Below are 57,671 nucleotides of genomic sequence, written 5' to 3' on the forward strand. Positions count from 1 at the left end.
AAAAAAAAGTCTTTCCAAAAAATGAAAAGACTTTTGTCGGGGTGGCAGGATTCGAACCTGCGGCCTCCTGCTCCCAAAGCAGGCGCGATAACCGGGCTACGCTACACCCCGTAGCATTTGCTTATTGATCGTTACTGTGGTCTTCCCGCCTAGAGCGGGACACGATAACCGGGCTACGCTACACCCCGATGATGTATTTTGTTGTAGTGCCCGAAAGCGGATGCAAAGATATAAATAAATTTCGTTTACAAAAGGAAAAAATGAAAATAAATAAAACTTATTTGAACATAGTTATTTCGGATTTATTTTAGCCTGTATTTTTTATAATAAAGTTTACATTTGCATCACAAAAAAACGATACACATTATGTCAGATACAATCGAAAAAATTAAATGCCTTATTATAGGTTCTGGCCCTGCAGGTTATACTGCAGCTATTTACGCAGCCAGAGCAAACATGAATCCGGTTTTATATCAAGGAATGCAACCTGGCGGTCAATTGACTACAACTAACGAAGTAGAAAATTTTCCAGGTTATGTTGACGGTGTTACAGGGCCAGAAATGATGATTCAGTTGCAAGAACAAGCAAAACGCTTTGGTGCTGATATTCGTGATGGCTGGGCTACAAAAGTTGATTTTTCAGGAGATATTCATAAAGTTTGGATTAACGATACAATCGAATTACACTGTGAAACTGTTATTATTTCAACAGGTGCTTCGGCTAAATATTTAGGATTGCCTTCAGAACAGCATTATTTAAATATGGGTGGAGGAGTTTCTGCTTGTGCTGTTTGTGACGGATTTTTCTATAGAAATCAAGAAGTTGTAATTGTTGGAGCAGGAGATTCTGCTTGTGAAGAAGCGCATTACTTGTCTAAACTTTGTAAAAAAGTAACGATGTTGGTAAGAAGCGAAAAATTCAGAGCTTCAAAAATCATGGAAGAACGCGTTCGTAAAACTGAAAATATCGAGATCTTAATGAATCACGATACAGTTGAAGTAGTGGGAGACAATCAAGTAGTTCATGCCATTAAAGCATTAAACAAAACTACGGGAGAGGTTATCGAGATTCCAGCAACTGGATTCTTCGTAGCAATTGGTCATAAGCCAAACACAGACATCTTCAAAGATTATATCACTCTTGATGAAACAGGTTATATCGTAAATACTCCTGGAACATCAAATACAAATGTTGCTGGTGTATTCGTAGCAGGAGATGCTGCAGATCACGTTTATCGTCAGGCAATTACTGCTGCAGGTACAGGATGTATGGCTGCGCTTGATGCTGAAAGATATTTGGCTTCAAAAGAATAAGTTTTCTTTGTTTCAAGTTTCAGGTTTCAAGTTGTTGGAATCTTTAAAACTAAACCATAAAAAAATCCCCGTCTAAATTCTAGACGGGGATTTTCTTTTTTATAATTGGCGTTCATATTTTCAACCTGAAACTTGAAACAAAGAAAACCTGAAACAAAATTATTTCATTTTCTTAAACAATTTAGCTTCTTCAGAAAAACGTGTCAATTGGATTGTTGGGCTTCCAAATAATGAAAGTTCTGCTTTATCTCCAACAGCGATTGAAATAGCGGTTTCTGCCAGGATGGTTCCGGTAGAATAGCTTTCTGCAATAACACTAGCATCTTTCAGAGTGAATTTTGTTCCAGTGAAAACGGAATTGTTATCCAAGCGAATAGTTGCTTTTTCAGCAATTCCTTCAATAGTCGCAGTTCCTTTTTGGTATAAATCACATTTAAATTTAATTGCAGAAACCAATGATTTTAATGCTGAATTTTTACTTAACTGAATATTTGCCTCGTCTGCTTTCAGGTTTATTTCAGATTTTGATTTGTCATCTGAAATTAAACTGAATTTTTTTGCATTTACATTTAAATATAGTTTTGAGTAATCAACACTATTAAAAGTAATGTCGTCTAGTTTAAGTTCTTGAATAGCATAAATAACGGCTTCATTTTTTGCAATTACTTTATTTAGTGTTCCAGTGTAAGTAACACGCACCGCAAGTTTTTTAAAAATAGTGCTTTCTTTTGAAGTATATAAGCGAAGGGTTCTTTCTCTTAAATCCATCGCAACAATTTCATGTAGATTGTCGTCGGCTTCAATCTTGATTTCGTTTTTTTCTCCTCTTTCTAGGTAAACTTCTAAATTGTCGTCTACTTCAAGTCCGTCAAAACTTCCAACTTCTTTTACAGATGTCGTAACTATTTTAGTTCCTTTAATTTTTTCTCTTCGTTGTGCAAAAGTTAATGTTGTAACTAATAGGAACAAAATCAGGGCAATATTTTTTTTCATTATTCTAGATTTGATTTTGACAAATATAAAAAAATCATCCACTTTTGATGAATGATTTCTTTTATATTTAACAGATAAATTCGTTTATCCTTGGCTGATGCTTCCTCCAGAATTTGAAGATTTTTCAACCGTTTTCGGATTTGAATCGTAGTTGATGGTTCCACCGCTTGATGCTTCTGCTTTTAAGCTTACAATTGGGTGTACATTTACGCTACCTCCACTTGATGCTTCTGCGTGAACTTCATTTGCTAATAATTTTTCAGCATTGATATTAGATCCGCTTGATGCCGAAGTTTTGATTTTCAATGCTTTTCCTTCAAGAGAAATTGTGCTTCCGCTTCCAGAATCAGCAGAAATATTATCAGATTCTACATTGACATTCATTGAAGCGGCACTTGAAGCTTCCAGATCAATACTTTCTGCTTGAATTATATTTTTGCTTTGAATAGATGATGCACTAGAAGCTTCTAGTTTGTCAATAACAGGCATTTTTACTGTTACTTTTTTAGCAGTTACATTTCTGAATGAGCTGAATTTGCATTTGATTATCAATGTTCCATTTTCAACCTTTGTAATAATGTCTTTCTGGATATTATCATCAGCTTCCACTACAATTTCAGTTGAATCAGATTGTACGATTACTAAATCGATCGCATTGCTTACAGATACATTTTTGAAATCTCCCTGAACAATTCTTTTCTCAGTTGTTACATTTCCGCTTCCTTCAACTGAATTCAAATTAAAGTTGCAAGAAGCAAACAATAATGCGGTAACAGCTGCAATAATAAATTTTGTAATATGAATGATTATTTTGATCATGGCTTGTGGTATTACTAGTTGATTTTAATTATAACTCCGTTTTTATCTTTAACTAACTTTCCTGTGGTTTTTTTTCCGTTTAAGATTTCCTTTCCGTTAACTTTAATCGAAACTTCCTTTACAGTGTCATTTTCAGTAGTGTTTTCGTCACTATCATAATCTCCATCATTATATTCGTTCTCTTCTGCAGGGCAGTTTAAACATTTTATTTTTGAACCTTCAACTTTGTAGTTGTAATCGCCGCTAAAGTGCAAGTTGAAAAAATCATTTTCAGAACGATCGTAATCTTGTACTGAAGCGTCTGGCTTAAACAATTGCCCTTCCGGCAAGTACAAATATACATCAACTTCTTGTCCTCTGAATTTATTTTTTGCATCTGTCAGAAAATAATTATCCAAAATTAAATGATTTCCTTTGATTTCTAAATTGTAAGTAATCTTTTCTGCTCTTTGTTTTGCACTTGAAAATGAATTTCCTCTTGCACTTTTCTCGATTTGCAGATATGCAGTTGCGTTGTCAGTGTGAAGAACGTGCAAACGAACATCATTTGAATAAATCAAGTTATTGTTTGCAGAATCTTGCACAAAAGTGAATTCATGATGATGACCTAAATCTTTTGCGTAATAATCGTTGTACCTGAATTTTACATAAAGCGTATCTTTTGGCAAGATGTTAAGTGTTTTTTTCTCAACCGATTTATTGTCATAAGATATTTCAGTCGCTTGTTTGATTCCGATACTGATGGCAATCGCAATCGCAATAATCCAAATGGCAAGCAAAGTGTATTTTGTAATGTTTCCGATTGATTTAAGGTTTGGAGACAACAATTTAAATCCTAATAAAGTAAGGAAGAAAAACGGAATCCCAACTGCAAAAAGCATCAATAAACCGAAAGACCAAATAGGATATTCTGTAAAGTTTCCTGCTTCAATAAAATTCTGCCAAGGGAAATCAATAAAAACATTTGTTCCTAAAGTGAATACACCAATTAACAATAATATCAAAGTGGTGATTCCTGCCATTATCAAGATTACGCCCAAAAACTTAGCGAAGATTTTAAAAACCGTCATGATAAAGTCTCCAAATGAACTACTTATTCTCTCAGCTTCCGACTTTACCTGGTTTCCCATTTTGTCATAATCTGCATTTTTGAATTTTTCAGATAATGAGTCAATTTCTTCACGAACTTTTTTTTCGATGTTCGAAATCGTCACCGGCTCTCCAGTCATTTCAAGTTTTTCTGAAGTTGTTACCGCCTCAGGAGTAACAATCCAAAGTACAAAGTAAGCTAAGATTCCAGTTCCAAAACCTGCGAAAACAAAGATTAAGAAAAGGATTTTGATCCAAACTGCATCAACTCCAAAATAGTGTCCTAAACCTGTTGCAACTCCACCAATCATACCTTTTTCTTTATCACGGTATAATTTTTTGTGTTGTCTTGCGCCATAATTATTGAAAGATTGATTTTGACTTTCTTCATCTTCAATTCGGTAATCTTCAGGTTGGCCCATCACCGCAATCACTTCGTCAACGTCTTTTAAACCAACAACATGTTTTTCGCTTTTTTGTTTTTCTGTTAATAATTCAGAAACGCGCATTTCGATATCTTTAATGATTTCATCTTGTCCAGACGAATTGTTAAGTGATCGTTTTATAGCGTCAAAATAGCGTGTCAATTTTAAATATGCATCTTCATCGATGTGAAAAAACATACCGCCTAAGTTAATATTTACTGTTTTGTTCATGACTTATTGATTTTGATTGGTGATTAGTTTTACGGCGTCAGATAATTCTGTCCAAGTGCCGCTAAGTTCGTTTAAAAAAGTTTGTCCTATCTCGGTTAATCCATAATATTTTCGTGGCGGCCCTGAGGTCGATTCTTCCCAGCGATAATTTAGTAAACCGTCATTTTTCAATCTAGTTAACAACGGGTAAACGGTTCCTTCTACAACTAGTAATTTTGCGTTTTTTAAAGTGTCTAGTATTTCAGATGTATATGCGTCTTTTTCTTTTAGTACTGATAAGATGCAAAACTCAAGAACACCTTTGCGCATCTGTGCTTTTGTGTTTTCAATGTTCATAATTTCATTTTGTTTTTTTTTGATTGAACAATTCGTTTTTTGATTGATGATGATGATTGATGATTGATTGTGTCTATAACCTTTAACCGATTTTAGATTACTTTAAAAAAGGAATCGTGAGCGGATATTTGTATAATTCTCCGTTTGAAGCTTTTATTGAAGCATAAATCACTAAAAAGAATTCAACAAATTTTAAAACTCCAAAAAGTAAAACCGCAGTTGCTCCAATACTTAATAAGGCAATATTTCCTTGAAAGTTGAAATTTCTGATTACGAAATCTTCGTCATTAAAAACAGCTTCCATAGGAATGTTTTGCAAAACTACTGATACGAAAATCGGAATTGCGATTAAAGCTAAAATCAAAGTGTAAAGCAATAAACTCAATTGAAAATTCAAAGTCTGTTTTCCATGGTGATTTACAAATTCTGATTTGTCTTTGTAGCTCGACCAAAAAATGATTGGGAAAATATAGTTCCCAAATGGAATAATGTACTGACTTAATGTACTTAAATGCGTAAATGCCGCAGTGTTTCTTTCTGATGTTGTTTCCATGATGAGTGGTGTTGTTGTTTCCATGATTAAAAGTATATAGTAATTTCTTATGCAAATATATGGCTAAAAAACAGTATCTTGTTTTGCATAGTACCAAATATTAACAAAATTTTAACAAGTTTAAAATTTGTAGGAGAGTGGTAATTTGTTGAAAATCATTCGGAATGCTTGATTTTATTGGCGTTTATCGAAAGCACATCAAATTTATTGTGCGCGCATAGTTTTTTTGTATTTTTACATAAAAAAATAAATCTATGGCAGTTTCAGTTTCCAAACTCAACAAATTTGTATTATTCAAATTACCATCAGCATACTTTTGCGGGGTGCGTGTAAAAGCTATCGACAAAGACAGCTGTATTGTTTCTGTTAAGCATCGATGGATTAATCAGAATCCGTTTAACTCTATGTATTTTGCTGTTCAAGCGATGGCGGCAGAGTTGACAACAGGAGCTTTGGTTATTTCTCAAATTCAGGAGAGTGGCCGAAAAATTTCAATGTTAGTAGCCAACAACAAAGGAAACTTCACTAAAAAAGCAACGGGAAGAATCACATTTGTTTGTAACGACGGGCATTTGATTGCTGAAGCGATTCAAAGAACCATTGAAACTGGAGAAGGACAAACTTTCTGGATGAAATCTATTGGAACAAATGAAGAAGGTGTTCAGGTTTCAGAAATGGATTTTGAATGGAGTGTTCGTTTAAAATAATTTTTTAGGTTGCCACGAATTTCACGAATTTACGCGAATTCATTTTTACTAATAAAAAAATTAGTGCCAATTTGTGAAATTAGTGGCAAAAACAAACCATAAAAAAAAGGCCTTAAATATTTTTTGAGGCCTTTTTCTTGAAATATAATTTCAGCTTATTTTTTAACGCAACAAGATTTTTTGTCTTTTTTATCTGTTGATGTTTTTTTGCAGCAAGATTCTTTTTTTGCTTTATCTTTTGTGGTTGGTTTTGTTTCTTGAGCATTTACGCCAATTGCAAACAAAGCAACGGTAACGATTGTAATAACTTTTGTCATTTTAATTTAATTTATTTTTGTTAGAGAATTGTAATTGGTAATCAAATATAGCGACATTTCTTAAGGTTGATTCTTACAATTTTGTTAATGTTTTGTCAATAATGATTTAACAAAAAACAACATTATTTAAAAACCATAAACAATTTTTCGCTCTTTGTACTTCCCTTTTTCTATAACCCAGGCAATTTCATATCCGCCAGCTCCATCGCTATTGCTGGATGTGATATATAAGATGTCGTTCTTTTTGTCGTAATTAATTTTAGTGCTATAAAGACTAGGCTCGAACAAATCATCAAAAGAATTTTTAGGAAGTTCAATAGCCTTATTTTCAATCACTACAGTTATGCTTTTATAAGTCTTTTTTGGAATTCCTCCATCAGTTCCCCAAAAATCTTTTCCGTTAATCTTTTTAAGTATAGATTTGTCCTTCTCAAGAAAGGTTAATTTTGCTGAATTTGATTCAAAATTTTTGCTTTCAATAGTAATATCGAGACCATCTTTCTTAAAAACAACTTGAGATTGAGTTTCTTTAACTAATGGAATAGTTATAAATTCAGATAAATATTGAACACGATCTTTATATAAATAGCCATTTCTGTTTTTATTGTTTTTGGAATAATCAATATTGATCCAATTATTTTTGGGTTCGAAACAATACACAAGAAAGCCGTTGTTCAATTTGTCTGAAATATTATTTCCTTTTGAAGCTTCAGTTCTAATATTTACAGATCCATCCTTATCTTTTATAACTGCAAATTGAGCAAAGGCATTATTAAAATAGAAAACTAGTAGAATAGAAATTACTTTCATTTTTTATTCATTACTGCGATTATACGATCTCTTAATTAAATATTGAACAAGAATAATAACCACTATAATTATGGCGATCAAGATTTCTAAACCTATTAATCCAACAAAGGGCATTCCGCAGTGGATTTGTCCGTTTGATTCTGCTCGCAGTTTGTTTGAAAGCAATTTAAATGCAATGATGAAGGATATAAATTGAGAAAGAAAGGTAATTAAACAGACTTTAAAAAAAGTTAGTTTTATGCTTTCGGCGATCGCTTTTCTTCCAAATATAATTTGAAAAATCATTGGCAAAGCCAGTAATAAAAGGAAAAGAGTTTGGTTCATAAAGGTTAATTCAATTGGTTTTTTTGATGTTTTTTGTCATTCCAAAGCTGATGCCATTATGCAATCCACCCGTCTTCTATTTTATCAATAACCCATTTATTGTTTACTTTTTTAATATAAATGCGATAACCATAGCTGCACATGTCTCCACATTCAATTCCTGCTGTGAGAATGCCATATTTTTTTTCATTATCAAATTGAATTCTGCTCAGGACGAGAACTCCACGTATAGAATAACAGCAGTTATTGTAAATTTTAACTTCGTTTCTACGATATATTTTAGAAACATAATGAAGCTTAAAAGCTTGATATGAATCTAATCGTTTTCTGTCAAACTTATAATCAAGTGTGTCTAAAATATTGTTTTCTGATAGTACAGCATCTTTAAAGTGCTCTTGAAGTTCTTTGGAATTATCTCTTACAACCGTTTTATCCAAAAAAACAAGATCAACTGGAAATTTCTTTTTTTTAAATTCTGCCAATTCTTTATTGAATCGCTTGTTTGATTCATTACGGCGATTCAATTTATATTCTGACGGATCTATTCCTGGCGGTGCAGGCGGGACATAAGTTAGCTCAGCATTCACCCACACAGAATCTATTAAAGCGGGATAAATTTCATACATTACATTTTTTTCAAATTGTAAATCAGCTTCTCTATTATTACAGCTTGTTAAGATTATTCCAGAAACAAAAAGTAGGACAAAATAGATTTTTCTCATATTTTATTGGAAAAAATTTTCATCAATTTTGATATTTAGGGATTTCATAATTATGCCTTTGTAGTTGTCTTTCAATAAACTATTTATCGCTTCTTGGGATTTATAAACAATCTTATAATTATCGTTTTCAATTTCGATGCTTTTGATTGATTTTGTAATTTCTGCTATATTTTCATCGTTCCATCTTCCTCTTCCAAAATAAATATGTCCTTGTTTTTCTTCTGGGTTATGAGGAATTAATTTAAAAACAATTGAATCTCCTTTTTTCATCTCATCCAATTGATCGTTTTTCACTTGCGGATTTATTATCAATTTTACTTTGACATTACTTTCTCCTTTATTAGTAAACAAAATACCCTGTGATGGATCACAGCTTGTTAAAGTTATTCCAAGGATTAGGAGAAGCAAAAAAGATGTTTTCCTCATGATTATTGATTTTAAGAAAACTAAGATAAAATTTATTTCATTACTTAGAATTCTTTTCAATGAACTTAAATCACTTATATGGTGAAAAATTAAATTAATAATTCAAATTAACCCCAAAACCAATTCCCATATCGCTATCATAATGCGTTGTGATTCCGAAGTTTCTGGCAACAATGTATTTCAATCCGGCCATGTATTCTTTATCAGTATTCCACATTAAATTCATTCGGAGTCTTTGAGATAACGGAATATCTTTTCGTTCAAATTGTACTCTTATATTTCCGTCTGTGTAAACCTCAACTTGTGCTTTTATGAGCATTGGCAATGTATACTCAGCTCCTAAACTGAAAACAGAACGATTGTCTTTGGTGTTCTTCTGTCCGAAAAGATTTTGTTCCTGTTCGTCCATTCCCATTTTTCGGTAGCGCCAGTCAAAACCGATAAAAGGCATTAACCACTGATTTTTTCCGATATATCTACCAATATGAGTTTCCGTTTCATAACCGTGTTTGTCATTATAACCCAATCTCCATTCAGTTCCAATGCTCCAACGTGTGTTGCTGAACATTGCTTCACCATCATTTCCGTTGGTTGCAAAATCATTTTCAGCCATAAAATGAAACATACGATCGTCCATTTTCAGCATTTTAAAAGCCATTTCAGGATGATGTATCAACGGATTTGGTGCCGAATTTTCGTAAGTAAAAATTCTTCCCATTCCAGCCATCATGTGGTATAAAATATGACAATGAAAAAACCAGTCACCATCCGCATTTGCTTGAAACTCGATTGTATCGGTTTCCATTGGCATAATATCAATGACATTTTTCAATGGAGAATAATCGCCATGTTCGTTCAGAATTCTAAAATCATGTCCGTGTAAATGCATCGGATGGCGCATCATCGAACCGTTGTATAAAACAATACGAACGTTTTCTCCTTTTTTAATTAAGATTTTATCAGTTTCAGAAACCACTTTATTATCCAAACTCCAAACATAACGATTCATATTTCCAGAAAGTGTGAAACGCAATTCCTTAACAGGCGCATCTTTTGGAAGATTAGTTTTAAAAGGAGATTTCAGCATTCCGTAATTCAAAGTCACAATTTCTGAAGTTTCAGTGCTGTCACTTTCCATTTTCATGCCTTCCATATTATGATTTGAATGATCCATTTTTGGTTTTGAATTTTCATCTTCACCCGAAATTTCAGGATACATTACAGCATTCATGTCCATTTTGTTCAAAGACATATTCATGCCCATATCGTTCATGTCGCCGTTCATTTTCATCATGTCGTTCATCATTTTCATCCCTTCAAAATATTTTAATTTTGAAAGATGATGAACAGGCTGTTTCTCTCCACTTCCTAAAAATAAAGACGCAGATCCCGTTCTGTCTTCGGCTGTAGCCAAAAAGGCAAAAGATTTAGGATCTTCGGGAATCGTAACTACAACGTCGTAAGTTTCAGAAACTGCGATAATCAAACGATCCACTTCTACAGGATCAACATCATTTCCGTCGCTAGCCACCACCGTGATTTTTCCTCCGCCATAAGTCAGCCAGAAATAACTCGAAGCGCCTCCATTGGCAATTCGTAAGCGGACTTTTGAACCAGGTTTAAGGTCTGAAAACTGCTGTTCGTTTTTTCCATTGATGAGAAATTTTTCATAATAAACATCGCTGACATCCATTGCGTTCATTCGTTTCCATTCGTTGGTCACTTTGGTCGAAAAATGTCCTTGTTTTACAGCTTCGGCATAACTTTGAGTCGTTCCTTTTTTTATTGCAAACCAATCGTTGGCATTGTGCAACATTCGCTGAATATTCTCGGGTTTTAAGTCTGACCATTCACTTAAAATAACTGGAATTGTTGGCAAATCGTCGATTCCCTTTCTAATAGTCGGATCGTCTTTTTTCTTATTGATGATGAAAAGTCCGTACAAACCAATTTGTTCTTGAAGTCCCGAATGACTATGATACCAATACGTTCCATTCTGAATGATTGGAAATGTATATTTGTGAGTTGTTCCAGGCTCAATTGGCATTTGCGTTAAATAGGGAACTCCGTCTTCTTTATTAGGAAGAAATAATCCATGCCAGTGCATTGAAGTACTTTCCTTTTTTAATTCGTTATGCACATAAATTTCTGCAATATCGCCTTCGGTAAAAGTCAGCGTAGGCATTGGAATTTGTCCATTAACTGAAATTGCACGTTTTTCTTTACCCGAAAAATTGACAATCGTATCACGAACATGCAAATCGTAACGCACTACTTTTTGAGCCTTTAGTTGAAAAGCAATTAAAAAAAGGATAAGGATATATTTGATCTTAATCATAAATTATAATTTTAAATCGTTGGTCTACATTGAACACAATTTATTTTTAACACATAGAGACATAGATTTTTTTGTCTAAAAAAAAAGAGAATAAAAGAAACTAGTTTCCACACATAGCTATGTGTATTGATGTAAGTGAAACGCCTTTACGCGCAATGCAAAACTATGTTTCTATGTGTTTAAAATAATTTCATTCCAACTTATAGTTTTAAATTTCTCAATCGCAAAGCGTTTACGATTACGGATACAGAACTTAAACTCATTGCCACCGCAGCCAACATTGGTGAAAGCAAAATTCCTAAAAACGGATATAAAATTCCAGCTGCAATTGGAACACCTAAAGTATTGTATATAAAAGCAAAAAATAAATTCTGTTTGATATTTGACATCACAGCATGGCTGAGGTTTTTGGCTTTTACGATTCCATTTAAATCGCCTTTTACCAAAGTGATTTTAGCACTTTCAATCGCGACGTCAGTTCCTGTTCCCATTGCAATTCCAATGTTGGATTGAGCCAAAGCAGGCGCATCATTGATTCCGTCTCCAGCCATTGCAATGATTTTTCCTTGTGCTTGAAGACGTTGAATTTCTTTTAATTTATCTTCTGGAAGACAATCTGCTTTGAAAGAGCTTAAATGCAAATGTTCTGCAACGGCTTTTGCAGTATTATGGTTGTCTCCTGTCATCATGATAACCTCAACCCCTTGAGCGATTAATTCTTTAATGGCTTTCGCGCTGTTTTCTTTGATGGCATCGGTAATGGCTACGAAACCTAAAACGCTTTTTTCAATGGCGATGTACGAAATAGTTTTTCCTAAATTCTGTTCAGAAATTACTTTTTGTTCTAAATCATTAGAAACAGAAGCACCAATTTCATCCATTAATTTTTTATTTCCTAAAGCAACACGTATGTTTTCTATAGTTCCTAAAACTCCTTTTCCTGCAATAGTTTCAAAACCTTGAACTTCTTTTAATGAACTATTTTTTGCTTTCGCGAAATTGACCACGGCTTGCGCCAAAGGATGTTCACTATGCTGATTTAGAGAAGCAATGTTTTGAAGCAGAAAATCTTCGTCATTATTTATGGCATAGATTTTTTCTACGGATGGTTTTCCTTCAGTTATCGTTCCTGTTTTGTCTGTAATTAAAACATCAATTTTATTCATGTTTTCCAACGCTTCGGCATTTTTAATCAGGATTCCGTTTTGAGCACCTTTTCCAACACCAACCATAACCGACATCGGAGTTGCGAGCCCAAGTGCACAAGGGCAGGCAATAATTAAAACAGCAATCGCATTAATTAATCCGTAAACGTAAGCGGGTTCTGGACCAAATTTTGCCCAGACAAAAAAGGTTACAATCGAAATGATAACTACAGTCGGTACAAAATACTTAGAAACGCGATCGGCTAATTTCTGAATTGGAGCACGAGATCTGCTCGCATCATTTACCATTTGGATAATCTGCGAAAGCATCGTTTCTGAACCCACTTTTTCGGCAATCATCACAAATGATTTTGTTCCGTTTATAGTTCCAGAAATTACGGCATCGCCTCTTTTTTTGTCTACCGGAATTGGTTCTCCCGTTATCATCGATTCATCGATACTGCTTTCACCAGAAGTTATTTTTCCGTCAACTGGAATTTTTTCTCCTGGTTTTACACGAAGTAAATCACCTTTTTTGATATTGTGAATAGAGATTACTTTGTCTACTCCGTTCTCAACCAAAGTCGCTTCTGTTGGTGCTAATTTTAATAATTCTTTTATTGCTCCGTTGGTTTGCCCGTGTGCTTTAGCTTCTAATAGTTGTCCCAATAAAACTAAAGTGATAATTACCGTTGCAGCTTCAAAATACAAATGAATCGTTCCGTGATGCGATTTGAATTCGGATGGAAAAATATCAGGAAAAAACATTCCGACAATACTAAATAGGAAAGCGACACTTGTCCCGATTCCGATTAAAGTAAACATGTTTAAATTCCAAGTCACGATTGATTTGTAAGCGCGAACGAAAAACATCCATCCCGAATAAAACATAACCGGAATCGAAAATAAAAGCTGAACCCAATTCCATTTTTCAATAGACATTATATTATAAAGCGGATTATTCGGAATCATTTCTGACATGGAAATAATGAAAATAGGAAGCGTAAATAAAATCGCAATTTTCATTTTCTTCAGTAAATCAGTATAGGTTTTGTTTTCTTCGCTTTCGGAGGCTTGCATAGGAACTAAATCCATTCCGCAGATCGGACAATCGCCTGGTTCGTTTGAAACGATTTCAGGATGCATCGGGCAAGTAAATTGTGTTGCTGTGATGGCAACTTGCGGAACTAAATCCATTCCGCAAACTGGGCAATCTCCAGGTTTGTTGTAGGTTTTGTTGCCTTCGCAATGCATTGGACAATAATAAACGCCATTTGCACTGTGTTGATGTACTTTTTTAGTTTCTGTTTTATGATGATCGTGATGTTCTTTTTTATGGCCAGAACAGCAAGATTTAGTTTCTCCATGATTTTTAGGAGAATCCATTTCAATAGTATAATTTCCGACAGCAGATAAAACTTCTTGAAATTTTTCTGTCGGCACATGCTTCTCCATTGTTATGGTAGCTGTTGGAGGATTTAAAGTTACTTCTGCCTGAACGCCTTCAACTTCATTTAAAGTTTTCTCAACTTTGGTTCGACATCCGTTGCAAGACATTCCTGAAATTATATATTGATGAGTCATTGTATTGGTTTTTAAGTATTACAATGCAAATTTCCGAAGTACAATTTACAACGATTTGTATAATTTTGAGAATGATTTGCAAGATTTACTAAATACTTTTTTTTTAACGCAAAGAGCGCAAGGATTTTTTGATATGCTGGGTTTTATAAAAAACGCAAAGTTCGCAAAGCTTTGTCTTAAAACATCTTTGCGAACCTTGCGTAAACCTTTGCGCTCTTTGCGGTTAAGCTATAACTACAAATTCTCGATCTGAATACGTTTATTATCTTTCAATTGTTTGAAATAAGTAGGAGTGTAGCCCGTAATTTTCTTGAATTGATTGCTTAAATGGGCTACGTTGCTGTAGTTGAGAATATCGGCAATTTCGCTTAACGAAAGTTCATTATAAATTAGCAATTCCTTTACTTTTTCAATTTTCTGACTGATGAAATACTTTTCGATTGTGGTGTTTTCAATTTCAGAAAACAAGTTGCTCAACGAATTATAATCCTGATTAAGGTTTTCTGCTAGATATTCCGATAAATTGATTTTTAGATCATTGTTCTTGTGATGAACCAAATCGACAATCAGGTTTTTTATTTTCTCAACGGTTTTTGTTTTTTTATCATCGAGAAGATCAAAACCTAAAGATTGCAGGTTTTTCAGCAAAACTTCTTTTTTGTCTTCACTGATTTCTTCTTTCAATTCGACTTCACCAAGTTCGACAGAAATAGTTTGAAGTCCGAGTTTTTCAAACTCAGACTTCACAACCATTTTGCATCTCGCACACACCATGTTTTTGATGTAGAGCTTCATATTTATTTGATCGTTTCTACCACGTTACCGCACGTTAGCATTGATGAACCGTAATAAGGGTTTTTAACTGCTTTTTCTTTGCTTAACCAATCAGCATCAGCCATTGGGCAATATTGTTTGTAGATTGGTTCTGTCGGACTAGAGACTTTTATCAAATCGTAAGTGCTTTTAGACAACGTTTTGAAAGTTTCTCTTTGTTTTTTAAGATCGGTTGTAGCTGAAATGCTTTTCGCATCGGCAGTTAGTTTTTTTACTACTTTCATCCAAACCGTATGTTCGTTGCTTTTTAGTTTGTCCATTTTTACCGCTGTAATGGCAGTCAGTAAATCTTTGGCTTTCGCCGAAGTCAATTTGCTGTCACTTTTGATAAGCGCATCTTTAACTGTAAAATAAGCATCGTAAACTGATTGTAATTGAGAATCGGCAATTTCAATCGCTGTTAATTCAGGATTATTGGTTTTTGCATGAATTGTATTTGTGCTAAATAATACTGTAAATGCCGTTGCTAAAGCTATGATTGATTTTTTCATTGTATATAATATTTGGTAAAGGAATTTATTTCCTTTAAAATTAATTAAAAAAGTTGATTTCAAAAAGACCCAATATGGGCTGTCATAAATGCAATAATTATATTTTCGGCTTCAGCCAAATGGAAGTAAATCCAGAAGAAATAGTAGCATTACTGTAAGATGAAATTCTGTTTTTTAAAGAAAAATTGAAAACATCTTTTTGCAAATCAAAATTATTCGAAGTTAAAAGAATATTTAATGTTGAGGTATTACAGCCCGAATGACTGCATTTTCCATCACAATTATGTTTTTCTTCTTTTGAGTTCTTCTTTTCACAGCATTTTTTTGAACAGCTGTTTTCTTCTTTAGGAGCAATTTCTTTAGAGTTTCCAGTATGGCATGCATAAGTATAACCTGGATTCAAAAAGAAACTCAGCGTTAAAAAAAACATTATTATGTGGATTTTCTTTTTCAAAGAAATTGTTTTTAGTAGCACAAATTTAGCTAAAAATGTTCGAGGAAATTACTTTTTAAGATTTCCCTAACTACAGTTTTTTAAAATCGGTTGGTTTCATGTTTTTTCTTTTTTTGAAATAATTGGTCAAATGGCTTTCATCTGTAAAACCAAATTCGTACGCAATTTGCTTAATTGGTAATTGATTATTGTGAAACCTTTTTTCAATTAAAGTGGTTCTCAAATTATGAATATATTCTCTATAACTAACTCCGAATGTCCTTTTAAAATAAGCACTAAAATACGTTTGAGCAATATTAAAATGATCCGCAATAACTTTTACTTGAACCAATTTCGGCTGATAAATATTCTGATGAATGTAATTGGCGATTTGTTCATTGTCGAGATGAGTCGATTTCATCTGCAAATTCATTCCTCGTATAGTTTCTTTTATTAAACCAAAAATGGAAAGAATTTGGTAAAAAACAATTGGAGAAGAAGTCACATCTATATATTGATCATATTTTAAGATGTTTTCAACAGTGTTTTTTAAGATTGTCTTGCATGGTTCATCGAATTTCAGAACAGTTTCTTTCAAAATTTTATCTCTCATGAAACTTTCCGGAGTATTCACAAGGAATTCATCACAAGTCAGATTCTGCTTGGAATTAAAATAGTTATCAGTGAATTTAATGTAAACAAAGCGCGTTTTTTTCTTGATATCGAAATAATGCTCATCTTCAGGAGAAATCACAAACAGGTCGCCCGCTTTATAAGAAAGCAGATTATTGTTGAGGTGATGAACGCCGTTTCCTTTTTTGATATAGATAATTTCATAGTACGTGTGCGTGTGCGGTGGCAAATGAAATTTCTCGTCTTCAAATTCGTGAATCACTAAAGTTTCAAACTGATTTAATTTAGGCATAACTTATATTTACAAGTTTATGTTGTAAATATACAATTTTTTTGAAGGTTAACGGTGTTAAATTTGCATCGTAGAAAACACATATTCCTTTCTGCTAAAATCAAAATGAAAAAAAGTCTTATTGCCTTGTCTTTAGGAGGCTTAACCATAGGAATAACCGAATTTGTAATGATGGGGTTGCTTCCTGATATTGCTTCAGATATGAAAGTTTCCATTCCGGTTGCGGGATATTTAATTTCATCATATGCGCTAGGCGTTGTTATTGGTGCACCTTTATTAGTAATTGCGGGAAGAAATTATCCGCCTAAAAAAATGCTTTTGATATTAGCATTCATGCTTACCGTTTTTAACGCACTTTCAATTGTTGCACCTAATTATAATTTCTTGTTTGCTTCAAGATTTCTTTCTGGATTACCTCATGGTGCATTCTTTGGAGTAGGAGCGGTAGTGGCAAGCCGTTTGGCAGATAAAGGAAAAGAAGCGCAGGCAATTTCTATAATGTTTGCTGGTTTGACAATTGCCAATTTAATAGGTGTGCCAATTGGTACCTATATAGGACACCATTTTATTTGGCGTTATACCTTTATATTAATTGCTTTTGTTGGTTTGCTGACTTTCTTGTTTATTTCGTTGTGGATGCCGAAATTGGAGAAAACCGGTGATGTAAATATGAAAACGCAATTGCAGTTTTTCAAAAAGACAGAAGCTTGGCTAATCATTGGAATCACTGCAATTGGTTTTGGAGGATTGTTTGCATGGATCAGTTACATTGCTCCTTTATTAATTAATATTTCTAAATTTTCGCCAGAAGATGTGTCTTCGATCTTAATCTTAGCGGGATTAGGAATGGTTGTCGGGAATTTTCTGGGAGGGAAATTAGCTGATAAATATTCACCAGCTCCAACCGTACTTGCATTATTGTTCGTAATGGTTCTTGATTTGTTGATGGTTTATTTTTTCTCTTTCAATCAATACATTTCGTTATTTCTAACATTTTTGACAGGAGCAATTTCTTTCTCCGTTATTGCGCCAATCCAAATGCTAATGATAAAAACAGCTAAAGATGCTGAAATGATTGCATCGGCTGCGCTTCAAGGAAGTTTTAATATTGGAAATGCTTTGGGAGCTTTTCTTGGCGGACTTCCTTTGGCAGCAGGTTATGACTTTGCTTCTCCAAATCTTATTGGTATTGCGATGGCCATGACGGGAATGATAATTACATTTACTTTAATGCAAAAACACAAAGCAAATTTGCAATTGCAGCGCGCTTAAAAAGCAGATACATTTTTTGAATGCCCTTAAACTTAATTGTTTAAGGGCATTTTTTTTGGATTTATTTTTAAAGTCAGGAAATAGCTTTAAAGGGTATTGTAGGAATTACTTGGGTTTTTTAATTGCCGCGAGGTCTTTTGTTTTTAATCTTCTTCAAAAATTGATTGAATAATTTTTTTTCATGTAATCGATTGTTTTTTTGATAAAAACGAAAGAAATTAATATTTGGCAATAATATAATTGGCATTTATTCATAATATAAATTGCATATGTGGTATAAAAAAGTGCTTTTATTTTTGATATGTAATTTTTTTTAGCAAATTTTTATGAAAATTAATTTTTTATATAAAAAAAATATCTATGTTTGTGTAATCGATTACATGATTTGATTTTTGTTGATTGCAACTTATTTTTAAAAAGCGAAATCGATTGAAAAACCTTGCCGTTATTGAGTTTATTTAAAATTTAGAACGGCAAAAACATCAAAAATTAGAATTTCAAAACCACATAAATTACCATTAACCAATTAATAACTTAAACAATAAACCATGAACTTTAGAGAATTATTAAACAAAGGAGCAAACTATTGCTCTGTACTTGTTTTCTTATTGTGCTTGCTTATGAGTAGTCAGGTAAATGCACAGACTACAACTATAGAAGGAACAGTTAAGGACGCTGCCGGACTTACTTTGCCGGGAGTAAATGTGCTTGAAAAAGGAACGAAAAACGGGGTTTCTACTGATTTTGACGGACGTTATAAGATCAAATTGACTAATCCTAAAGCTGTTTTGACTTTTTCTTTTATCGGATTTGGAACTAAAGAAGTTGCTGTTGCAGGAAAAACCAAAGCCGATGTAGTTCTAACAGAAGATTCTAATAACTTGAATGAGGTTGTTGTAATTGGATATGGAACTTCAAAGAAATCTGATTTGACTGGTGCAGTTGCGACATTTTCTGGAAACGAGGTACGCAAAATTCCGGTTCCTAACGTTGCAGAAGCTTTAACCGGACGTATTGCCGGAGTATCGGTAACTTCTTCTGAAGGTTCGCCAGATTCGAATATTCAAGTTAGAATTCGTGGAAACGGGTCTTTAAGCCAAGATGCATCTCCATTATATATTGTTGATGGATTTCCGGTAAACAGCCTTAATGATATTTCTGCTTCTGATATTGAAACTATGACCGTTCTGAAAGATGCGTCATCTACAGCAATCTACGGTTCTAGAGGAGCTTATGGAGTTATTATTGTTACTACGAAAAAAGGTAAAGATGGTAAAATTGCAGTAAACTTTAATATGTTCTACGGAATGAAACAGATGACAAATACGATTCCTGTTACATCTCCTGAAGATTATGTGAAATGGCAATACGAGTATGCATTACTTGATCAAACAGATAAAACTATTTTGAGTAATCCAAGTTCTTACACAAAGTATTTTGGAAACTGGCAAGATTATGACCAATACAAAGGAATGAAAGGAAACGATTGGCAAAAACAAGTATTTGGACGTACAGGCGAAGTTCAAAGCCGTGACTTGTCTATTCGTGGTGGATCTGATAAAATCAACTATAATTTCAACTATGCGCATTACGATGAAAAAGCAATTATGTTGGGGTCAGATTTCAACAGAAACAACTTATCTCTTGCCTTAAACAGTAAAGCTTCTGATAAAGTTGATTTAAGTTTTACAGTTCGTTATTCGGATACAGAAATTAATGGTGCTGGTATGAACGAGCAAAATGAGGTTTCGTCTGCCGATTCTCGTTTAAAAAATATTGTTGGATATGCTCCAATTCCGGTTCCAGGTTTGACTACTGATGATACAGATGAAGCTGTTGCAGCAAATTTAACACACCCTTTTGTGGCTATTACAGATAATAACCGTCAACAGTTCAGAAAAAACTTCAATACATTAGGAAGTTTTTCTTGGAAATTGACTCAAGATTTGGTTTTTAAATCTGAGTTAGGTTTAGACAACTATAATTATCAAGATTACCGTTTCTACGGACGTACAACTTATTATGTAAAAAATAATCCAGCAGCAGAAAGACAAAATATGCCTGCGATGATTATGATGGACAGAAAAGATACTCGTTTTAGAAATGCGAATACTTTAAATTATGATTTGAAAAAATTAGTTGGTGAAAATCATAATTTGAAATTCCTTTTAGGAGAAGAAAGTATCAATTATCAAAGAAATGATCTTACAAGTACAATTCAAGGTTATCCATTATCTTTTGAATTAGATGAAGCGAAAAAATTAACTTCTCAAGGTACACCGATTTCAGTTGATAATTTTTATTATCCAGATGACAAACTGCTTTCTTTCTTTGGACGTGCAAATTATGACTATAAAGACAAATATCTTCTTACAGCGACTTACCGTGCCGATGGATCTAGCAAATTCTTAGGCAGCAATAAATGGGGATTCTTCCCAGCAGCAGCAGCAGCTTGGAAAATTTCTGGAGAAGAATTTATGAAAGATGCTTCATGGATCAATTTGCTTAAATTAAGAGTGAGTTATGGAGAAGCTGGAAACAATAATATTCCGACAGGACAAATGGTTCAAAGCTTCATTTCTTCTACATCTACTTGGATTAATGGTGTTGATAATTTCTGGGCAGCTTCTAAAACAATGGCTAACCCAGATTTAAAATGGGAAACTACAGTTACACAAAATATCGGTTTAGATTTTGACTTGTTCAAAAATAAAGTAACAGGATCTGTAGAGGTTTATAAAAATAAAACAAAAGATTTATTAATGCTTTTCCCGATCTCTGGAGGTTATGATAATCAATACAGAAATATGGGTGAAATTCAAAACAGTGGAGTTGAGGCAACTTTGAATCTTAATCTTATTGAAAGAGAAAAGTATGGTGTAAGTGTATCTTTCAATGCCGCATTTAATACTAATAAAATCAACTCACTTGGAGTAATGAACAACTTTACTGCATCATCTGGGTGGGCATCTTCATCAATTACAGGGGATTATTTAGTTAACGTTGGACAGCCATTAGGTATCATGTATGGATATAAAAGCGATGGACGTTATGAAGTAAGCGACTTTGATTACGCTGCGGGAGCTTATACTTTAAAAAGCGGCGTGCCAGACGGTTCAACAGTAGTTGGTAAAATGCAACCAGGTGCTATGAAATTAAAAGATATTGATGGTGACGGAAAAGTAAATGCAAATGATTTGACTGTTATTGGAAATGCAAATCCAAAAAGCACAGGTGGTATGGTGTTGAATGCAAATGCTTACGGATTCGATCTTTCGGCTGCTTTCAACTGGAGTATTGGAAATGATGTTTACAACGCAAATAAAATTGAATTCGCTTCTTCAATTCCGAATGGGCAATATAGAAATTTAAGCACTGAAATGGCTGACGGAAAAAGATGGACAAATCTTGATCCAAACACAGGACAATTAGTGACAGATCCTACAGCATTGGCAGCTTTAAATGCAAATACTACAATGTGGTCTCCTTACATGCCTCGTTATGTATTTAGTGATTGGGCAGTTGAAGACGGTTCTTTCTTAAGACTTAATACTTTGAGTTTGGGTTATACAACTCCAAATGCTTTGACTTCTGCTTTAGGAGTTTCTAAGTTGAGATTTTATTTTACAGCAAGTAATGTTTTTGTTTGGACTAACTATTCAGGTCCAGATCCAGAATCTTCAACTAGAAGAAGCACGCCTTATACACCGGGAGTTGATTATTCAGCTTACCCGAGAAGCAGACAGTTGATCTTTGGTCTAAACCTTAATTTTTAATTCAGTAAAACTTTCACAAGATGAAACATAAAATATTAATAGCAGGAATATTTGTTGCAAGCCTTTTTGCTTCTTGCTCAGACGATTATTTAGATGCTCCGGCAAAATCAACCTTAGACGAATCGGTTATTTTTTCTAGCCCAGATTTGGCATCAGCAGCAATTGACGGAATCAAAATTCCATTTGCTGAAACCAACTCTTACAGAGGACGTTTTCTTCCTTTTTATGGATTGAACACAGATACAGAATGGTACAACTCTTCACAAACTGTAAGTGATGCTTCTGATTTGTGTACTTATGATGCAAAACCGAATAACTCACAAATGAATACGGCGAATAACTCTTGGGCAATGAGCTATTCAGGTATTGAGCGCGCTAACATTTGTATTCGTGGTTTACGTACTTATGGAAATCCTACTCCGGGATCTCAATTAGGATATTTATTAGGAGAAGCTTTGACTTTGAGAGCAATTTATTATGCTGATTTGGTAAAAGCTTGGGGAGATGTTCCAGGAAGATTTGAGCCATTAAATAATGCAACTATTTATGTTGGAAAAACAAGCAGAGATGAAATTTATAAACAGCTTATTGCTGATCTAGGTGAGGCAGCAACATTAGTTCCTTGGCCAGGTGAAACTAAAGAGACAACTAGTGTGGAAAGAATTAATAAAGCTTTCGTAAAGGCTTTCCGCGCTCGTTTAGCTATGGCAGCAAGCGGTTATCAGCAATATCCTGACGGAATCAGAAGAAGTACAGATCCTGAATTATCAGTTGCAAACATGTATGCATTGGCATTGGCTGAATCGCGTTCGGTTATTGCAAGTGGATCAGCACATTTGGAATCTTCATTTGAAACATTTTGGAAAAAATACAATCAAGAATACTTAGTTGCAGGAGGAGAGTCACTATGGGAGCTTCCTTTCTCAGATGGTAGAGGGCGTATGTTATTTACTTTTGCAGTTCGTCATACAACAAACGACCAGTTCCATGCAAATGGAGCAAACCGCGGAGGAACAGCAGGACCGCTTCCAACTGTTTTTTATGACTATGATCAAAAAGATACAAGAAGAGATGTTACTTGTGTTCCTTATAAATACGGAACTGCTGTAAATAATATTGCGAAACAAGAATTAGGAGCATTAAATACTTGGTATTTCGGGAAATACCGTTATGAGTGGATGACGCGATTTGTTACTTCAACAAATGATGATGGTGTGAATAAAATCTACATGCGTTATGCTGAAGTTTTATTAATTGCTGCAGAAGCTGCAAATGAAATAGAAGGTCCAGCAGCAGCAGCACCATATTTGAAAGCAGTAAGAGCAAGAGCATTTGCCGCAGCTGATCAAGCTGTTAAAGTTGATGGTTATGTGAATGGGTTGACAACAAAAGACGCCATGTTTAAAGCTCTTGTTGATGAAAACAAATATGAGTTTACAGGAGAAATGGAGCGCAAGCAAAATCTTATTCGTTGGAATTTGCTTAAAGCAAAAATGGATGAAGCTAAAGCGAACATGAAAGATTTGTCGACTCGTTCAGGAAAGTATGCTGATGTTCCATCTACTTTATATTATAAATTTAAAGCAGATAACGTAAGCCTTGATATTTATGGTTTAAATCGTGGAGAAACTACAAATCCAGGAACAGGCTATAGCAGTTTTGTTTGGACATGGACTGGCGCAGCTGCAGATACTAAAATCAATACTTTGTATAAACCAGGAGTTAATCCTGATAATAGACAATTCTGGCCAATATGGCAAGTATTCCTAGATGGAAGCAACGGAAAATTGACTAATGATTATGGGTATTAACCTTTGGTAAATTAATAAAGTAAGCGTATGAAAACAAAATATATTATAAAAGGAGCAATTGCGGTATTAGTTCTCGCATTGACTTTTTCTTCTTGTGAAACTTTTCACGATGAAGTAATTGACACGTTGGATGTAAACAGAGCGTTTTCTCCAATAGATCTGAAAGCAACGGTTAGAAATGAGACTTCAGTAGAGTTAAACTGGACCGTAAAACCAGATGCAGATCATTATGTAGTACAATTCAGTGCCGATGATCCTGAGTTTAAAACTATTTATAAAACAATAAATGTTGCACCATCTGAATTGCCAGTAAAGGTGCAGCTTGAAGGAGAAACAGTTTATTCTATTAGAGTAAAAGCAGTAAGTTCAACTGGTTTAGAAGATTCTAAATGGTCGGTTACTACTGCAACAACATTGTCTGAGCAACTTTTTGTTTCCCCAGTACCAGCAACAGATATTGAAGCGACGCAAGTTACTTTAAGATGGCCTGCAAATACAAATGCAACAAGTATTACAGTTGAACCAGGCACTATTACACATACACTTACGGCAGCTGAAAAAGCGGCAGGAGTTGCTGTTGTAACAGGACTTAAAGGAGAGACTGCTTATAATGCTTATTTATGGAATGGAACAAAGAAAAGAGGTGCGGTAACATTTACAACTGGAATTGATATTGGAACCGGTATTTTAGTTAAAGCTGAAGATAATAATTTGATTCAAAAAATTACTGATTCTCCAACTGGTTCTGTTCTTGTGTTAATGCCGGGAGATTATACAGCTCAAACGGGATTAGTAGCTATTAATAAAACAATAACAATTAGAGGTCTTAGAACAGAAAATAAACCAAAGCTAAAACTTAATTTCACTTTAGCTAATAATCCTGCAAACGCAAGTGAAATAGTGAATTTCTCTTTGATTGATGTGGATATGAGCGGAAGTGGTTTGACGGGTGCTGCAATAGCAATAAGCGCCACTGCTCCAACACAATTAGGAGATGTTTTAATAAGTAACTCTTATGTTCATGATTTTCCTTCTCAGTTGATGTATGGAAATGCTACAGCTAAATTAAAATCATTTACTGTTGATGGTAGTACTGTTAAAAATGTAAATACTGCTGGTTCGGCTGATTTTGTTGACTTTAGATCTACTTTTGTTGCAAATGTTTCTTTAACAAAAAGCACATTCGATACTTGTTCATCACGTGATTTCGTTAGGTTAGATGCTGTTCTTCCTGCTAATGGAGGTTTTTCAGGAACAGGTTTAACAAGTAATGTGTTAATTGATCAATGTACAATTTACACTCCTACATTGCCGGCTGCAAGTAGAATTTTGTATCTGCGTTTTGTTTCAAATTTATCAACGGTACGTAACACATTGTTTGCGGTTGGATCTGCAGTTTATACAAACTCAACTGCAACTGCTGCACCTACATTTTTGAATAATAACAATTTCAATTCGCCTAATTTGGCACTAGTAGGAAGTAATAATAGACCAGATGCTTCTGCAACTACTTTAGATCCTCAATTTACAAATGCTGCAGGAGGAGATTTTACAATTGGAAATCAATCAATAAAAGACAAAAAAATTGGAGATCCAAAATGGATTAAATAAATATTTTTATAGTTAGTTTGAAAAGGGATGCAGTAATTAAACTGCATCCCTTTTTTATTTTTGAAGAAGAATTATTCTAATTCGACACAGTCAAAAAGGCCATTGTTTAGAACTAAATTAGTTATTTCGTATTCGCTGTCAATTCGGAGAATATTATCACAATCTTCGAGGTCAAAATTCCATGAAGTTTTAGGCAGCAATTCGTCAAGAAGGGCAGAAGCTTGCTCTAATTTTGTTTGGCTATCAACAGTAGTTTTGAAAACATAAATCATAATTTGCAGTTTTTAATGAGGCAAATTTCTGAAAATGTATTTCGATGAAGTAGGATTCTATAATCTAAAATTAGGACTTATCAATCATTTTTCGATAACGAGTAGGAGAAATCCCTTCTTGTTTTTTAAAAAATCGGCTGAAATAAGATTGATCTTCGTGACCAACTTGTGCAGCAATTTCGCTTATTGAAAGCGTAGTTTGAAAGAGTAAATATTTAGCTTCCAATAAAATGTTCTCATCAATCCATTTTACTGCAGATTTTCCAGTTGTTGTCTTCACACACTTATTTAAATGATTGGGAGAAACATTAAGGAGTGAAGCATAGTAATTGACTTGATGATGTGTTTTGATATGAAGGTGAATCAGCTCTTTGAACTTGTTGGTAATGATTTCTGCCGCCGAAATTCCTTTTGAAGCTGTAACCGAATTTTTATTCATTTCGTAGAATAAAGCAATCAAATAGGTTTGTACGATATTAAGGTTTGCAACACGGGTGTCAGTATATTCTTTTTGCAGACGTTTTAAAATTGTAGCAATGAAAGGCACATCTTCATCGGATAAATGTACTTTTGGATTTCCAGAAATTTTCAAGAAATCAAAATCATTTAAAAGTTCACGGCTTCCGTATTTTCCAATTAAAATATCTGGATGAAACTGACATATATAGCCGTCGTAAGTATTGTAAATGTTTTCAATCGAAAAAACCTGTCCCGCCGGAACGACAATAATTTCGTTTGGAACGGTTGTGTATTCTTCAAATCCCAGATTCATTTTGTGAGAGCCGGATTCGACAAAAATCAAAGTATGACAGCTGTGTTTGGAAGGAGGAACTGGATATTGCAAATGCATTAGTTCTTCTGTTTTTAAACAAAAAAAATGATCCGAATTGGATTTGAACAGCAAATGCATTGGATTGTCTTCTCCAAGAAATTTCTCCCTAAATCCTTTTGCTCCGTAGGTTTCTATTTTTTCGGCTGGCTTTGATTTCATATCTAATAATATAATCTGAAATCAAGCAATTTGCAGAGTGCATAATGTTTTTGGTACAACTCTTCAACTACTTCGGTAAGGTCATCATTTTCTTGGTATAAGCTAAAAAATGCTTTGTCAATTGTACTGCAACTTGCTATTTTGTTATAAGTAGATCCGTAACCAGAAATGGCGCGCGCACCAGTTATGTCTAGAAAATATTGGGCTTCTTCGTCATTTAGATCAAGTCTTTTTTTATTGGCAAAATGAATAATTTTTCCTTTCATTTTTCCTTCAAAAAGCTCTGCTATTTCTTCAATGCTATAGTAATAATCATGAAGGCAAATGTTGTTTTCCTGTCCGGGCATAACCAAATAAATGATCTCATAATCTTTAAAATTATGATCATCATACAATAAGGTATTTAAACTTTCCTCAAGACCTTCAATAGTGTCGCAGGTTTTATGAATGCTGGAAATGCCTTGATCAATTGCGATTTCTTCAAGATTTTTGACCACATCAGTTGCAGTAACATCATCTACATCAGGAACGCCTTCAAGGCAGAAAATAAATTTTTCACTATCCATACAAATGTCTTTTGGATTTCGCTTTCAAAGCAGAAATGTGGTTTTAGACAAAAGTATTTTTTTATGCGGAAAAACAGCTATTTAACACTGATTTTAACGTGGATTTTTGATTTGATTAAAGTTTAGAAATGAAGCTTGGTGGATTGTTTGATGTAATTCATTACAAAAGAACTTTGAACTTTGCTGATATTTGGAATGTCTGAAAGCTTCCTTATAAAATCATTAAAAGCTTCTGGATCTTTAACAACGACTTTTAAGACATAATCAAAAATACCACCTGTAACGTATCCTTCAACTACTTCATCAAGCGCTGCAACTTGCCTGGAGAATTCTTCGACAATATCTAGTTGTTGACTGTTTAAAGAAAGATTAATGATTACTGTAAAGTTTAATCCGACTTTTTTTTGATCAATAATGGCGACATAATCTTTTATGTATCCTTCATTTTCTAGTTTTTTTATTCGGTCATAAACAGATGTTCTTGACATATTTAATTTTTCAGTTAGGTCTGTGATATCGAATCTTGCGTTTTTCTGAAGTATTCGAAGTAATTCGATTTCTTGTTTGCTTAAATCTTGCATCGGATTTTTTCCGGTTAAAGTATAAAAAAAATATCTATTTTGTACAAAACCCTATTTTTTTTATTTTGTTAAGGAATAAATACATATTTATTTTGCAAATAATGATTTTTGTTCTTGGTTTGGTACATTTGAATGTATAAAACATATTTTTATTTAAAAAATGAACAAATATATTATTATCGTTGCGCTTGGTGCATTAAGTTTTGGAATGCTGTCTTCATTTGCAAAAATTGCATATGAACAAGGTTATACTCCGGCTGAAATTACATTAACTCAAGCATTTGTTGGGACTGTAATTTTATGGTCCATTGCAATTTTTAAAACATTGAAAAAAGGACAAAAACTTACCCTGAACTTGCAATTGTTATTAGCAGGAACTTCAATGGGAGCTTCGGCTTATACTTATTATCTTTCAGTTGCGTACATTCCAGCTTCTTTGGCAATTGTTTTGCTTATGCAGATAACTTGGCTTAGTATCGTAATAGAATGGATATTCTTTAAAAGACGACCTAGCAATATTGAAATTGGCTCAGCATTTTTTATCATTTTTGGAACTGTTTTGGCAGGGAATCTTTCTGATCTGAATACTACTAATATTTCAACAAAAGGAGTTTTATTGAGCTTGTTATCAGCATTGCTTTATACACTTTATATTGTTTTTACTAGCAAGGTGGGAAAGAAGACCCCAATGTTTGAAAAGAGTGCACTAATGACTACAGGTTCAGCAATGATTATCTTTTTAATTAATTGTGAAGCAATCACAACAAGTAACCATCTTGATTTTGGATTGCTACAGTGGGGAACTTTTTTGGCGATTTTTGGAACTGTAATTCCACCAATTTGTTTTACCGTTGGAATGCCAAGAATAGGCGCAGGGTTAAGCTCTGTTTTGCTGACTTTGGAGTTGCCTGCGGCGGTTTTTTGTGCGCATATTATTTTGGGAGAAAAAGTTACATTTTTGCAGATAACAGGAATTGCAATAATGCTTGGAGCAATTATATATCTTAATGTTGCCAAAATTAAAAAGGAGAAAAAAATTAAGGAAGTGATATGTTAATTAATATAAACGAGAATAACCTTTACGTAGAATATCAAAAGAATTTTGAAAATAGACCAACAATTGTTTTTTTGCATGATTCTTTAGGATGCGTAGAATTGTGGAGAGATTTTCCTCAGAGAATTTCAGAAGCTTGCCAATGTAATTTGCTGCTTTATGATCGATTAGGATATGGAAAGTCAGATCCTATGCAACGTTTTTTTCGAGAACCGAATTATTTAGAATTAGAAGCTGAAATTTTGAATAAATTGCTAATAGTTTTAAATGTTGAAAATGCTGTTTTATTTGGGCACAGCGACGGAGGTTCAATTGCTTTGATTGCTGCAAGTAAATTCCCAAAAAGGGTTAAAATGGTTATTTGTGAAGCGGCGCATATTTTTGTTGAAAAAATTACGCTTGACGGAATCACTGCTGCAATCAAAGCGTATAACACAACTAATCTTCCTGTGAAACTTCAAAAATACCATGGCAATAAAACTGAAACCATTTTTAAGGCATGGACCGAAATCTGGCTTCGTGATGATTTCAGAAGTTGGAATATTGAATGCCTTCTCCCTAAAATAAATTCACCGTTGTTATTTATTCAAGGAGAAAATGACGAATATGGTACTTTGGCTCAAGTCGAGAAAACAGTAGATTTAGTAAGTGGGAAAGCTGAAAAATATATTTTGCCAAATACAGGTCATACGCCTCATAAAGAAGTTTCAGATTTGGTGATTTCTAAAACAACCGAATTTATAAATAATCATTTATCAGCTATTTTTTAAAGCAATTAGCAATTCGCTTAGATTGACAGTTGCGTAAGTTGAAGAATAATCAGAAACGGCATAAGGCAAAATCAGGCTGTTGTTGTGAATAATCGCGCCACAAGAATAAACCACATTTGGCACATAACCTTCACGTTCATCTTCCAGTGGAGCAAGCAACGGTTCTTGAAGTCTTCCAATTTCTTTTGAGGGATTATCCAAATCAAAAAGTGATGCTCCTATGCAATAGCGTCGCATTGTTCCTACACCATGGGTGATAACAAGCCAGCCTTCTTCTGTCCATAAAGGCGAACCGCAGTTTCCTATTTGTGTTAATTCCCAAGTATAGCGTGGTTTCTGCAAAAGAATAGGATTATTCCATTGTGTGGCTCGCTCAGAATACATAATGTAATTGTTGACGCCATCAATTCGGGCAAGCATGGCATATTTTCCATTGATTTTTTTTGGAAACAATGCCAGATTTTTATTCTGTGCGCCGTCGCCATGCAAAGGCAATACTCTAAAACTATAAAAGTCTTCGGTTATAATCAGTTTTGGCAATATCGCATGTCCATTGTATGCAGTATATGTTGCCATAACGCGCGAGGAACCGTCATCATCAGTAAAACGGACAAAACGAGCATCTTCAATACCGCGACTTTCTGAATCGGAAATCGGAAAAATAACACGTTCTGTAATATCAGAATCATGGCTGAACTGTACATCATAAAATGAATTCGCGAGCCATATTATTTCTTCAAGTGCAGTCCTTCTTTCTTGGCGAATTGAAGGATCACTCAAAGCGGTATTGACCATGTTTTTTAATACCACAAATTCAAAAGCATCGGGCAAATCTTGCATGATTTGATCAATATACTTGTTTGTGGTGTGCATTTCAGACAACTTCGTTAGAAATCGCTCTTTATTTAATAACGTTTTATGCTCTATTTCGGCTTTGTCAATTTGATTTCCAATTTTCATGATTTGTAAATTATTGTCTTTATCGAGAATTCCTCGTCTAAAAACAATAGAAGAAATATGCCCTTCGCCCGTTGCTCGGAACGAAATAATAACTCGTTTTTCACCAATTTCAAGTCCAGATTGATCAAAATCTTCTATAATGGAAGGATTGAAAATTGCCGCCGATTCGATTGCATATTCCATTGTACAGTATGAACCGATGAGCATTTTTCGATTAAGCGAAAGTGCTTCATAGTCAATCTGCATAGCTTCAATAAGCGGTCTTATTTTCTCGCAGTGTTTAAAAAATATGGCCGAAATATTTCGGTGCCTTCTCGCAAATTCACGAAGTGTTTGTTCTAAAGTTTCATAAACCTGTTTTTCGTCAAGCATCATTATCCGTATCACCATTTGCTGGGTTCGTTCGTCGCCATTCATAAAATATCGGGCAACAACTCTTCTGGAATCTGGGGTGAATTTTATGTTTTTTCGGATAACTGATACTCGCATAGTTTTATTTTTTTTAATTGTAATAAAATAAGTGCCTTTAGTAAAATTTATTTCGGGGAATTTAAATTTGCTTCAGAAAATATAGAATTAAAGCGTTTAAATTAGAGAATTATTGTGCCATATTCTTAAGCATAAACAAGTTAGTGATTTTGTTAGCGAAAAAAAACTTTATTATTAAAAATTTTGCATTTGCCTTTAAAGACTAAGAGCAAGTACAGACAAAAAATCAAGTTTAAAAATCAGGAAAAAGTAAAATTTCTTTTTTATTGGAAAAAGCAAATTTCTAGAATCATCAGTTTTTTTATAGAAATTAACAATTTATAGCTCAAAACATATTAAAACACGGTTTTTAGCGTGTAATTGATAAGTATTTGATGGGGTGTTTTGAGGGAAATCTGAACTTTTGTGACCCTGATTCTTGCAATAAAAATTTAACTTTAGCGGTTAAGAATTTCGAAAAAAGAAAAAAAATAAATGTTTTTAGTTATGAAAAAAATTATAATGCTGTGCTTTGCTTTTTTGTTTGTTGGAAAAACAATAGCGCAGGAAGTACCACTGGTGTCAAATATTTCGGCACGAAACAATATTAACTTAAATGGACAGTGGCGCTACATTGTCGATCCGCTAGAAAACGGATATTATGATTATCGTTTGATGCCACTAAAAAACAATGGATTTTTCGAAAACAAAAAATTCAATACGACAGAACTTTCAGAATATAATTTTGCAACCTCAGCCGTGATGCAGATTCCGTCTGATTGGAATTCAAAAGATGAAAGACTGTTTTTTTATGAAGGAACAGTTTGGTTCGAAAAGGACTTTAATTATAAAAAAGATGCCAAAACCAAAGGCATTCTTCATTTTGGAGCTGTAAATTATGATGCAAAAGTATATGTAAACGGAAAATTAGCCGGAACTCACATTGGCGGTTATACGCCTTTTAATTTTGATGTAACCAATTTGCTTGTTGACGGAAATAATTTTGTAGTAGTAAAAGCAGATAACAAACGCCACAAAGACAACGTTCCAACCGTAAACATGGATTGGTGGAATTACGGTGGAATAACCAGAGACGTAAATTTGGCTCAAGTTCCGAATACTTATATCGAAGATTATTTGGTTCAATTGAATAAAAACGAAAAAGGAAAAATTTCGGGTTGGATAAAATTAAATAGCGAAACAGCAAATGAATCAGTTTCGGTTTCAATTCCAGAATTAAAAATCAAAAAAGAGATAAAGACCGATGCAAAAGGAATGGCCTATTTTGAAATCAAAGCCAATCCAGTTTTGTGGACACCAGAAAAGCCAAAATTATATGAAGTAAAAGTAAGCAAAGCCGATGAAAATTTAGTCGACCAAATTGGCTTCAGAACTATTGAAACAAAAGGAAAAGAAATTCTGTTAAACGGGAAAAAAGTCTTTTTGCGAGGTATCAGTATTCACGAAGAAGCGCCTTTTAGATCTGGAAGAGCTTGGTCAACAGAAGATGCGCATACTTTGCTGACTTGGGCAAAAGAATTAGGATGTAATTATGTTCGCCTAGCGCATTATCCGCACAATGAAAATATGGTAAAAGAGGCCGAAAAAATGGGATTGATGATTTGGTCAGAAGTTCCAGTGTATTGGACGATTTCATGGACAAATCCAGATACCTATGCCAATGCAGAGCATCAATTGCACGACATGATTTATCGAGATAAAAATCGTTGTGGTATCGTAATTTGGTCGATTGCAAATGAAACGCCACATGGTGATGACCGAGATGCTTTTTTAAGCAAATTGGCAAAATATGCTCGTACGCAAGACAATTCTCGTTTAATAAGCATGGCGATGGAGGTGACAAAAAGCCCAAACAACATCAATACATTGCAAGACAATATGAACGAATATGTTGATATAGTGAGTTTCAATCAATATTTAGGTTGGTATAGAGGAACAAACGAATCTTGCAAGGATATGCAATGGGTAATTCCATACAACAAACCCGTTATTGTCAGCGAATTTGGAGGCGAAGCTTTACAAGGTTTGCACGGCGACAAGAAAGAACGTTGGAACGAGGAATATCAAGAAGAATTGTATATCCAAAATACACAGATGTTCAATCGAATTGAAGGTTTGGCTGGAGTTTCTCCTTGGATTTTAGTCGATTTTAGATCACCAAGAAGACAATTGCCAGATATTCAGGATTTCTTTAATCGAAAAGGTTTGATTTCAAGTAGCGGAATAAAAAAGAAAGCTTTTTATGTTATGAAAGATTGGTATGCGCAGAAAGAGAAAGAATATAAGGATAATTAAAGATAGCTATTTATCTTAACACATAGAAACATAGATTTAAGGTGTGTAAAAAAGGCGTTTCACTTGTTTAAAATAAACATAGTGGGCTATGTTTTAGAAACTAGTTTCTTTCCTCTTCCTAGTTATTTATTAAATAAAATCTATGTTTCTATGTGTTGAAAAAAAACATGGATTGCAATTAAAAAGCCCTAAAATTAATTTTTGATAAAGTACAAAACCTTCAGTATCATTTTCGATTTTGAAGGTTTTGTGTTTTTTGCGTAATTTTAACTGAAAAATACAATTTCAATGGAAGTAGAAATCGTTATTAGATTGCTTTTAGCGGCATTTTGGGGAGCGTTAATTGGTGCTGAAAGAGAATATAGAGGAAAAGCAGCAGGTCTTCGAACCACAATAATGATTTCTGTGGGCGCTTGTTTTTTTACATTCATGTCGATTTGGATTGGAGGCTCTGGAAATCCGGACCGAATTGCTTCAAACATTGTAACGGGTTTAGGTTTTCTTTGTGCGGGAGTAATTTTTAGATCAGACAGTCATGTCAGCGGTATTACAACTGCGGCGACAATTTGGTCAGTTGCGGCGGTGAGTATGGGAGTAGGAGCGGGTTATTATTTTGCTTCGGCTTGTGCCGCATTAATGATTCTTCTGATTTTGACAATGCTTACCGTTCTTCAAGATAAAATTGACATCAGCAATGAACATAAAATACTTCGTATTACATTTAAGTGTGGCGAAGACGGCCATAAAATATGCAAAGAACTTTTCTCGGAATATGATATAAAATCAAAATTAATTGTTCAGCGTCGCAATCAAGATCATATTACTTTAGAATGGCAGGTACATGCCTCCAAAAAATCAATGGAATCGTTATCTCAGGCGCTTTTGCAAGATCCAATTTTTGAAGAATTGATTCTGTGATTTTTGATTGATTCTTGAATTTAAACGTATTTTTGTCAACTGAAAATTAAAATCAATCATGATAAAAATTAATCAAACGGAATCTTTTGCCGTTGAAGATATATTATTCTGCTTTGCCCTTGAATCTGAAGCAGCAGAAGTTTTTAAAGAAAATAATACTTTATTTACAGGAATTGGAAAAGTAAATGCAGCTTATGAATTGTCGAAAGCAATTCAAAACAAAAAACCTTCTATAATCATAAATCTTGGATCTGCAGGAAGCAGCAGTTTTCAAAAAGGCGAAGTAATTTGCTGTACCAAATTTGTGCAACGAGACATGGATGTTCGCGGTTTGGGTTTTGCATTATATGAAACGCCATTATCAGGTTTGCCGCCAGTTTTGGAATATGGTTTGAAAATGGATAATATGAAAGAAGGAATCTGTGGAACAGGAGATAATTTCGAAATGGAGCATTCTTCGGATGTCTATAATGTCGTAGATATGGAAGCTTATGCTTTAGCAATGATTGCAATGAAAGAAAAAATTCCGTTTTTATGCCTGAAATACATTTCTGATGGAGCTGATGATAATGCAGCCGAAGATTGGACTGTGCAAGTACATAAAGCAGCGATTGCTTATGGCAAAATTTTAGGATTGATTTAAATATAAAGTGCGGTCTCAAAAGGGCAATTCTTTTGGTTTGAAAGAATATTTATAAAAATATTTTGAAGATAAAAACCCCAGCGGGGTAAAATATTTATAGCATTTTAATAAGATAGATAAAAAAGCTCCCTCGGAGCGACATACTTTTAGATTATGAAAAAAGATGTCGCTCCGAGGGAGCTTTATATTGTAAACGTATATTCTTTACTATAGATATTTAGCTTCTCTGAAGCTTGTAAAAAAGGAGCTATTCTTTTGAAACAGCCTTTTGTGTTTTTAGGAAAAATCTATTTTACTAAATAAGAAACCTGATCAGCTTCGCATAGCCTAAAATAGCCTAATGCATAATTATTGACATCGTTGGTATTTACAATATTTCCTCTGATATTTCCAGGAGGAACTTGAAAAGGATTTGAGTTTGAAGCTTCCAAAATCAATTTCATATAATTGAAAAAGTTTTTAGAAATGCCGCGATGCAAAATTTTTAAAGTATTTCCTGGCTTCATATCTTCATTGGAATATCTCGTGCTAATTTCGTTTCCATTATAAAAATCATCGTTTGTGATTTCATATTCGGGAAAAATTAAAAATTCGCTTTGATAATCGGTTAAATAAAAATTGACTTGATCTGCTGGATCTTTGTAATAAAAAGTGACTTCAATTGCATCTTTTCCGCCAAAATCAGGAACAATTTTCTGTTCTACTTTATCAATTGGAGTTGTCGAAGTCAGTTTTTCGACAGCTGTAAAACTTTGTCCTTCAGCTTGAACAAACAATTTATAATCCATGTTGATTACAGGCACAAAATTGGTGCATTTGTAAATTCCTGCCTCAGCTTCGGTGAAAGTAAAGACATCGCCATTGCTGTTTTCAACTCTTACCTGCGCACCAGAAACTTTTGGCGTTGAGCCATTGTAATAAGGTGCTGTTTTGCTGATTTTAATGGTTTGTTCATTTCCTGAAGTTCCTTTTTTCCAGACTATTTCGGCGTCAATTACAAGTTTAGTTTCGCCAGTTTCCAAATCAAGATCTACGACTTCTTCGCACGAACTGAAAAACAAAAAACAAAATAGACTCAATAATGCCAATGCTTTGTTCATGATGCTGTATTTTTTTAATTTTTTCATAGCATTAAAATTTAAAATTATAAGAAACCCCAGGTACAATTCCGAAGATTGAAAGTCTTCTAGTTTCATTCAGTCCCGTATCTTCATTGGTTGTAAAATTCATCGACGCGGCATTTTTTCGATTATAAATATTGTAGATGCTGAATACCCAATAGCTTTGCCATCCTTTCTTTTTCTCTGGTCTTGGCGTATAAGTTGCGGCAACATCTAAATGATGAAAAAGTGGCAACCTATTTTCGTTTCTTAAAGAATAATTCGGAACGTGAATACCGCCAAATTCATAATAACCATTTGCATATGTCACTGGCTGACCTGACTGCAAAGTGAAATTGCTATTAAAAGACCATTTTGGGTTTAATTCATAACTTCCAACAACACTTAAATTGTGAAGCTTGTCATAACCTGATAAATACCAATCGCCATTTGCAATTCCTGGCTCGTCTGGAGTTCTTCCTGGTGTTTTTTGTTGCGCACGAGATAGCGTATAAGAAATCCATCCAGTGAAATTGCCAGTATTTTTTCTCAGCAATAACTCCATTCCGTAAGATCTAGCTTTTCCGTTTAGGATAACTTGTTCAATATTATTGTTGGCCAAAACATCAGCTCCGTCAATGTAATCAATTCGGTTTTGAACATTTTTATAAAATAATTCTCCTTCAAATGAATAATCTCCGTCTTTGAAATTTTTGAAATAGCCCATTGCATATTGATCCAGCATTTGCGGTTTGGTAAATGGCCCGCTTGGCGTCCAGATACTCATTGGAAGAGGCGACTGCGTATTCGATAAAATATGAATGTATTGCGCCATTCGGTTATAACTTGCTTTTACAGAAGTATTTTCGTTGAAAGCATAAGACAAAGCTGCTCTCGGCTCAAAATTGTTAAAACTGCTTATTTTTTTTCCTTTTCCATAATATATAGAACCGGTAGGAGTTCCTTCCTGATATATATTATAAAGCGGATTAAAAACAACAGCTTGATCATTTTCATAAGTACTGATTTCTTCTGAACCTAAACGATAAAACATACTGTAACGAAGCCCATAACGGAAATTCAGTTTCTCTGTAATCTGATTTTCAAAATCAATAAATGCTGAAGTTTCTAAAGCATATTTTTTGTCTAATTGCTGATAATTAAACTGCGAATCAGAGCTTGTTGGCTGCACAACTCCTGGATTAAAATTATAATACAGACCATCAATTCCGTAGTTCATTTTGAATTTTTCTGATTTCTGATAAAACCAATTGTACTTCAATCCGTAGCTTTTGATGTTGCTGTCCCATTCAAAATTTTCTGAAGAAAGCCCTAAGTTGAATTTATAATCACTGTAAAATGCAGAAAGATTGGTGTTCAAACGATCTGAAAATTTATGTTTCCAACTTAAAATTCCCATTGTATTTCCATATTTACTTGAAAAACGATCATTGATATCAAAAACGTCATTTCCAAAATAACCAGAGAAAGCCAAACTATTATTAGCATTAAAACGATAATTGAATTTTGCATTCAAATCATAAAACATTGCCGAGTTTTTATTGTCAGCCAGTTTCAAAAATAAATGCGCATATGAAGTTCGGCCCGAAACAATAAATGAACCTTTGTCTTTTTGAATTGGACCTTGAACCAAAAGTCGGCTCGAAATTAATCCGATTCCTCCATTGACTTTATAATTTTGAAAATCTCCGGTTTGTTGCGTAACATCCAAAACAGAAGAAACACGTCCTCCATATTTAGAAGGAATTCCGCCTTTATAAAGTTCTAAACCGCTGATGGCATCGGCATTAAAAATCGAGAAAAATCCAAACATATGAGAATCTGCATAAACGGGAGCGCCGTCTAAAAGAATCAAATTCTGATCAGCCGCGCCTCCGCGAACATTAAAACCAGATGAAGCTTCTCCAGCATTCGTAACTCCAGGCAAAGTCAAAATTGATTTTAAAGGATCTGGTTCGCCCATTGCTACCGGAATTCTTTTGATTTCCTGCATCGAAAGTTTGTTGACACTCATTTGAGTGTTCTTGATATCAGTGGCTTTGTTGGTGGTTACAATAACTTCACCCAATTGCTGACTGTCTGATTCGATATTGAAATTAATAGTCGCATCATCAGAAATTGTGATTTCTTTTTCTTGATTTTTAAATCCAACGTAACTGATCACAAAAGTGTAAGTACCATCTGGAACTTCTATATTGAATTTTCCACTATAATCCGTTACGGTGCCAGTTTCTAATTCTTTAATAAAAACATTAGCACCAATAACGGGCTGTTTTTCATCATCAATAATCTGACCTTTCAGCTTGTTTTTTTTTTTAGCCGTTTTATGAGATTGCGATTTCTGTTTCACAAAAATATTATTGCCAACAACAGAAAATTGTATGGTAGCGGTTTTGTTTAATTCAGAAATGAGCTTGTCGATTTCGATTTGCTTATAGGTATTTTTCTTTGTGAAATATTTTTTGTCAGTATCAATTTGATCTGTAAAGGCAAATTTGAAATCGGTTTGATTTTCAATCTGTTTGAAAAATTCTTTTAAGGTCATATGCTGATCTACAGTAACATTTACCTTTTGTGCAGACATACTTAAGCTGAGTAAAAAAAAGCATGCTGAAATTATATGCTTCATGAATTTTTGTATTTTTGAATATTATTGAATGGAATAACTTCGTGTTATTCTGACTATATAAGGAGGATGTGTAGTTTCGCGGCTTGCATCCTTTTTTCTTTTCTACTGAAAAGTAATCTGTTTTAAATCTTCATTTATTTCAAAGTTTAGGTTATACATTTCTGATATTAATTGTACAATTGTTTTTAAATCTTCTTTTTTATTGATTCGGATTGTGATTTTTTGGTCTAGATTTTCTGATGGAAGAATTACTTTATAGCCATAATTTTTCTCAATATATTGACTTAAAACAGAAAGTTTTTCATTGTCAAAATCTATAAATCGGCTGAATTCTTCTACTGAAGCAATTTGATTTCCGTAAGTGAATTTCTCGCCGGGTTTTAAAATCCATTGTTGATCTTTTCCTTTTACATTCATTTGAACGCTTCCTTCATAAAGTTCAACAGTTACTTTTTCGTCTTCTGTTTCATTAACGATAAATGAAGTTCCCAAAACTGTGGTTGTGGTTTCATTGCAAAAAACCTGGAAAGGATGTTGTTTGTCTTTTTTGACTTTGAAATAAACTTCGCCATCAATTTCTATTTTTCGGTTTAGGGCAAAATTAGCGCCGTATGAAATTTTAGAATTCGGACTTAATTCTACTTTTGAATCATCCGGCAAAACCACATATTTTATTTTCGAAGTTGTATTTTCAATTACATTTTCGGCCAGAATAATACTTTCCTGTTGCGGTTTGTTATTGAAATAAATCCCAGTTCCAATAAGAACAAAAAGCAAAACCGCTGCCACCGAATAGTAGCGCCAAGGTCTTAGTTTTCGTTTTTTCGTAGCGAAAGTTTTAGAATGAAATTGTTCCCATGAAGCTTCCTTTTCATTGTCTGAATGAGAAAGCGGAGATTCACTCCATAGTTTTTTGAACTCTTCGTCAAATTTTTTTTTATCCATTTTTTAAGGTTAAATGATTTGGCACTGAAAACCTTGTTTGGTAAAAACACCGTACACCATTTCTTTGATGTCACGATTGGTTTCGATTTTGAGGATGTTTTCTTGACCTTTTTTGTCAAAATTTATGATACAGTCAGAAATGACGAATTGTAAAAGTGCCACAAGTAAATTGGCTTCTTTTTTAGTTCTGACATTAGTTTTGTACGCTTCGATGTGCATTTTTTATTCTTGTTTTTAGATATAACAAACGAGAACAAAAAAGTTCCTAATGGTTTTCGATTTTTTTTCGAATAAATTTACTGGCAAGATAAATATGATTGGCGATAGTCTTTTCAGAAAGATCTGTGAGCTCTGCAATCTCCTTGTAGCTAAGGTTTTCCAGTTTGTGTAAAGTGAATATTTTTTGTTGCTGTTCTGGAAGCTGATTGATGAAATTGTGTAATTTTTCACTTCTTTCATCAAAAATTGCCGTGTCGACTTCTTCTTGTGCAACTTCAACTTGAAAATTGTCAAGCTGAATTATTTTGTTTTCTCTGTTGATGTGATTGATGATGATATTTTTGCAAATGACAAATAATTGTTTGTCCAACAAAACATCTTCGTTGAGCAATTCTCTTTTATTGTATAATCGAATGAAAGTCTCCTGAACAAAATCTTCGGGAGTTAATACTTGAGAATTAAATCGTTTGGCAATATTTTTCAGTTTGTCGTAGTAGTTGAAGTAAACTTCCTTAAAAGCTTCTTCATTACCTTTTTTTAAACTTAAAATAAATTTTTTATTGTCCATAACGAAAAATATCGCGACTAGCTTTTAACTAGTGAAAACTCATTGGAGTCAATATTATTGTATTCAAAAATTGATCAATTTCAATCTAAGAATGTAACAAGTTGCAAAGAACCGTAATTTTATTGAAGATTTGTCGTCGTTATTAGAAAATGTTACAAAATGGAATTGTTTTTTAATTTGGAGGTGCTTCTGCAATTTTGGAAAAAAACGAACATAAAAAAACCGCTAAAGGAGTTTAGCGGTTTTTAATATAATTCAATAAATGAGTTGTTGAAATTTAAGATTAACGATTAATGTTTTCCATTTCCATGCCCATTTCCATTATTTCCATGGCCATGGTTTCCATTATCTTTTCCTTGTTTGTTATTTTCTTTTCCTGGTTTTGGCCCAATGGTCTGTTGAGGTTTTCCTTTGTAGCCTTTACCATATTTCACTTTATGCGTTTTGAAATTGTCGTAAGGCGAATTTCCTCTGTAATCAGTCAATACAACTTTATATTCGTTGTAAAGATCATAATTTCTATAAACGGTAGGCAACGATCTTGTTCTAATCCATTTTCCATTATTGATGTAAATATAATTCGCGGTATTTATATCATAATAAGTTTCAAGATCTGGCAAGTAGTAATAACGCACATCAGTATATCCAACGGGGCCCCAAGCAGGTGGCGTTCCAATATTTACATTCACATTTACCTGTGCATTTGAAAAGTAGACTGTGAAAAACAAAATTCCTGTTGCTAAAAATTTAAATGATTTCATAATATTTAATTTTTTAATTGTTATTAATTCTATATTTCAAAAAGCGTACCTAAAATTTGCCTAGAAGTAAAAACAGATATTTTACTGCTCTAAATTATCGCCATTTGTGGCAGCAGAAATTTGATCCAAGATATTAGTTTGGTTAGGCGAAATGTAGTTTTTTATTTCAGGAGCATTTTCTTTCTTGAAAAGAAGATCTAAAGCATTGTATAGTTTTAACAAAACATCTCGGTCTGCTTTTTCAATTTCTAAGGCAGTGTTAAAATTAAAAACGTAATTATTGGAATTACGTACCTCAACTTTTATCGTTTTCGATGTAATTTTAAATTTAACTATATCCATTTTTCTGTGTAAATTAATTTGGTTGCAAAAATGAGATTTTAACGTCAATTAGCCGTGCAATTTTTTATGTTTTTTTCGATCTTGAAATTTTAGTATTAAAAATACGAATTTATTTGAATTATCTCTTATTGAATCTGTATCGATGTGTTACATAATAATTAAAATAATTTAAGAAGATTAAATTCTTTAAAATTTGTTTTTAAAAATAAGTACGTGTTTTAAGTGCTTATTAAATGTAAAAATCTTATAATTGTAGAGAATTTTATTTGATATTAACGATAAAAAAATGATTTGTTTAAATATAATTTTTACAAAATCGTTTTAGTTGTTATTTTTGTTTATATTTGTGATTACGATTAAGGATAACCCAACAAATTAACGCATTACATGAAAAAGATTACAATAAAGGATATTGCGACAGAAGCTCAAGTTTCAGTGTCTACAGTATCTTTTGTTATCAATGGTAAAGGCGAAAAAATGGGAATCAGCGCAGCTGTTATTAAGAAAGTACAAGATGTAGCAGAAAAACTCAATTACAGGCCGAGCATGATTGCAACCAGTCTGCGAACTGGAAAAACGAGATCGATCGGACTTATTGTTGAGGATATTTCAAATCAATTCTTTTCTGATCTTGCTCGTGTAATCGAAGACGAAGCAAAAAATATTGATTATAGGGTTTTCTATTGTAGTACAGGAGATGATGATGAACGTTCTGAAGAATTGATACATAGTCTTTTGCAGGCAAATGTTGACGGATTTATTATTACGCCGACTAAAAATCTTGAAGAGAAAATTGATCTTCTCCTAAAGCTTAAAAAGCCGATGGTATTGATCGACAGGTATTTTCCGGGACAAAATGTGAGCCATGTCGTGATGGATAATTACGAAGCGGCATATTCGGCCACTAAATTTTTGATTAAAAAAAATCGTAAAAATATTGCTGTCGTTAACAATACTTCTGAAATGATTCAGATGAAGTTGAGGGAAGATGGCTATAAAGACGCTTTGAAAGAAGAAGGGATGTACAAGGAAAGCCTTGTGCTGCATTTGGATTATCATAGCAATGAAGAAACGAGAATTGATGGTCTTGTGAAATTTTTTAAGAAGAACACAGAAATTGATGCTGTTTTGTTTTTGACAAATTATATGGGACTTTCTGGACTTCAAGCTTTAAGAGGAATGGGAATTAGTATTCCTGAAGATATTTCGATTATTAGTTTTGATGATCATGACAGTTTTAAATTGCATACTCCAACAATTACTGTAATAGCGCAACCAATCGTTGATATTGGTGTTAAGGCAATAGAATTGTTGATGAGCCAAATGACAAATATGGAATCGTTTGAAGTTGAAAAAAGTTTAAAGAAGGGTGATTTAATTATTAGGGAGTCTGTCTGATTTTTAAAATTCAAGAAAAAAGGAAAAAAACGTTTCGTTTTTTTTTGAAACTTTACTAAATCGTTTTAGGATAAAAATAAAAGCTCAGGGCCGATGAAAGCCCGCAAACAAAGAAAATATTTTAAACAAAACACATAAAAAATTAAATTCAGAGCAGGGACTTTAATAGTTTTTAATGGTTGAATTTTGGTTAGTTAAGTTGAATTAAGCTGGGAAGTATCCTGCGGTTCCCGGCTTATTTTAAGTATAATGTGGTTTGCTGATTTTAGCATTAGAAAAAGAATCACAAAAGAAAAAGAAAATAAGAATAATTGCTTTTGCAATACATAATAAGAAATAAGTTAAGCTTGGCAGCCGTAAAAAGAAAATGATTTCAGTGATATTTTGTTAGTTACTATTATTCTGATACATATATAAGAGAAGGAAATAATTGTATTATCAATTGTCCTTCTCGACCTGCCGGCGATCCTTTGCGATAAAAATTAACTTGGCATTTAGTTGAAATGAATTATAAAAAAAGAGTTTATTGGTTTTTGGGCATTTGTGCAACAAGTTTTTCATTTGTTGCCAATGCCCAAAATATAAATATAAAAGAAGGCTGGCAATTTCGTGAAACGAAAACTGCAAAATGGTTTCCTGCAACAGTTCCAGGTGAAGTTCATACCGATTTGTTGAACAACAAAACAATTCCGGATCCATTTTACAGAGATAACGAAAAAAAACTGCAATGGATTGAAAAGAAAGATTGGGAATATAAAACCACTTTTCAAATAACACCAGCCTTATTAAAAAAGAAGAACGCCGAATTGGTTTTTGACGGATTAGATACTTATGCGACGGTTTATTTGAATAATAAGCAGGTTTTAAAAGCGGATAATATGTTTCGTCAATGGCGTGTTGAAGTTAAAAATCTGTTGAAATCTGGAAACAATGATTTGGTAATCGTATTTAAATCGGCTCAAAATGTAGCAGATTCATTAGCCAAAAAAGATCTGCCTTTTGTGATTCCCGATAATCCGCGTGCCTATGTTCGAAAAGCGCAATATCATTTTGGATGGGATTGGGGACCAAAATTTACCACTTGCGGTATTTGGAAGACACCTCGTTTAGAAGTGTATGATAAAAAAACACCCGAGAAACCTTATGTGTTAAATCGAAAAATAGAACTGATTCAAGAGCCTGACAGTGTAGGTAAATCATTTTATTTTAAAATTGATGGAAAGCCAGTTTATATGAAAGGCGCTAATTATATTCCGTCAGATGCTTTTCTCTCGAGAGTGACAAAAAAAGAATACGAAAAAGTGATTTCTATGGCTAAAGATGCCAATATGAATATGCTTCGTGTTTGGGGAGGCGGTATTTATGAGGATGACTATTTTTATGATTTATGTGATAAAAACGGAATTTATGTTTGGCAGGATTTTATGTTTGCAGGAACAATGATTCCTGGTGACAAAGCTTTTTTTGAAAATGTAAAAGCGGAAGTCCAATATCAGGTAAAACGTCTTCGTCATCATCCAAGTATTGTTTTGTGGTGCGGAAATAATGAAGCTGATGAAGCTTTCAAAAGTTGGGGCTGGCAAAAAAGCATGAATATGTCTAAACAAGATTCAACACGTTTATGGCATGATTATGTTCGTTTGTTTCACGATAGTATTCCGAAATGGGTAAAAGAAGTTGACAATAAAAGACCTTATGTTACCTCGTCGCCAATGCTTCATTGGTCAAAAGCAAACAGTTTGACATCTGCTGATAGCCATTATTGGGGAACTTGGTGGGGATTAGAAGATATTGAAGTCGTTCAGAAAAAGACTGGCCGATTTGTAAGCGAGTACGGAATGCAAGCCATGCCAAATTACTCTTCTATTGAAGCGTTTACATTGCCAGAAGATCGTTATTTATATTCAGATGTTTTAGAAGCACATCAAAAAGCCGGAAAAGGTTTCATGAAATTGGATTCGTATTTGAATCGCTATTTTATTGAGGAAGCTAAAATTAAGAAAATGAGTGTTGAGGATTATACGTATCTCACACAGTGTCTTCAATATTATTCTTTAAAAAATATTATCGGAATTCATCGTTCAAAAGCACCTTACAATATGGGAACTTTGGTTTGGCAGCTCAACGATTGCTGGCCGGTAGCAAGTTGGAGCGTAACCGATTATTACGATCGCCAACCAAAAGCGGCATGGTATGCCATGAAAGAAGCTTATCGAGATGACAAAAAACCGGAAATCGATTTGACGCGACCAATTAATCTGAAATTAGAAGATCCTAAAATCAGTTATAAAATTTCAGGAAATAAAGTCACTTTAAAAGCTTTAAAAGCAGCAAAATATGTATACGTTTCCATAAAAGGCTATACAGGAAAGTGGAGCGACAATTATTTTGATTTGAAAGAAGGAGAAGAAAAAACAATTACGTTTGAAGGCAAAACTGAGAAGCCAGCTTTGAAGGTTTATTCGCTTTATGATGTTTTGAATAAATATTAATTAATAGATATTGAGCTGTTTAGTGTAAGAAAGATTAGAAAAAAACTTAGTGCCTCAGCATCTCAATATCTTAGAAGTTTTAAAAAAAAATATGTTTACAAAATACACCAAAATAGCTTTTAGCGGTATTTTCGCTTTAAACTTGTTTTTTGCAAATCCTGTTGATGCGCAGAAAAAAAGCGCAAATCAAAATAGTGTAGATTACACAAAATATGTAAATCCATTTATCGGATCGGCGGGGCATGGCCACGTATTTGTGGGAGCAAATGTTCCTTTTGGGGCAGTTCAGTTAGGACCTGTAAATATTTTTGAAGGCTGGGATTGGTGCAGCGGTTATAATTATGCAAGCAATACTATTTTAGGATTTACGCATACACATTTAAGCGGTACCGGAATTGGCGATTTGAATGATATTTTATTGCTGCCGGTTACGGGAAAAGTGCCACTTTTTAAAGGCACAAAAGAAGATATGACAAATGGTTACGGCTCTTATTTTTCGCATGCAAACGAAGTGAGCAAGCCAGGTTATTACAGTGTCATTTTGGATAAATATAAAATCAAAGCCGAATTGACAGCCAGTGAAAGAGTTGGTTTTCATAAATATACTTTTAACTCGACATCAGATGCTCATGTTTTACTAGACTTAGCTGATGGAGTTGGATGGGATAAACCTGTAAAAACTTTTATCAAAAAAATAAATGCTACGACGCTGGCAGGCTATCGTTTTTCGGCAGGATGGGCTACAGATCAACGTATTTATTTTACAATGGAATTTTCTGAACCAATTTCAAATATAGCTTTATACGACGATAAAACGCCAGTTTCAGGAAATGAAGGCGAAGGTTTGAAAATGAAAGCAGTTTTGGATTTTGGAACATTAAAAAACAAACAAGTTTTAGTTAAAGTCGGAATTTCTCCGGTAAGCTCTGAAAATGCTTTAGCGAATATAAAAGCAGAGATTCCAAATTGGGATTTTGATCAAACAGTCAAAATGGCTTCTTCAAAATGGAATAAAGAATTAAATAAAATTCAGATCACAGGAAACGATAAAACAATGAAAGTTTTTTATACTTCATTGTACCACACGATGTTTGCTCCTTCCATTTTTAATGATGCCAACGGAGACTACAGAGGAACAGATAAAAAGGTTTACGAAAAAGCAAATTTTACAAACTACACTACTTTTTCACTTTGGGACACGTACCGCGGACTTCATCCATTATATACAATTACGCAACCGGATAAAATCAATGACATTGTAAAATCATTTTTGGCAATTTACGAACAGCAAGGAAGATTGCCGGTTTGGCATTTAATGGGAAATGAAACCAATACCATGAACGGAAATCATTCGATTGCGGTAATTGCAGATGCTTACTTGAAAGGATATCGCGATTATGACGTGAATTTGGCTTATGAAGCCATGAAAAAAACAGCTATGCAAACTCGCGACGGAATGGATTATGTTCAAAAACTGCAATACATTCCAGCAGACAAAATGTTGGAAAGTGTTGGAAATGCTTTAGAATATGCTATTGACGACTATTGCATTGCACAGGTGGCAAAAGCTTTAAACAAAACTGAAGACTACGATTATTTCTCAAAAAGAGCGAATTTATACAAACTTTATTTTGATAAAGAAACCACATTCATGCGCGGAAAATTGACAGATGGAAATTGGAGAACGCCGTTTAATCCGCTTTCATCGGCGCATCGAAAAGACGATTATGTTGAAGGAAATGCTTGGCAATATACTTGGTTGGTTCCTCAGGATCCTTATGGCTTGATTGATTTGTTTGGAGGCGAAAGTAAATTTTTGGCTAAATTAGATTCACTTTTTCAAATAACAGATAAAGTGGAAGGCGAAGAAGTTTCACCAGACATCAGTGGTCTAATTGGGCAATATGCACAAGGAAATGAGCCAAATCATCATATTCCATATTTATATGCTTTTGCGGGACAACCTTGGAAAACGGCAAAATTAATTCGTGAAATCGACGATAAATTCTACTCAACAAAACCTGACGGATTGTGCGGTAATGAAGATTTAGGCCAAATGTCGGCTTGGTATGTTTTGTCTTCAATGGGATTTTATTCAGTTAATCCAGCAAATGGAGTTTACGTTTTAGGAAGTCCACTAGTAAATACAGCAACAATTCATTATAAAAAAGGAATTTCATTTACCGTAAAAGCAATCGACAATAGTGCTTCAAATATGTACATTCAAAAAGCAGAATTCAACGGAAAACCTTATACAAAATCCTATATCACTCAGGATATGATTGTAAAAGGCGGTGAATTGAAATTGTATATGGGAAGCAAGCCATCTGCGAATTTTGGAGTAAAGAAAGAAGATAGACCTAAGTAAATTTTAGATTTTAGAATTAAGATTTTAGATTTCCTCAAAGTATTAAAAATTTATAGATATTAATTTAAAGCGTATAGCCTACAGCTTATAGCTTAAAGCATAAAAAGACTATGAAAGTAAAGAGCTTAATTTTTTTAGGATTAATACAGTGCGGTATTGCCACAGCACAAGTAAAACCTTTAGATCCGGCAGAATATGTAAATCCATTAATGGGGACACAATCTGTGCATAGTTTGTCAAACGGAAATACTTATCCAGCAATTTGCAGGCCATGGGGAATGAATTTCTGGACACCGCAAACTGGGAAAATGGGTGATGGATGGGCATACACATACACTGCAGAAAAAATTAGAGGATTTAAGCAAACGCATCAGCCATCGCCATGGATGAACGATTATGGACAGTTTTCGATTATGCCAGTGACAGGGAAAATAGTAGTTGCAGAAGCAGATCGAGCAAGTTGGTTCAGTCATAAAGCAGAGGTTTCAAAACCGTATTATTACAGCGTTTATCTTGCGGATTATGATGTTACAACAGAAATTACTGCAACTGAAAGAGCTGCGCATTTTCAGATCACTTTTCCTGAAAATGAGCAATCTTCAATTGTAGTCGATGCATTTGACAAGGGTTCATACATCAAAATTATTCCATCTGAAAATAAAATCATAGGCTATACAACACGCAATAGTGGAGGAGTTCCAACGAATTTCAAAAACTATTTTGTGCTTGTTTTTGACAAACCATTTGCTACAAGCAGTACATGGAATGAAAAAGGTATAGAAAAAGATAAATTAGAATTGCAGGACAATCATGCTGGAGCAGTTGTTAGTTTCAAAACTAAGAAAGGCGAAATTGTAAACGTCAAAACAGCTTCATCATTTATAAGCCCAGAGCAAGCGGAATTAAATTTGAAAACCGAGTTAGGAAATGCGACTTTCAACGAAACTGTAGCATCTTCTAAAAAAGAATGGAATAAAGTTCTAGGAAAAATAACTGCCGAAAGCAACGACGCAGATCAATTGAAAACTTTTTATTCTTGCTTGTATCGCGCAACTTGTTTTCCTCAAAAGCAATATGAAATAAATGCCAAAGGCGAAACAGTGCATTACAGTCCGTATAACGGAAATGTTTTGCCGGGTTATATGTATGCAGGAACAGGTTTTTGGGATACTTTCCGCGCCTTATACCCTTTATTGAATTTAGTTTATCCTTCTGTAAACAAAGAAATGCAGGAAGGTTTGATCAATGATTATAAAGAAGGTGGCTTTTTGCCAGAATGGTCGAGCCCTGGTTTCAGAAATGTAATGGTCGGAAACAACTCGGCTTCTGTGGTTTCTGATGCTTATATCAAAGGTTTAAGAGGATATGACATCAATATTTTATTTGAAGCTTTAGTTCATGGAGCAAATAATGAAGGCCCGATGGATGCCGTGGGAAGAAAAGGAGTTTCGTATTATAATACTTTAGGGTATGTTCCTTATGATGTGAAAATCAACGAAAATGCGGCAAGGACGCTGGAATATGCTTATGATGATTTTGCGATTTGGAAATTGGCGAAAGCCTTAAATCGTCCAAAAAAGGAAATCAGTTTGTTCGAGAAACGAATGATGAATTATAAAAACGTATTTAATCCTGAAATTGGATGGATGAGCGGCAGAAATAAAGACGGAAGTTTTCCGAAAAACTTCAACCCATTAAAATGGGGAGATGCTTTTACAGAAGGAAATGCAATGCATTATAGCTGGAGCGTTTTTCATGATGTTCAAGGATTGATTAATTTGATGGGCGGACAGAAAAAATTTGTGGAGAAATTAGATGCGGTTTTTTCAACACCTCCAGTTTTTGACGACAGTTATTACGGATCGGTTATTCATGAAATCCGCGAAATGCAGATTATGAATATGGGACAATATGCTCACGGAAACCAGCCAATTCAGCACATGATTTATTTGTACAATTATGCAGGCGAACCTTGGAAAACACAATATTGGTCAAGAGAAGTTATAAAACGTTTGTACAAGCCAACTACAGATGGTTATTGTGGCGATGAAGATAACGGCCAGACTTCGGCTTGGTACATTTTTTCAGCAATGGGATTTTATCCGGTTTGTCCAGCAACAGACGAATATGTTTTGGGTGCGCCATTATTCAAAAAGCTGACTTTAGAGTTGGAGAACGGCAAAAAGCTGTTTATAAACGCTCCTAAAAATTCTGAAACTAATAAATACGTTCAAGAATTAAAATGGGATAATGCCAGTTATGCTAAAAATTTCATCAATCATTCTGATGTCTTAAAAGGCGGAGAATTGAATTTTGAGATGTCTGCTGAACCAAATTTACAAAGAGGAACTTCTTCAAGCGCCTTTCCATACTCTTACTCAAATTCAAAATAATACTATGCAGTCACGTAGAAAATTTATAAAAAATGCTGGAATTTTTTCAGCTGGACTATTGGCGATTCAAACCGATGTTTTTGCTTCACAGTCAAATGCGTTTGATTTTGCGTTAAAAGATTTTATCAGCAAAAGACCTCCTTTGGCTGAAAGAAAATTTACAAGTCCTGCAATTGAAGCGGCAATTACACGCATCAAAAAACAAATTGCGAATCCAGAATTAGCTTGGTTGTTTGAAAACTGTTTTCCAAATACGCTAGACACCACAGTCGATTTTGAAATTATTGATGGAAAACCGGATACATACGTAATTACGGGAGATATAGATGCCATGTGGCTTCGCGACAGTACAGCTCAAATTTGGCCTTACATTCCATTTGTGAAAGAAGATAAAAAACTGGCTGAATTGGTAAAAGGTGTAATCAATCGTCAGACAAAATGTATTTTGCTGGATCCTTATGCAAATGCTTTTTATAAAGATTTTTCTAAAATAAGCGAATGGAAAAATGATCTGACCAAAATGAAACCAGGAATTCACGAACGCAAATGGGAAATCGACAGTTTGTGTTACCCTATTCGTTTGGCGCATGGATATTGGAAAGAAACTGGCGACCTAAGTTTGTTTGACAAGCAATGGAAAGAAGCCATGCTTTTAGTATTGCAGACTTTTAAAGAGCAGCAAAGATGGACAGATAAAGGGCCATATACTTTCCAAAGAGAAACAGCTTGGGCGACTGATGGCGTGCCTTTGAGCGGTTACGGATATCCTGTGAAACCTTGTGGTTTGATTGTTTCCACTTTTAGGCCAAGTGACGACAGCACTTTGTTCGGTTATCTAATTCCGAGCAATATGTTTGCGATTGAAGTTTTGGGTTATTTGATCGAAATTTTCTCTCTGCCAGCCATGTTGGACAAAGATTTGGTTGCCAAAGCAAAAGAATTAAGAGAGCAAGTTCAGAAAGGATTAGAAGAAAACGGAATTATCGAACATCCAAAATTTGGAAAAATAATTGCTTTTGAAGTAAACGGATACGGCAGTTTTCACATGATGGATGATGCCAATGTTCCTTCTTTACTTTCATTGCCATACTTAGGAGCAATTGAGCCAGACAGCCCATTATATTTGAATACTCGAAAAGTGGTTCTTTCAGAAAACAATCCGTTTTTTTACAAAGGAAAAGCAGGCGAAGGAATTGGTGGCCCGCACACCGGAGCCGATACAATTTGGCCAATGAGCATTGTTTTGAGAGCCATTACAAGTGTCGATGAAAAAGAAATCAAAGCGTGCATCAGCAATTTGATCAAAACAAATGCCGATACCGGTTTCATGCACGAATCGTTTCATAAAGATGATGTAGCCAAGTTTACCCGAAAATGGTTTGCTTGGGCGAATACGCTTTTTGGAGAAATGATTGTGCACACCAGCATCAAATACCCACAAATTTTAAAAGATAAAAATTTATAAAAACCTCAAATTAGCAATAAAAATAAGAGGATAGATTAGTTATAGTTTCAAAATGCTATTGGAAAAGTTTATGAATGAAATGAATATTATTGAGCTAAAGCCAGATTTTAAGAAAATAGATAAAAGTGAAAAAATGAATAAAGAATATGCCGTTGGAGTTGACATTGGAGGAACACATATTACCGCAGCAATTATAGATATTGCGAATATGAAAATGATTGACTTTTCGGTACATAAAGAATCTTTTGATTCTAATTTGCCAGTCGATCAGGTCATGACTATTTGGGAAAAAGTGATTCGCATTTCAATCGAAAACTCAAAAGTAGAAGAAGTAAAAGGACTTGCCGTGTGCATGCCTGGCCCGTTTGATTATGCGAATGGACTTTGCTGGATAAAAGATCAATCTAAATATGAGCATTTTTACGGCCTGAATGTTCGTTATTTGTTTCAAGGAACGCTTAACTTGTCGAGTGATTTCCCGATTCTTTTTGAAAATGATGCCGTTTGCTTTGGAAAAGGCGAAGTTTTTAAAGATGCAGCTAATCTTTCTAAAAAAGTCATGGCAGTAACATTAGGCACAGGACTTGGAGCATGTTTTATTGATAAAGGCGTTTCTATTTCAACAGGAGAATCAGTCCCAATTGACGGAGAAATTTACAATTTGCCATTCAAAGACGGTATTGCAGAAGATTATGTGTCGGCACGCGGACTTTTAGGAGGCTATAAAACCTTATCAGGTAAAAGTCTTAAAAATGGCTTAGAACTTTATAATCTGGCACTTTCCGGAGATGAAATTGCAATTAAGGTTTTTGAACAAATGGGCGAGGATTTGGCTGAGGTTGCAATTCCTTGGATAACTAAATTTGGTGCAAATCATTTTATTATTGGAGGAAAAATTGCCAATGCAAGCGAATTTTTTCTTTCGTCTTTCAATAAAAAAATTAAAGAAAACGGACTAGAACTTAGCGTCGTTGTTTCTACAGATAATGAAGGAGCAGCTTTATTGGGAGCGGCCAGTATGCTTTATAAATTGTAATTAAACTTTTAGTTCATATAAAAACACCATTCTGTAATTCGGATACAGAATGGTGTTTTTGTTTTTATAATAAAGAAGGCAAGCCAAAAAAATATTAATTCGTACCGTCTTTTGACAATATATCATTGTTCCATAAGCATCTTTCTGTTTAAGTTTGAAATGATGCTTAGTAATGAAAAGTTCGTGTGGAAACGCTTTAATTACATTGTGTTAGGAGCACAAGTATCGATTTCGGTTAAACAATTTAAATAAACAAAAATGGCAATAATTATAGGCGTGGACGTTGGAGGTAGCCACGTAAGCAGTGCGGCAGTTGATAGCGAAAGTTTTAAAATAATGCCCGACACTTATTTTTGCTCTGCTGTTGATTGTATGGCATCAAAAGAAACAATTTTTAAGAAATGGGCAGAGGCAATTAATCAAACTATTAGGGTTATTGAGAAAAATGGATTGATTTCTGAAAATGAAACGATTGGGATCTCTTTTTCGATGCCAGGACCTTTTCAGTATGAATCTGGAGTCGCAATGTTTAAAGGCAATAATAAATTTGAAGCTTTGTTTAATGTTTCGGTTTCTGATGAACTTTTAAAATACATCAAAAACAAAAATGTAATTTTTAGATTCCTCAATGATGCAAGTTGTTTTGGAGTTGGAAGCACATTAAAACAAACGGCAGGTTTAGTACATGAAAAAGTAATTGCAATAACTTTAGGGACTGGTTTTGGAGCTACTTTTTTAGATGATAAATTGCCTATAACTCAAGGTTTGAATGTACCCGATAATGGATGTTTGTGGGACAAGCCCTTTGAAAATGATATTGCCGATAATTATTTTTCGACACGATGGTTTTTAAAAGAATATGAAAATGTTTCTGGTGAAATCGCTACAGATGGCGTAAAAGAAATAGCAGGCTTGAAAAATCATTCTACAGCCAAAATTTTTGACAGTTTTGCAGATAATCTAACGGAGTTTTTATCTCCATACATTATAAATTTCGATGCCGATTTATTAGTTATCGGCGGCAATATTGCCAAATCGTATAAACTGTTTTTATCCAAATTAGAGGAAAATTTTAAAAACAGAGCTATTGATCTTGCCATTTCTATAATTGATGAAACAGAAGAAACGAGTATTCTCGGATCAAGTTATTTATACAACGACGTTTTTTGGGAACGCATTAAACATGAATTGCCAAATTTTTAAACTTCTGAATTTAATTAAGTAGAAGAATTTAAAATTCTTTGTTTGACATGTTCCATATACGATCTTCCAATAACATATCTAAGGCCTTCAATTTCGATGCTGTTTCCTTCAACGGCATCGATCTTGTCAATGGCAATAGTAAAAGAGCGATGGATTCTCAAGAAATTTCGCTCCGGCAATAAGTCGGTGAAATCAGACATCGTGCTGTGTATGATGTATTTATTGGTAAGCGTACTGATTTTTAAATAATCTTTCAAGCTTTCGATTACCAAAATCTCATTCAGGAAAATCTTCTTCATTCTTTTTTTATCAATTTTGACAAAGATGAAAGGATTGTCTGCCGTATTCTCGGGTGTAATGTTGTTTATAGTTTCCAGACGCTTGCTGACCTTGTTAAGGGCTTTCATCAGTCTTGGAAATTCAATTGGTTTAACCAAAAAGTCAACAACATCGAGTTCGTAAGTTTCAATAGCAAATTGGCTGTAAGCACTTGTAATAATTACCAACGGAGGATTTTCAAGGCTTTTTATAAAATTTATGCCGTCAAGAACCGGCATATTAATATCTAAAAAAATGACATCGACTTTATTGTTTTTCAAAAAATTCAGACCTTCAATCGGGTTGCTAAAAGTATTTAGAACCTCAAAATCTTCAAGGGGTTCCAAATAATTTTTAATAACATTGATTGCCAAAGGCTCATCATCAATAATCAAACAATTTACTTTCATTTTTTTATTATTATTTTTTGCGCAAAATAATTTAGCAGGTACTGTTTTTAAACAGCAAAAGTCGTGCTAAGTGACTTTAATTTTAAGCTTTACAACAAAAATATTCTTTTTCTTTTTAAAAGAAAGGTTATACTCGTTTTTATTGTAACCTAATTCTAATCTTTTCTTTACATTTTCGATTCCGATGCCACTTGAAGTGTTGAAATTATCTTCATGAAGTGTAACTTCTGGTTGCGGATTAGAAACGCTAAAATGCAGGAAATCATCTTTTATCTTGAAATTGATGTCAATAACAACTTTTCCAGTGTTCTTGTTTACGCCATGTTTAAAAGCATTTTCAATAAAAGTCAAAAGAATAATTGGCGCTATTTCCTTATCGTGAATGTCGCCCGAAATAGACATGTTTATTTCAAGACGATCATCATTCCGAATTCGCTCCAAATCGAGATAATTTTGAATGCAAAGTATTTCGTTTTCTAAGCTTTGTCTTCTGTTTTTTGTTTCATACAACATATAACGCATTAACTCAGAAAGTTTTGTTACTATTCTCGGTGTCTTGTTAGATTTTTCTACAGATAGTGAGTAGATATTATTAAGCGTATTAAAAAGAAAATGAGGAGAAATTTGAGATTTTAGGAAAAGCAGTTCGGTTTCCAATTGTGATTTTTCGAGATCGACAACTCTTTTTTGCTCTTTCATAAAATCCAATGTAATCTTGATTGCCGTAACAAATGTTATCACATACAATTCGCCAATCATCATGTCGATCGTGTACGTAAGTGTAAGTTTATCGATTTTAGTGGGGCCTTCTGGCCAAACATCATGATTTATAAGTAGATAGGTAAGGTTGAATTTCAGAATTACCATTGCGAAAATAGAAATCAAAACGGCAAGGACGTACAAAAGGTATTTTTTTCGATAAACCAAATACGGCATAAACAGCAAAATATTCAGATAACATAAAGTCATGTGAATAGGAAAACCTAATAAATTACTCTTGAACGAATAAGCATAATCGTTAAAATAAATTCCCCAGCGAAAAGTATTGAACAAAAAGTATGTCAACCAGAAAAATACGTGGTAACGCAAGGGAATCGAATAAAATCTGCTGGAACTGAAATTCATAATAATACTACGTTTTGTGACTTTTTTTGGTGTTTGTCTTCGTTTAGATGTCGTTTGTCTAAATTACTTTAAGCAAAAATCAATTTTATATAAATTTAAAGTTAAATTATTATTGTTTTTACTTGTTTTGCTTTGTTGGTCTTAATTGCGCTTTCGATCGCAAGTTGTGAAATAAAGAGATACAAAAAATAATTGTGACCAAGTTTTTTTGTCTAACGGCTTTTTTATTGCAAACAATAATTAAAGTTTTTTTTTAAAATGTAGATTATGCTTACCAAAAGTCAATACCGCATCATTAACAGATTCTTCTTAAGAATTCTAAAATCAATGTAGAATTATCTTCTTAATTGGAACTCAGATTGCCCCAACCAAAAATTAACTAACCAACTAATACCATAAAATTTAATGAATATCATTGACATAGCGATCATCATTGCCTACATCGTGCTTTCTGTAGGAATAGGAATTTGGATTTCAAGAAAAGCGTCAAAAGGCTTAGATGATTATTTTCTCGGCGGAAAAACAATTAAATGGTATTTTTTAGGATTAAGCAACGGATCTGGAATGTTTGACGTTTCAGGAACTTCATGGATGATTGGAGTTTTGTTTTTATACGGTGTCAAAAGTTTTATGTTTATGTGGCTTTGGCCCATTTGGAACCAGATTTTCGTAATGATGTTTCTCGCTGTTTGGATTAGAAAATCAAAAGTAATGACAGGTTCCGAATGGATTTTGACTCGCTTTGGAAGCGACAGAGCCGGAAAAGCATCTCATATTATTGTGGCCATTTTTGCCATCATTTCTACAATAGGTTTTATCGCTTATTTTTTTGAAGGAATCGGGAAATTCGTAACCATTATTCTTCCTTGGGATTTAACGCTTCATTATGGTGATTTAATTCTTTTGACATCAGAGCGTTCTTACGCATTGCTAATTATATTTTTAACGACAATTTATACCGTTAAAGGCGGCATGTTTTCTGTAGTAGCGACTGAAGTGGTGCAATATCTTATCATGATCACGGCAGGAACACTGATTGCGGGTTATGCTTTTGTGAATTATACTGATATTCAAATCAATTCGGTTATTACAGAAGAATGGAAAAATGTTTTCTTTGGATGGCAATTTGAAACCCAATGGAGTGAAAAATTCCAGACATTCAACAATTTGATTGATTCAGAAGGATATAAAATGTTTGGCGCTTTTATCGGAATGACTTTGTTTAAGGGGTTTTTCGCGAGTGTTGCCGGACCAACGCCAAGTTACGATTTACAAAGAATTCTTTCGACAAAATCGGTTAAAGAGGCGGCTTATATGAGTGGTTTTACAAACCTGATTTTATTCATTCCGAGATATTTATTGATCACTGGAATCGTGGTAATTGCATTGGTAAATCTTGCACCTGAATTAAATGCAAACGCAGGTTTAACTGGAGCTGATTTGGAATTGCTAATGCCAAAAGTGGTTAATTTATATATTCCTGTTGGAATAAAAGGACTTTTGCTGGCGGGTTTATTGGCAGCGTTTATGTCCGGATTTTCAGCTTTTGTAAATGCTGGTCCGGCTTACATTGTAAATGATATTTATAAAAAGTATTTCAAGCCAGTTGCATCAAATGCTCATTACATTAAAGTGAGCCAGATTTCTTCATTTTTGGTTGTTGGTTTAGGAGTTTTTATGGGCTTTTTTGCTGATTCAATCAACTCCTTGACTTTATGGATTACCAGCGCCCTTTATGGAGGTTATGTCGCAGCTAATTTCCTAAAATGGATTTGGTGGCGCTTTAATGGCTGGGGTTATTTCTGGGGAATGTTTGCAGGGTTAATAATCGCTTCATTGCAATTTATTTTAGGACAGAATCAAGCCAATTTAACGGAAGGTTCATTTTTATATAACTTATCACATGTACAAGCCATTTATCTCTTTCCGTTAATTTTTGGCTTCTCTATTTTGGGTTGTGTTTTAGGAACTTTCTTGAGCGAACCAACAGAAATGGAAGTATTAAAATCGTTTTATTCGAATGTTAGACCGTGGGGTTTCTGGAATCCCGTCT

At 34.0% G+C, this 57,671-nt stretch carries 49 protein-coding genes and 1 tRNA gene (1 of these 50 running past the window's edge); 19 read left to right on the forward strand and 31 right to left on the reverse strand.

Annotation, left to right across the window (positions count from 1 at the left end):
• Positions 1 to 36: 36 nt before the first annotated feature.
• Positions 37 to 111, reverse strand: a tRNA-Pro gene (locus EYY60_RS04970).
• A 255-nt stretch (positions 112 to 366) separates the two neighbouring features.
• Here EYY60_RS04970 and trxB point away from each other — a divergent pair.
• Complete coding sequence (trxB, locus tag EYY60_RS04975) at positions 367 to 1,314, forward strand: thioredoxin-disulfide reductase (RefSeq protein ID WP_132988291.1); 948 nt, start codon at positions 367 to 369, stop codon at positions 1,312 to 1,314.
• Between the two features lie 159 nt (positions 1,315 to 1,473).
• Here trxB and EYY60_RS04980 read toward each other — a convergent pair whose 3' ends face one another.
• The 5 genes from EYY60_RS04980 to EYY60_RS05000 all read right to left on the reverse strand — a co-directional run bounded on the left by EYY60_RS04980 (position 1,474) and on the right by EYY60_RS05000 (position 5,760).
• Positions 1,474 to 2,307 carry a GIN domain-containing protein gene (locus tag EYY60_RS04980; RefSeq protein WP_132988292.1) on the reverse strand — a complete coding sequence of 278 codons (834 nt, stop codon included), beginning with the start codon at positions 2,305 to 2,307 and terminating at the stop codon, positions 1,474 to 1,476.
• Positions 2,308 to 2,391: 84 nt separating this feature from the next.
• Complete coding sequence (locus EYY60_RS04985) at positions 2,392 to 3,126, reverse strand: head GIN domain-containing protein (RefSeq protein ID WP_132988293.1); 735 nt, start codon at positions 3,124 to 3,126, stop codon at positions 2,392 to 2,394.
• A 14-nt stretch (positions 3,127 to 3,140) separates the two neighbouring features.
• Positions 3,141 to 4,871 (reverse strand): PspC domain-containing protein, encoded by a 1,731-nt coding sequence (locus tag EYY60_RS04990; RefSeq protein ID WP_132988294.1) that lies wholly within the window; start codon positions 4,869 to 4,871, stop codon positions 3,141 to 3,143.
• Between the two features lie 3 nt (positions 4,872 to 4,874).
• Positions 4,875 to 5,207 (reverse strand): PadR family transcriptional regulator, encoded by a 333-nt coding sequence (locus tag EYY60_RS04995; protein ID WP_017498072.1) that lies wholly within the window; start codon positions 5,205 to 5,207, stop codon positions 4,875 to 4,877.
• A 97-nt stretch (positions 5,208 to 5,304) separates the two neighbouring features.
• Complete coding sequence (locus tag EYY60_RS05000; protein WP_162847849.1) at positions 5,305 to 5,760, reverse strand: DUF4870 domain-containing protein; 456 nt, start codon at positions 5,758 to 5,760, stop codon at positions 5,305 to 5,307.
• A gap of 254 nt (positions 5,761 to 6,014) precedes the next feature.
• Between EYY60_RS05000 and EYY60_RS05005 the strand changes: the two genes are divergently transcribed.
• A complete protein-coding gene (locus tag EYY60_RS05005) occupies positions 6,015 to 6,467 on the forward strand; it encodes a DUF4442 domain-containing protein (RefSeq protein WP_026727702.1) in 453 nt (150 codons plus the stop codon).
• A gap of 155 nt (positions 6,468 to 6,622) precedes the next feature.
• On the opposite strand, the gene EYY60_RS22250 is transcribed toward EYY60_RS05005, so the two are convergent.
• From EYY60_RS22250 to EYY60_RS05055, 11 genes are all read right to left on the reverse strand, one after another.
• The gene (locus tag EYY60_RS22250) at positions 6,623 to 6,784 is read right to left on the reverse strand and encodes a hypothetical protein (protein WP_162847850.1); all 162 of its coding nucleotides are present in this window, start codon (positions 6,782 to 6,784) and stop codon (positions 6,623 to 6,625) included.
• A gap of 126 nt (positions 6,785 to 6,910) precedes the next feature.
• Positions 6,911 to 7,594, reverse strand: a complete 684-nt coding sequence (locus EYY60_RS05010) for a hypothetical protein (RefSeq protein WP_132988296.1) — start codon at positions 7,592 to 7,594, stop codon at positions 6,911 to 6,913.
• Between the two features lie 3 nt (positions 7,595 to 7,597).
• Positions 7,598 to 7,918 carry a hypothetical protein gene (locus EYY60_RS05015; RefSeq protein WP_132988297.1) on the reverse strand — a complete coding sequence of 107 codons (321 nt, stop codon included), beginning with the start codon at positions 7,916 to 7,918 and terminating at the stop codon, positions 7,598 to 7,600.
• Positions 7,919 to 7,974: 56 nt separating this feature from the next.
• A complete protein-coding gene (locus EYY60_RS05020) occupies positions 7,975 to 8,640 on the reverse strand; it encodes a hypothetical protein (RefSeq protein ID WP_132988298.1) in 666 nt (221 codons plus the stop codon).
• A gap of 3 nt (positions 8,641 to 8,643) precedes the next feature.
• Positions 8,644 to 9,066: a hypothetical protein gene (locus EYY60_RS05025; RefSeq protein WP_132988299.1), complete on the reverse strand. Its 423-nt coding sequence runs from the start codon at positions 9,064 to 9,066 to the stop codon at positions 8,644 to 8,646.
• 94 nt (positions 9,067 to 9,160) lie between these two features.
• Positions 9,161 to 11,404: a multicopper oxidase family protein gene (locus EYY60_RS05030; RefSeq protein WP_235832291.1), complete on the reverse strand. Its 2,244-nt coding sequence runs from the start codon at positions 11,402 to 11,404 to the stop codon at positions 9,161 to 9,163.
• A gap of 200 nt (positions 11,405 to 11,604) precedes the next feature.
• Positions 11,605 to 14,133: a heavy metal translocating P-type ATPase gene (locus tag EYY60_RS05035; RefSeq protein WP_132988300.1), complete on the reverse strand. Its 2,529-nt coding sequence runs from the start codon at positions 14,131 to 14,133 to the stop codon at positions 11,605 to 11,607.
• A gap of 234 nt (positions 14,134 to 14,367) precedes the next feature.
• Positions 14,368 to 14,928 carry a helix-turn-helix domain-containing protein gene (locus EYY60_RS05040; protein WP_132988301.1) on the reverse strand — a complete coding sequence of 187 codons (561 nt, stop codon included), beginning with the start codon at positions 14,926 to 14,928 and terminating at the stop codon, positions 14,368 to 14,370.
• Between the two features lie 2 nt (positions 14,929 to 14,930).
• Positions 14,931 to 15,458, reverse strand: coding sequence for a DUF3347 domain-containing protein (locus tag EYY60_RS05045; RefSeq protein WP_132988302.1), 528 nt, complete (start codon positions 15,456 to 15,458; stop codon positions 14,931 to 14,933).
• Positions 15,459 to 15,555: 97 nt separating this feature from the next.
• Positions 15,556 to 15,912, reverse strand: a complete 357-nt coding sequence (locus EYY60_RS05050) for a hypothetical protein (protein WP_235832292.1) — start codon at positions 15,910 to 15,912, stop codon at positions 15,556 to 15,558.
• 70 nt (positions 15,913 to 15,982) lie between these two features.
• A complete protein-coding gene (locus EYY60_RS05055; protein ID WP_132988303.1) occupies positions 15,983 to 16,816 on the reverse strand; it encodes an AraC family transcriptional regulator in 834 nt (277 codons plus the stop codon).
• Positions 16,817 to 16,921: 105 nt separating this feature from the next.
• Here EYY60_RS05055 and EYY60_RS05060 point away from each other — a divergent pair, with 105 nt between their 5' ends.
• From EYY60_RS05060 to EYY60_RS05075, 4 genes are all read left to right on the forward strand, one after another.
• Positions 16,922 to 18,088, forward strand: coding sequence for an MFS transporter (locus EYY60_RS05060; RefSeq protein WP_132988304.1), 1,167 nt, complete (start codon positions 16,922 to 16,924; stop codon positions 18,086 to 18,088).
• 548 nt (positions 18,089 to 18,636) lie between these two features.
• The gene (locus tag EYY60_RS05065) at positions 18,637 to 21,864 is read left to right on the forward strand and encodes a SusC/RagA family TonB-linked outer membrane protein (RefSeq protein WP_132988305.1); all 3,228 of its coding nucleotides are present in this window, start codon (positions 18,637 to 18,639) and stop codon (positions 21,862 to 21,864) included.
• Between the two features lie 20 nt (positions 21,865 to 21,884).
• Positions 21,885 to 23,675 (forward strand): RagB/SusD family nutrient uptake outer membrane protein, encoded by a 1,791-nt coding sequence (locus EYY60_RS05070; RefSeq protein ID WP_132988306.1) that lies wholly within the window; start codon positions 21,885 to 21,887, stop codon positions 23,673 to 23,675.
• A 27-nt stretch (positions 23,676 to 23,702) separates the two neighbouring features.
• The gene (locus tag EYY60_RS05075; protein ID WP_132988307.1) at positions 23,703 to 25,286 is read left to right on the forward strand and encodes a DUF5123 domain-containing protein; all 1,584 of its coding nucleotides are present in this window, start codon (positions 23,703 to 23,705) and stop codon (positions 25,284 to 25,286) included.
• A gap of 71 nt (positions 25,287 to 25,357) precedes the next feature.
• Here the strand turns inward: EYY60_RS05075 and EYY60_RS05080 are convergent, their stop codons facing one another.
• From EYY60_RS05080 to EYY60_RS05095, 4 genes are all read right to left on the reverse strand, one after another.
• Positions 25,358 to 25,558 (reverse strand): hypothetical protein, encoded by a 201-nt coding sequence (locus EYY60_RS05080; RefSeq protein ID WP_132988308.1) that lies wholly within the window; start codon positions 25,556 to 25,558, stop codon positions 25,358 to 25,360.
• A gap of 70 nt (positions 25,559 to 25,628) precedes the next feature.
• Entirely contained in the window at positions 25,629 to 26,549 is a 921-nt protein-coding gene (locus EYY60_RS05085) for a helix-turn-helix domain-containing protein (RefSeq protein WP_132988309.1), read from the reverse strand.
• A 2-nt stretch (positions 26,550 to 26,551) separates the two neighbouring features.
• Complete coding sequence (locus EYY60_RS05090) at positions 26,552 to 27,115, reverse strand: DUF6642 family protein (protein WP_132988310.1); 564 nt, start codon at positions 27,113 to 27,115, stop codon at positions 26,552 to 26,554.
• A gap of 122 nt (positions 27,116 to 27,237) precedes the next feature.
• Positions 27,238 to 27,696, reverse strand: a complete 459-nt coding sequence (locus EYY60_RS05095) for an Lrp/AsnC family transcriptional regulator (protein ID WP_132988311.1) — start codon at positions 27,694 to 27,696, stop codon at positions 27,238 to 27,240.
• A gap of 160 nt (positions 27,697 to 27,856) precedes the next feature.
• On the opposite strand from EYY60_RS05095, the gene EYY60_RS05100 reads away from it, so the two are divergent.
• Complete coding sequence (locus EYY60_RS05100; protein ID WP_132988312.1) at positions 27,857 to 28,753, forward strand: EamA family transporter; 897 nt, start codon at positions 27,857 to 27,859, stop codon at positions 28,751 to 28,753.
• Positions 28,747 to 29,520, forward strand: a complete 774-nt coding sequence (locus EYY60_RS05105; RefSeq protein WP_132988313.1) for an alpha/beta fold hydrolase — start codon at positions 28,747 to 28,749, stop codon at positions 29,518 to 29,520. Before EYY60_RS05100 ends, EYY60_RS05105 begins: the two co-directional genes overlap by 7 nt.
• Here the strand turns inward: EYY60_RS05105 and EYY60_RS05110 are convergent.
• The gene (locus EYY60_RS05110; protein ID WP_132988314.1) at positions 29,506 to 30,969 is read right to left on the reverse strand and encodes a glycoside hydrolase family 130 protein; all 1,464 of its coding nucleotides are present in this window, start codon (positions 30,967 to 30,969) and stop codon (positions 29,506 to 29,508) included. The genes EYY60_RS05105 and EYY60_RS05110 overlap by 15 nt on opposite strands.
• Before the next feature lie 486 nt (positions 30,970 to 31,455).
• Here EYY60_RS05110 and EYY60_RS05115 point away from each other — a divergent pair, with 486 nt between their 5' ends.
• From EYY60_RS05115 to EYY60_RS05125, 3 genes are all read left to right on the forward strand, one after another.
• Positions 31,456 to 33,264, forward strand: coding sequence for a glycoside hydrolase family 2 protein (locus EYY60_RS05115; RefSeq protein ID WP_132988315.1), 1,809 nt, complete (start codon positions 31,456 to 31,458; stop codon positions 33,262 to 33,264).
• 288 nt (positions 33,265 to 33,552) lie between these two features.
• Positions 33,553 to 34,182: an MgtC/SapB family protein gene (locus EYY60_RS05120; protein WP_132988316.1), complete on the forward strand. Its 630-nt coding sequence runs from the start codon at positions 33,553 to 33,555 to the stop codon at positions 34,180 to 34,182.
• Between the two features lie 58 nt (positions 34,183 to 34,240).
• Positions 34,241 to 34,825, forward strand: a complete 585-nt coding sequence (locus tag EYY60_RS05125; protein WP_132988317.1) for a 5'-methylthioadenosine/S-adenosylhomocysteine nucleosidase family protein — start codon at positions 34,241 to 34,243, stop codon at positions 34,823 to 34,825.
• Between the two features lie 287 nt (positions 34,826 to 35,112).
• Here EYY60_RS05125 and EYY60_RS05130 read toward each other — a convergent pair whose 3' ends face one another.
• The 7 genes from EYY60_RS05130 to EYY60_RS05160 form a co-directional block, all read right to left on the reverse strand.
• Positions 35,113 to 35,952, reverse strand: coding sequence for a DUF4249 domain-containing protein (locus EYY60_RS05130; protein WP_235832293.1), 840 nt, complete (start codon positions 35,950 to 35,952; stop codon positions 35,113 to 35,115).
• A 4-nt stretch (positions 35,953 to 35,956) separates the two neighbouring features.
• Entirely contained in the window at positions 35,957 to 38,575 is a 2,619-nt protein-coding gene (locus EYY60_RS05135; RefSeq protein WP_132988319.1) for a TonB-dependent receptor, read from the reverse strand.
• 102 nt (positions 38,576 to 38,677) lie between these two features.
• Positions 38,678 to 39,520, reverse strand: a complete 843-nt coding sequence (locus tag EYY60_RS05140; RefSeq protein ID WP_132988320.1) for a FecR family protein — start codon at positions 39,518 to 39,520, stop codon at positions 38,678 to 38,680.
• Positions 39,521 to 39,529: 9 nt separating this feature from the next.
• Entirely contained in the window at positions 39,530 to 39,739 is a 210-nt protein-coding gene (locus tag EYY60_RS05145) for a C1 domain-containing protein (protein WP_132988321.1), read from the reverse strand.
• 46 nt (positions 39,740 to 39,785) lie between these two features.
• On the reverse strand, positions 39,786 to 40,307 hold the full coding sequence (locus EYY60_RS05150) for an RNA polymerase sigma factor (RefSeq protein ID WP_132988322.1): 522 nt from the start codon (positions 40,305 to 40,307) through the stop codon (positions 39,786 to 39,788).
• Between the two features lie 290 nt (positions 40,308 to 40,597).
• Entirely contained in the window at positions 40,598 to 41,068 is a 471-nt protein-coding gene (locus tag EYY60_RS05155; protein WP_132988323.1) for a hypothetical protein, read from the reverse strand.
• Between the two features lie 81 nt (positions 41,069 to 41,149).
• A complete protein-coding gene (locus EYY60_RS05160) occupies positions 41,150 to 41,410 on the reverse strand; it encodes a hypothetical protein (protein WP_132988324.1) in 261 nt (86 codons plus the stop codon).
• Positions 41,411 to 41,797: 387 nt separating this feature from the next.
• Here EYY60_RS05160 and EYY60_RS05165 point away from each other — a divergent pair, with 387 nt between their 5' ends.
• The 7 genes from EYY60_RS05165 (at position 41,798) to EYY60_RS05195 (ending at position 53,765) form a co-directional block, all read left to right on the forward strand.
• The gene (locus tag EYY60_RS05165; RefSeq protein WP_132988325.1) at positions 41,798 to 42,808 is read left to right on the forward strand and encodes a LacI family DNA-binding transcriptional regulator; all 1,011 of its coding nucleotides are present in this window, start codon (positions 41,798 to 41,800) and stop codon (positions 42,806 to 42,808) included.
• A gap of 503 nt (positions 42,809 to 43,311) precedes the next feature.
• Entirely contained in the window at positions 43,312 to 45,300 is a 1,989-nt protein-coding gene (locus tag EYY60_RS05170) for a beta-mannosidase (RefSeq protein WP_132988326.1), read from the forward strand.
• A 91-nt stretch (positions 45,301 to 45,391) separates the two neighbouring features.
• Entirely contained in the window at positions 45,392 to 47,668 is a 2,277-nt protein-coding gene (locus EYY60_RS05175) for a GH92 family glycosyl hydrolase (protein WP_132988327.1), read from the forward strand.
• A 110-nt stretch (positions 47,669 to 47,778) separates the two neighbouring features.
• Positions 47,779 to 50,061 carry a GH92 family glycosyl hydrolase gene (locus EYY60_RS05180; RefSeq protein ID WP_132988328.1) on the forward strand — a complete coding sequence of 761 codons (2,283 nt, stop codon included), beginning with the start codon at positions 47,779 to 47,781 and terminating at the stop codon, positions 50,059 to 50,061.
• A gap of 4 nt (positions 50,062 to 50,065) precedes the next feature.
• Complete coding sequence (locus EYY60_RS05185) at positions 50,066 to 51,526, forward strand: glycoside hydrolase family 125 protein (RefSeq protein ID WP_132988329.1); 1,461 nt, start codon at positions 50,066 to 50,068, stop codon at positions 51,524 to 51,526.
• A 133-nt stretch (positions 51,527 to 51,659) separates the two neighbouring features.
• A complete protein-coding gene (locus EYY60_RS05190; RefSeq protein ID WP_132988330.1) occupies positions 51,660 to 52,562 on the forward strand; it encodes an ROK family protein in 903 nt (300 codons plus the stop codon).
• A 258-nt stretch (positions 52,563 to 52,820) separates the two neighbouring features.
• Entirely contained in the window at positions 52,821 to 53,765 is a 945-nt protein-coding gene (locus tag EYY60_RS05195) for an ROK family protein (protein WP_132988331.1), read from the forward strand.
• Between the two features lie 14 nt (positions 53,766 to 53,779).
• On the opposite strand, the gene EYY60_RS05200 is transcribed toward EYY60_RS05195, so the two are convergent.
• Both EYY60_RS05200 and EYY60_RS05205 read right to left on the reverse strand, forming a co-directional pair.
• Complete coding sequence (locus EYY60_RS05200) at positions 53,780 to 54,493, reverse strand: LytR/AlgR family response regulator transcription factor (RefSeq protein ID WP_132988332.1); 714 nt, start codon at positions 54,491 to 54,493, stop codon at positions 53,780 to 53,782.
• Positions 54,494 to 54,559: 66 nt separating this feature from the next.
• Entirely contained in the window at positions 54,560 to 55,618 is a 1,059-nt protein-coding gene (locus EYY60_RS05205; RefSeq protein ID WP_132988333.1) for a sensor histidine kinase, read from the reverse strand.
• A 405-nt stretch (positions 55,619 to 56,023) separates the two neighbouring features.
• Between EYY60_RS05205 and EYY60_RS05210 the strand changes: the two genes are divergently transcribed.
• Positions 56,024 to 57,671, forward strand: the 5' portion of a protein-coding gene (locus EYY60_RS05210) for a sodium:solute symporter family protein (RefSeq protein WP_132988334.1). 230 nt of this gene lie beyond the right edge of the window; the window shows 1,648 of its 1,878 coding nt (coding positions 1-1,648); its start codon is at positions 56,024 to 56,026; its stop codon lies off the right edge, out of view.

Origin of the sequence: Flavobacterium zhairuonense, from assembly GCF_004352915.1 — a bacterium.
Taxonomy (GTDB): Bacteria; Bacteroidota; Bacteroidia; order Flavobacteriales; family Flavobacteriaceae; genus Flavobacterium; species Flavobacterium zhairuonense.

Excerpts from the sequence above, each read along its gene's own strand:
- EYY60_RS05080 (WP_132988308.1), bottom strand. The coding sequence starts at position 25,558 with ATGATTTATGTTTTCAAAACTACTGTTGATAGCCAAACAAAATTAGAG.
- EYY60_RS05000 (WP_162847849.1), bottom strand. The coding sequence starts at position 5,760 with ATGGAAACAACATCAGAAAGAAACACTGCGGCATTTACGCATTTAAGT.
- EYY60_RS05150 (WP_132988322.1), bottom strand. The coding sequence starts at position 40,307 with ATGGACAATAAAAAATTTATTTTAAGTTTAAAAAAAGGTAATGAAGAA.
- EYY60_RS05030 (WP_235832291.1), bottom strand. The coding sequence starts at position 11,404 with ATGATTAAGATCAAATATATCCTTATCCTTTTTTTAATTGCTTTTCAA.
- EYY60_RS05165 (WP_132988325.1), top strand. The coding sequence starts at position 41,798 with ATGAAAAAGATTACAATAAAGGATATTGCGACAGAAGCTCAAGTTTCA.
- EYY60_RS05195 (WP_132988331.1), top strand. The coding sequence starts at position 52,821 with ATGGCAATAATTATAGGCGTGGACGTTGGAGGTAGCCACGTAAGCAGT.
- EYY60_RS05135 (WP_132988319.1), bottom strand. The coding sequence starts at position 38,575 with ATGAAGCATATAATTTCAGCATGCTTTTTTTTACTCAGCTTAAGTATG.
- EYY60_RS05170 (WP_132988326.1), top strand. The coding sequence starts at position 43,312 with ATGAATTATAAAAAAAGAGTTTATTGGTTTTTGGGCATTTGTGCAACA.
- EYY60_RS04985 (WP_132988293.1), bottom strand. The coding sequence starts at position 3,126 with ATGATCAAAATAATCATTCATATTACAAAATTTATTATTGCAGCTGTT.
- EYY60_RS05120 (WP_132988316.1), top strand. The coding sequence starts at position 33,553 with ATGGAAGTAGAAATCGTTATTAGATTGCTTTTAGCGGCATTTTGGGGA.
- EYY60_RS05010 (WP_132988296.1), bottom strand. The coding sequence starts at position 7,594 with ATGAAAGTAATTTCTATTCTACTAGTTTTCTATTTTAATAATGCCTTT.
- EYY60_RS05070 (WP_132988306.1), top strand. The coding sequence starts at position 21,885 with ATGAAACATAAAATATTAATAGCAGGAATATTTGTTGCAAGCCTTTTT.
- EYY60_RS05155 (WP_132988323.1), bottom strand. The coding sequence starts at position 41,068 with ATGAAATCATTTAAATTTTTAGCAACAGGAATTTTGTTTTTCACAGTC.
- EYY60_RS05005 (WP_026727702.1), top strand. The coding sequence starts at position 6,015 with ATGGCAGTTTCAGTTTCCAAACTCAACAAATTTGTATTATTCAAATTA.
- EYY60_RS05140 (WP_132988320.1), bottom strand. The coding sequence starts at position 39,520 with ATGGATAAAAAAAAATTTGACGAAGAGTTCAAAAAACTATGGAGTGAA.
- EYY60_RS05145 (WP_132988321.1), bottom strand. The coding sequence starts at position 39,739 with ATGCACATCGAAGCGTACAAAACTAATGTCAGAACTAAAAAAGAAGCC.
- EYY60_RS22250 (WP_162847850.1), bottom strand. The coding sequence starts at position 6,784 with ATGACAAAAGTTATTACAATCGTTACCGTTGCTTTGTTTGCAATTGGC.
- EYY60_RS05130 (WP_235832293.1), bottom strand. The coding sequence starts at position 35,952 with ATGAAAAAATTAAAAAAATACAGCATCATGAACAAAGCATTGGCATTA.
- EYY60_RS05125 (WP_132988317.1), top strand. The coding sequence starts at position 34,241 with ATGATAAAAATTAATCAAACGGAATCTTTTGCCGTTGAAGATATATTA.
- trxB (WP_132988291.1), top strand. The coding sequence starts at position 367 with ATGTCAGATACAATCGAAAAAATTAAATGCCTTATTATAGGTTCTGGC.
- EYY60_RS05100 (WP_132988312.1), top strand. The coding sequence starts at position 27,857 with ATGAACAAATATATTATTATCGTTGCGCTTGGTGCATTAAGTTTTGGA.
- EYY60_RS05190 (WP_132988330.1), top strand. The coding sequence starts at position 51,660 with ATGAATAAAGAATATGCCGTTGGAGTTGACATTGGAGGAACACATATT.
- EYY60_RS04990 (WP_132988294.1), bottom strand. The coding sequence starts at position 4,871 with ATGAACAAAACAGTAAATATTAACTTAGGCGGTATGTTTTTTCACATC.
- EYY60_RS04980 (WP_132988292.1), bottom strand. The coding sequence starts at position 2,307 with ATGAAAAAAAATATTGCCCTGATTTTGTTCCTATTAGTTACAACATTA.
- EYY60_RS05105 (WP_132988313.1), top strand. The coding sequence starts at position 28,747 with ATGTTAATTAATATAAACGAGAATAACCTTTACGTAGAATATCAAAAG.
- EYY60_RS05200 (WP_132988332.1), bottom strand. The coding sequence starts at position 54,493 with ATGAAAGTAAATTGTTTGATTATTGATGATGAGCCTTTGGCAATCAAT.
- EYY60_RS05185 (WP_132988329.1), top strand. The coding sequence starts at position 50,066 with ATGCAGTCACGTAGAAAATTTATAAAAAATGCTGGAATTTTTTCAGCT.
- EYY60_RS05075 (WP_132988307.1), top strand. The coding sequence starts at position 23,703 with ATGAAAACAAAATATATTATAAAAGGAGCAATTGCGGTATTAGTTCTC.
- EYY60_RS05205 (WP_132988333.1), bottom strand. The coding sequence starts at position 55,618 with ATGAATTTCAGTTCCAGCAGATTTTATTCGATTCCCTTGCGTTACCAC.
- EYY60_RS04995 (WP_017498072.1), bottom strand. The coding sequence starts at position 5,207 with ATGAACATTGAAAACACAAAAGCACAGATGCGCAAAGGTGTTCTTGAG.
- EYY60_RS05160 (WP_132988324.1), bottom strand. The coding sequence starts at position 41,410 with ATGGATATAGTTAAATTTAAAATTACATCGAAAACGATAAAAGTTGAG.
- EYY60_RS05115 (WP_132988315.1), top strand. The coding sequence starts at position 31,456 with ATGAAAAAAATTATAATGCTGTGCTTTGCTTTTTTGTTTGTTGGAAAA.
- EYY60_RS05025 (WP_132988299.1), bottom strand. The coding sequence starts at position 9,066 with ATGAGGAAAACATCTTTTTTGCTTCTCCTAATCCTTGGAATAACTTTA.
- EYY60_RS05085 (WP_132988309.1), bottom strand. The coding sequence starts at position 26,549 with ATGAAATCAAAGCCAGCCGAAAAAATAGAAACCTACGGAGCAAAAGGA.
- EYY60_RS05095 (WP_132988311.1), bottom strand. The coding sequence starts at position 27,696 with ATGCAAGATTTAAGCAAACAAGAAATCGAATTACTTCGAATACTTCAG.
- EYY60_RS05055 (WP_132988303.1), bottom strand. The coding sequence starts at position 16,816 with ATGCCTAAATTAAATCAGTTTGAAACTTTAGTGATTCACGAATTTGAA.
- EYY60_RS05040 (WP_132988301.1), bottom strand. The coding sequence starts at position 14,928 with ATGAAGCTCTACATCAAAAACATGGTGTGTGCGAGATGCAAAATGGTT.
- EYY60_RS05065 (WP_132988305.1), top strand. The coding sequence starts at position 18,637 with ATGAACTTTAGAGAATTATTAAACAAAGGAGCAAACTATTGCTCTGTA.
- EYY60_RS05110 (WP_132988314.1), bottom strand. The coding sequence starts at position 30,969 with ATGCGAGTATCAGTTATCCGAAAAAACATAAAATTCACCCCAGATTCC.
- EYY60_RS05035 (WP_132988300.1), bottom strand. The coding sequence starts at position 14,133 with ATGACTCATCAATATATAATTTCAGGAATGTCTTGCAACGGATGTCGA.
- EYY60_RS05175 (WP_132988327.1), top strand. The coding sequence starts at position 45,392 with ATGTTTACAAAATACACCAAAATAGCTTTTAGCGGTATTTTCGCTTTA.
- EYY60_RS05015 (WP_132988297.1), bottom strand. The coding sequence starts at position 7,918 with ATGAACCAAACTCTTTTCCTTTTATTACTGGCTTTGCCAATGATTTTT.
- EYY60_RS05180 (WP_132988328.1), top strand. The coding sequence starts at position 47,779 with ATGAAAGTAAAGAGCTTAATTTTTTTAGGATTAATACAGTGCGGTATT.
- EYY60_RS05090 (WP_132988310.1), bottom strand. The coding sequence starts at position 27,115 with ATGGATAGTGAAAAATTTATTTTCTGCCTTGAAGGCGTTCCTGATGTA.
- EYY60_RS05045 (WP_132988302.1), bottom strand. The coding sequence starts at position 15,458 with ATGAAAAAATCAATCATAGCTTTAGCAACGGCATTTACAGTATTATTT.
- EYY60_RS05060 (WP_132988304.1), top strand. The coding sequence starts at position 16,922 with ATGAAAAAAAGTCTTATTGCCTTGTCTTTAGGAGGCTTAACCATAGGA.
- EYY60_RS05020 (WP_132988298.1), bottom strand. The coding sequence starts at position 8,640 with ATGAGAAAAATCTATTTTGTCCTACTTTTTGTTTCTGGAATAATCTTA.